At 61.5% G+C, this 56698-nt stretch carries 54 protein-coding genes and 1 tRNA gene (2 of these 55 cut by a window edge); 27 read left to right on the top strand and 28 right to left on the bottom strand.

Annotated features, from left to right (window positions below):
- The 5 genes from RJT37_RS01130 to purF form a co-directional block, all read left to right on the top strand.
- Positions 1–931: the 3' portion of an amidohydrolase family protein gene (locus tag RJT37_RS01130; RefSeq protein WP_313687087.1), read on the top strand. It extends 83 nt beyond the left edge of the window; the window shows 931 of its 1014 coding nt (coding positions 84–1014); its start codon lies off the left edge, out of view; it ends in the stop codon at positions 929–931.
- A 73-nt stretch (positions 932–1004) separates the two neighbouring features.
- Positions 1005–1754 carry an alpha/beta fold hydrolase gene (locus tag RJT37_RS01125; protein WP_313687085.1) on the top strand — a complete coding sequence of 250 codons (750 nt, stop codon included), beginning with the start codon at positions 1005–1007 and terminating at the stop codon, positions 1752–1754.
- 156 nt (positions 1755–1910) lie between these two features.
- A complete protein-coding gene (dnaK, locus tag RJT37_RS01120; RefSeq protein WP_313687083.1) occupies positions 1911–3830 on the top strand; it encodes a molecular chaperone DnaK in 1920 nt (639 codons plus the stop codon).
- A gap of 148 nt (positions 3831–3978) precedes the next feature.
- On the top strand, positions 3979–4326 hold the full coding sequence (locus RJT37_RS01115) for a hypothetical protein (protein WP_313687081.1): 348 nt from the start codon (positions 3979–3981) through the stop codon (positions 4324–4326).
- Between the two features lie 130 nt (positions 4327–4456).
- Positions 4457–6019, top strand: a complete 1563-nt coding sequence (gene purF / locus RJT37_RS01110) for an amidophosphoribosyltransferase (protein WP_313687079.1) — start codon at positions 4457–4459, stop codon at positions 6017–6019.
- A 42-nt stretch (positions 6020–6061) separates the two neighbouring features.
- Here the strand turns inward: purF and RJT37_RS01105 are convergent, their stop codons facing one another.
- Together RJT37_RS01105 and RJT37_RS01100 are read right to left on the bottom strand one after the other, a co-directional pair.
- Positions 6062–6457, bottom strand: coding sequence for a pterin cluster protein (locus tag RJT37_RS01105; RefSeq protein ID WP_311174214.1), 396 nt, complete (start codon positions 6455–6457; stop codon positions 6062–6064).
- Positions 6458–6537: 80 nt separating this feature from the next.
- Positions 6538–7098, bottom strand: a complete 561-nt coding sequence (locus RJT37_RS01100; protein WP_313687077.1) for a DUF420 domain-containing protein — start codon at positions 7096–7098, stop codon at positions 6538–6540.
- A gap of 118 nt (positions 7099–7216) precedes the next feature.
- Between RJT37_RS01100 and RJT37_RS01095 the strand changes: the two genes are divergently transcribed.
- From RJT37_RS01095 to RJT37_RS01075, 5 genes are all read left to right on the top strand, one after another.
- A tRNA-Leu gene (locus RJT37_RS01095) sits at positions 7217–7301 on the top strand.
- Positions 7302–7477: 176 nt separating this feature from the next.
- Entirely contained in the window at positions 7478–8002 is a 525-nt protein-coding gene (locus tag RJT37_RS01090; protein ID WP_313687075.1) for a helix-turn-helix domain-containing protein, read from the top strand.
- A 143-nt stretch (positions 8003–8145) separates the two neighbouring features.
- Positions 8146–9351: an alanyl-tRNA editing protein gene (locus tag RJT37_RS01085; protein ID WP_313687073.1), complete on the top strand. Its 1206-nt coding sequence runs from the start codon at positions 8146–8148 to the stop codon at positions 9349–9351.
- Between the two features lie 81 nt (positions 9352–9432).
- Positions 9433–10023, top strand: coding sequence for an HAD family hydrolase (locus RJT37_RS01080; protein WP_313687071.1), 591 nt, complete (start codon positions 9433–9435; stop codon positions 10021–10023).
- Between the two features lie 296 nt (positions 10024–10319).
- Positions 10320–10739: a DUF7969 family protein gene (locus RJT37_RS01075; RefSeq protein WP_313687069.1), complete on the top strand. Its 420-nt coding sequence runs from the start codon at positions 10320–10322 to the stop codon at positions 10737–10739.
- Positions 10740–10803: 64 nt separating this feature from the next.
- Here the strand turns inward: RJT37_RS01075 and RJT37_RS01070 are convergent, their stop codons facing one another.
- The 3 genes from RJT37_RS01070 to tbsP form a co-directional block, all read right to left on the bottom strand.
- Complete coding sequence (locus tag RJT37_RS01070) at positions 10804–11691, bottom strand: bifunctional methylenetetrahydrofolate dehydrogenase/methenyltetrahydrofolate cyclohydrolase (RefSeq protein ID WP_313687067.1); 888 nt, start codon at positions 11689–11691, stop codon at positions 10804–10806.
- A 96-nt stretch (positions 11692–11787) separates the two neighbouring features.
- Complete coding sequence (gene glyA / locus RJT37_RS01065) at positions 11788–13035, bottom strand: serine hydroxymethyltransferase (protein WP_313687065.1); 1248 nt, start codon at positions 13033–13035, stop codon at positions 11788–11790.
- Positions 13036–13143: 108 nt separating this feature from the next.
- A complete protein-coding gene (gene tbsP, locus RJT37_RS01060) occupies positions 13144–13965 on the bottom strand; it encodes a transcriptional regulator TbsP (protein WP_313687064.1) in 822 nt (273 codons plus the stop codon).
- A 197-nt stretch (positions 13966–14162) separates the two neighbouring features.
- On the opposite strand from tbsP, the gene RJT37_RS01055 reads away from it, so the two are divergent.
- Entirely contained in the window at positions 14163–15857 is a 1695-nt protein-coding gene (locus RJT37_RS01055; RefSeq protein ID WP_313687063.1) for a YcaO-like family protein, read from the top strand.
- A 194-nt stretch (positions 15858–16051) separates the two neighbouring features.
- Here RJT37_RS01055 and RJT37_RS01050 read toward each other — a convergent pair whose 3' ends face one another.
- The 3 genes from RJT37_RS01050 to RJT37_RS01040 form a co-directional block, all read right to left on the bottom strand.
- The gene (locus RJT37_RS01050; protein ID WP_313687061.1) at positions 16052–17191 is read right to left on the bottom strand and encodes a DUF63 family protein; all 1140 of its coding nucleotides are present in this window, start codon (positions 17189–17191) and stop codon (positions 16052–16054) included.
- A gap of 126 nt (positions 17192–17317) precedes the next feature.
- The gene (locus RJT37_RS01045) at positions 17318–18127 is read right to left on the bottom strand and encodes an inositol monophosphatase family protein (protein ID WP_313687060.1); all 810 of its coding nucleotides are present in this window, start codon (positions 18125–18127) and stop codon (positions 17318–17320) included.
- A 24-nt stretch (positions 18128–18151) separates the two neighbouring features.
- Positions 18152–18505, bottom strand: coding sequence for a hypothetical protein (locus tag RJT37_RS01040; RefSeq protein ID WP_313687058.1), 354 nt, complete (start codon positions 18503–18505; stop codon positions 18152–18154).
- Between the two features lie 167 nt (positions 18506–18672).
- Here RJT37_RS01040 and RJT37_RS01035 point away from each other — a divergent pair, with 167 nt between their 5' ends.
- Positions 18673–18948 carry a hypothetical protein gene (locus RJT37_RS01035; protein ID WP_313687056.1) on the top strand — a complete coding sequence of 92 codons (276 nt, stop codon included), beginning with the start codon at positions 18673–18675 and terminating at the stop codon, positions 18946–18948.
- 149 nt (positions 18949–19097) lie between these two features.
- On the opposite strand, the gene RJT37_RS01030 is transcribed toward RJT37_RS01035, so the two are convergent.
- Entirely contained in the window at positions 19098–20042 is a 945-nt protein-coding gene (locus RJT37_RS01030) for a biotin--[acetyl-CoA-carboxylase] ligase (RefSeq protein ID WP_313687055.1), read from the bottom strand.
- Between the two features lie 71 nt (positions 20043–20113).
- Entirely contained in the window at positions 20114–21946 is a 1833-nt protein-coding gene (locus tag RJT37_RS01025; RefSeq protein WP_313687052.1) for an acetyl-CoA carboxylase biotin carboxylase subunit, read from the bottom strand.
- Between the two features lie 280 nt (positions 21947–22226).
- Between RJT37_RS01025 and asd the strand changes: the two genes are divergently transcribed.
- Both asd and RJT37_RS01015 read left to right on the top strand, forming a co-directional pair.
- A complete protein-coding gene (gene asd, locus RJT37_RS01020; RefSeq protein ID WP_313687050.1) occupies positions 22227–23261 on the top strand; it encodes an aspartate-semialdehyde dehydrogenase in 1035 nt (344 codons plus the stop codon).
- A gap of 100 nt (positions 23262–23361) precedes the next feature.
- On the top strand, positions 23362–23844 hold the full coding sequence (locus RJT37_RS01015; protein ID WP_313687048.1) for a redoxin domain-containing protein: 483 nt from the start codon (positions 23362–23364) through the stop codon (positions 23842–23844).
- Positions 23845–23888: 44 nt separating this feature from the next.
- Here RJT37_RS01015 and RJT37_RS01010 read toward each other — a convergent pair whose 3' ends face one another.
- From RJT37_RS01010 to RJT37_RS00980, 7 genes are all read right to left on the bottom strand, one after another.
- On the bottom strand, positions 23889–24362 hold the full coding sequence (locus RJT37_RS01010) for a hypothetical protein (RefSeq protein ID WP_313687046.1): 474 nt from the start codon (positions 24360–24362) through the stop codon (positions 23889–23891).
- The gene (locus tag RJT37_RS01005) at positions 24362–26293 is read right to left on the bottom strand and encodes a hypothetical protein (protein ID WP_313687044.1); all 1932 of its coding nucleotides are present in this window, start codon (positions 26291–26293) and stop codon (positions 24362–24364) included. Before RJT37_RS01005 ends, RJT37_RS01010 begins: the two co-directional genes overlap by 1 nt.
- 2 nt (positions 26294–26295) lie before the next feature.
- The gene (locus RJT37_RS01000) at positions 26296–27717 is read right to left on the bottom strand and encodes an outer membrane protein assembly factor BamB family protein (RefSeq protein ID WP_313687042.1); all 1422 of its coding nucleotides are present in this window, start codon (positions 27715–27717) and stop codon (positions 26296–26298) included.
- 165 nt (positions 27718–27882) lie between these two features.
- Positions 27883–29631: a dihydroxy-acid dehydratase gene (ilvD, locus tag RJT37_RS00995; RefSeq protein WP_313687040.1), complete on the bottom strand. Its 1749-nt coding sequence runs from the start codon at positions 29629–29631 to the stop codon at positions 27883–27885.
- A 47-nt stretch (positions 29632–29678) separates the two neighbouring features.
- Positions 29679–30338, bottom strand: a complete 660-nt coding sequence (locus RJT37_RS00990) for a MogA/MoaB family molybdenum cofactor biosynthesis protein (RefSeq protein WP_313687038.1) — start codon at positions 30336–30338, stop codon at positions 29679–29681.
- 168 nt (positions 30339–30506) lie between these two features.
- On the bottom strand, positions 30507–30683 hold the full coding sequence (locus RJT37_RS00985; protein ID WP_089766274.1) for a 50S ribosomal protein L37e: 177 nt from the start codon (positions 30681–30683) through the stop codon (positions 30507–30509).
- Positions 30680–30913 (bottom strand): LSM domain-containing protein, encoded by a 234-nt coding sequence (locus RJT37_RS00980; RefSeq protein ID WP_311172623.1) that lies wholly within the window; start codon positions 30911–30913, stop codon positions 30680–30682. The genes RJT37_RS00985 and RJT37_RS00980 overlap by 4 nt, the downstream gene beginning before the upstream one ends.
- 149 nt (positions 30914–31062) lie before the next feature.
- Between RJT37_RS00980 and RJT37_RS00975 the strand changes: the two genes are divergently transcribed.
- Positions 31063–31482: a JAB/MPN domain protein-containing protein gene (locus tag RJT37_RS00975; protein WP_313687029.1), complete on the top strand. Its 420-nt coding sequence runs from the start codon at positions 31063–31065 to the stop codon at positions 31480–31482.
- A 14-nt stretch (positions 31483–31496) separates the two neighbouring features.
- On the opposite strand, the gene RJT37_RS00970 is transcribed toward RJT37_RS00975, so the two are convergent.
- Positions 31497–31709, bottom strand: coding sequence for a ribbon-helix-helix domain-containing protein (locus RJT37_RS00970; RefSeq protein ID WP_313687027.1), 213 nt, complete (start codon positions 31707–31709; stop codon positions 31497–31499).
- Positions 31710–31817: 108 nt separating this feature from the next.
- Here RJT37_RS00970 and RJT37_RS00965 point away from each other — a divergent pair, with 108 nt between their 5' ends.
- Positions 31818–32141: a DUF5789 family protein gene (locus RJT37_RS00965; RefSeq protein ID WP_313687025.1), complete on the top strand. Its 324-nt coding sequence runs from the start codon at positions 31818–31820 to the stop codon at positions 32139–32141.
- Between the two features lie 9 nt (positions 32142–32150).
- On the opposite strand, the gene RJT37_RS00960 is transcribed toward RJT37_RS00965, so the two are convergent.
- The 4 genes from RJT37_RS00960 to aglM all read right to left on the bottom strand — a co-directional run bounded on the left by RJT37_RS00960 (position 32151) and on the right by aglM (position 35460).
- Entirely contained in the window at positions 32151–32486 is a 336-nt protein-coding gene (locus RJT37_RS00960; protein WP_313687023.1) for a type II toxin-antitoxin system PemK/MazF family toxin, read from the bottom strand.
- On the bottom strand, positions 32487–32846 hold the full coding sequence (locus RJT37_RS00955) for a MarR family transcriptional regulator (RefSeq protein WP_313687021.1): 360 nt from the start codon (positions 32844–32846) through the stop codon (positions 32487–32489).
- An 85-nt stretch (positions 32847–32931) separates the two neighbouring features.
- Positions 32932–33846: an S-layer glycoprotein N-glycosyltransferase AglJ gene (aglJ, locus tag RJT37_RS00950; protein WP_313687019.1), complete on the bottom strand. Its 915-nt coding sequence runs from the start codon at positions 33844–33846 to the stop codon at positions 32932–32934.
- Positions 33847–34155: 309 nt separating this feature from the next.
- Positions 34156–35460, bottom strand: coding sequence for a UDP-glucose 6-dehydrogenase AglM (gene aglM / locus RJT37_RS00945; protein ID WP_313687017.1), 1305 nt, complete (start codon positions 35458–35460; stop codon positions 34156–34158).
- 1006 nt (positions 35461–36466) lie between these two features.
- On the opposite strand from aglM, the gene glmU reads away from it, so the two are divergent.
- The 6 genes from glmU to RJT37_RS00915 all read left to right on the top strand — a co-directional run bounded on the left by glmU (position 36467) and on the right by RJT37_RS00915 (position 44065).
- Entirely contained in the window at positions 36467–37639 is a 1173-nt protein-coding gene (gene glmU, locus RJT37_RS00940) for a bifunctional sugar-1-phosphate nucleotidylyltransferase/acetyltransferase (RefSeq protein WP_313687015.1), read from the top strand.
- Position 37640: 1 nt separating this feature from the next.
- Positions 37641–39458 carry a glutamine--fructose-6-phosphate transaminase (isomerizing) gene (gene glmS / locus RJT37_RS00935; RefSeq protein WP_313687013.1) on the top strand — a complete coding sequence of 606 codons (1818 nt, stop codon included), beginning with the start codon at positions 37641–37643 and terminating at the stop codon, positions 39456–39458.
- Positions 39459–39688: 230 nt separating this feature from the next.
- Positions 39689–40606 (top strand): glucosyl-dolichyl phosphate glucuronosyltransferase, encoded by a 918-nt coding sequence (gene aglG, locus RJT37_RS00930; protein ID WP_313687011.1) that lies wholly within the window; start codon positions 39689–39691, stop codon positions 40604–40606.
- A 40-nt stretch (positions 40607–40646) separates the two neighbouring features.
- Positions 40647–41918 carry a nucleotide sugar dehydrogenase gene (locus RJT37_RS00925; protein WP_313687010.1) on the top strand — a complete coding sequence of 424 codons (1272 nt, stop codon included), beginning with the start codon at positions 40647–40649 and terminating at the stop codon, positions 41916–41918.
- A 50-nt stretch (positions 41919–41968) separates the two neighbouring features.
- Positions 41969–42904 (top strand): NAD-dependent epimerase/dehydratase family protein, encoded by a 936-nt coding sequence (locus RJT37_RS00920; RefSeq protein WP_313687008.1) that lies wholly within the window; start codon positions 41969–41971, stop codon positions 42902–42904.
- Positions 42905–43039: 135 nt separating this feature from the next.
- The gene (locus RJT37_RS00915; RefSeq protein ID WP_313687006.1) at positions 43040–44065 is read left to right on the top strand and encodes a glycosyltransferase family 4 protein; all 1026 of its coding nucleotides are present in this window, start codon (positions 43040–43042) and stop codon (positions 44063–44065) included.
- Positions 44066–44099: 34 nt separating this feature from the next.
- Here RJT37_RS00915 and RJT37_RS00910 read toward each other — a convergent pair whose 3' ends face one another.
- Positions 44100–45437: a sulfatase family protein gene (locus tag RJT37_RS00910; protein ID WP_313687004.1), complete on the bottom strand. Its 1338-nt coding sequence runs from the start codon at positions 45435–45437 to the stop codon at positions 44100–44102.
- A 74-nt stretch (positions 45438–45511) separates the two neighbouring features.
- On the bottom strand, positions 45512–46585 hold the full coding sequence (locus tag RJT37_RS00905) for a glycosyltransferase family 4 protein (RefSeq protein WP_313687002.1): 1074 nt from the start codon (positions 46583–46585) through the stop codon (positions 45512–45514).
- A 95-nt stretch (positions 46586–46680) separates the two neighbouring features.
- On the opposite strand from RJT37_RS00905, the gene asnB reads away from it, so the two are divergent.
- On the top strand, positions 46681–48537 hold the full coding sequence (gene asnB, locus RJT37_RS00900; protein WP_313687001.1) for an asparagine synthase (glutamine-hydrolyzing): 1857 nt from the start codon (positions 46681–46683) through the stop codon (positions 48535–48537).
- A 138-nt stretch (positions 48538–48675) separates the two neighbouring features.
- Here the strand turns inward: asnB and RJT37_RS00895 are convergent, their stop codons facing one another.
- Positions 48676–49818: a glycosyltransferase family 4 protein gene (locus RJT37_RS00895; protein WP_313686999.1), complete on the bottom strand. Its 1143-nt coding sequence runs from the start codon at positions 49816–49818 to the stop codon at positions 48676–48678.
- 244 nt (positions 49819–50062) lie between these two features.
- Between RJT37_RS00895 and RJT37_RS00890 the strand changes: the two genes are divergently transcribed.
- The gene (locus RJT37_RS00890) at positions 50063–51031 is read left to right on the top strand and encodes an alkaline phosphatase family protein (RefSeq protein ID WP_313686997.1); all 969 of its coding nucleotides are present in this window, start codon (positions 50063–50065) and stop codon (positions 51029–51031) included.
- Positions 51032–51269: 238 nt separating this feature from the next.
- Here the strand turns inward: RJT37_RS00890 and RJT37_RS00885 are convergent, their stop codons facing one another.
- The 3 genes from RJT37_RS00885 to RJT37_RS00875 form a co-directional block, all read right to left on the bottom strand.
- Positions 51270–52262: a transposase gene (locus RJT37_RS00885; protein ID WP_313686995.1), complete on the bottom strand. Its 993-nt coding sequence runs from the start codon at positions 52260–52262 to the stop codon at positions 51270–51272.
- A gap of 41 nt (positions 52263–52303) precedes the next feature.
- Positions 52304–52816 carry a class I SAM-dependent methyltransferase gene (locus RJT37_RS00880; RefSeq protein WP_313686993.1) on the bottom strand — a complete coding sequence of 171 codons (513 nt, stop codon included), beginning with the start codon at positions 52814–52816 and terminating at the stop codon, positions 52304–52306.
- Positions 52817–52942: 126 nt separating this feature from the next.
- Positions 52943–53935 carry a transposase gene (locus tag RJT37_RS00875; RefSeq protein WP_313686173.1) on the bottom strand — a complete coding sequence of 331 codons (993 nt, stop codon included), beginning with the start codon at positions 53933–53935 and terminating at the stop codon, positions 52943–52945.
- 379 nt (positions 53936–54314) lie between these two features.
- On the opposite strand from RJT37_RS00875, the gene RJT37_RS00870 reads away from it, so the two are divergent.
- The 3 genes from RJT37_RS00870 to RJT37_RS00860 all read left to right on the top strand — a co-directional run.
- Positions 54315–55109, top strand: a complete 795-nt coding sequence (locus RJT37_RS00870; RefSeq protein ID WP_313686991.1) for a glycosyltransferase family 2 protein — start codon at positions 54315–54317, stop codon at positions 55107–55109.
- An 88-nt stretch (positions 55110–55197) separates the two neighbouring features.
- Positions 55198–56175 (top strand): polysaccharide deacetylase family protein, encoded by a 978-nt coding sequence (locus RJT37_RS00865; RefSeq protein WP_313686989.1) that lies wholly within the window; start codon positions 55198–55200, stop codon positions 56173–56175.
- Positions 56176–56231: 56 nt separating this feature from the next.
- Positions 56232–56698, top strand: the beginning of a protein-coding gene (locus RJT37_RS00860) for a sulfatase-like hydrolase/transferase (RefSeq protein ID WP_313686988.1). It continues 925 nt past the right edge of the window; the window shows 467 of its 1392 coding nt (coding positions 1–467); its start codon is at positions 56232–56234; its stop codon lies off the right edge, out of view.

Genomic DNA, 56698 nt, shown 5'->3' with positions numbered 1-56698 from the left:
GGCTATCGAGGAGGAGGCGGTTCACACCGAGAACATCGTCCTCCCGGCGTTCGTCAACGCCCACACGCATCTCGGCGACTCGATCGCGAAAGAGGCGGGAGCGGGCCTCTCGCTGGACGACCTGGTGGCGCCGCCGGACGGCCTGAAACACCGGCTGCTGGCGGAAGCGACGCCCGAGGAGACCATCGAGGCGATGCATCGCTCACTGCGGCTGATGGGGTCGACTGGCACCGCCGCGTGCATCGAATTCCGCGAGGGCGGCGTCGCGGGCGTCGAGGCCATCCGCGAGGCCGCGGCCGACCTCCCGATCGAACCGACGATCCTCGGCCGCGAGAGCGAGGCGGCGATGCGCGCGTCCGACGGATTCGGCGCCTCCGGCGCGCGCGACGCCGACTTCGACCGGCTCCGCAACGTCACCCGCGAGGCCGGGAAGCTGTTCGGCATCCACGCGGGCGAGCGCGATCCACACGACATCAACGCCGCCCTGGATCTCGATCCCGACTTCCTCGTCCACATGGTCCACCCCGAGGCGATCCACTACGATCGGGTGGCCGACAACGGCACCCCCGTCGTCGTCTGCCCGCGCTCGAACCTCGTCACCGGGGTCGGCGTGCCGCCGATCCGCGAACTCGGAGAGCGGACGACCGTAGCGCTCGGTACCGACAACGTGATGCTGAACTCCCCGTCGATGTTCCGGGAGATGGCGGCGGCCGCCAAACTGGCCGACGTCCCGGCGACGGAGGTGTTGCGGATGGCGACCAGAAACGGCGCGGAACTCGCGGGGCTGAACTACGGCGTCGTCGAACCCGGCCGGGAGGCGAAACTGCTCGTCCTCGACGGCGACACCGACAACCTCACCGGCGCGCAGGACGTCGTCCGCGCGGTCGTTCGGCGCGCGGGCGCGGCCGACGTGAAAGACGTCATTCTGTGATCGGACTCGGGGAAACACCACCAGCGGGCAATCCGGAGCGGGACTTTTCCCTCCGGCGACCAACAGGTGACGTATGACCCTCCCGTTCGCGGGCTTGCTCCGCGAGACGCCCCGAATGCGAATCACGCGGCGCGGAACCGGCGACGAGGACCTGCTCGTGGTCCTCGGCTGGGGCAACCGGGTGGCCCACGAGCACGTCGCGTGGCTCCTGACGCGACTCCTGGAAGCCGGATACCGCGTCCACGCGGTCACGATCCCGACGAACGTCTGGAACTTCGACGACCAGTATCTCGCACCCCTCGACGACTACGTGTCGGAGCGCGACTTCGACATCGTGTTGAGCCACAGCACCGGCGGGCTGATCGCCGAACACCTCGCCGAGCGGCATCCGCTGCGGAACGTGTTTCTCAGTCCGTGGTGGGGCGTCCGGACCGCGGGACGGATCGATCCCGCGATCCTCGCCGTGTTCGAGCGACTGCCGACGGCGCGGCGACTGCACTCCCCGGATCTGGATGCCGACGCGATCGGTGATCTGAAGTCGCCCGCGGAAGCCGAACTCGGCCCGTCGGGGCTGTCGCCGGCGTTCCTCGGGACGATCCGTGACGCGCAGGCACGGCTCGGCAAGTTCGACGACGCCGACGTCGTCTTCTACTCGCCGACGGACCGCGTGGTCGATCCGGCGGCGATCGAGGCGCGGGCGCCGGCGGCGAACCGAGTTCGGTACGACGGCGGCCACGAGTTCTTCGCCTCGTCGGGGCGGAACGCCGTCCTCGACGACGTGCTCGCGGCGCTCGAGAACGGTCCTGCGGCAATCTCAGCGTAGGGGCGTCGGCGCGGCTGACCGGCGCTTCAATATAAATCCTGCTACACGACAATCACCCACATAGACGAATCGCCAGACAGCGTCGACCCTTGAAAGGGTGGTGGCTGCCCCCGTCTAGTAACCTTTAACCGATTTAGACCGGTAATGACGAGCAAGATGGCGAGTAACAAGATCCTGGGTATCGACCTCGGCACCACGAACAGTGCGTTCGCGGTGATGGAGGGCGGCGACCCGGAGATCATCGTGAACTCCGAAGGCGATCGGACGACGCCTTCGGTGGTCGCATTCACCGACGACGACGAGCGACTCGTGGGGAAACCCGCGAAGAACCAGGCAATCCAGAACCCCGACCACACGATCCAGTCGATCAAGCGGCACATGGGGGAGGAGGATTACACCGTCGAGGTGGATGACGAGGAGTACACCCCCGAGCAGATCTCGGCGATGATCCTCCAGAAGATCAAGCGGGACGCCGAAGAGTACCTCGGCGACGAGGTCGAGAAGGCAGTCATCACGGTCCCGGCGTACTTCAACGACCGCCAGCGGCAGGCGACGAAGGACGCCGGCGAGATCGCCGGCTTCGAGGTCGAGCGCATCGTCAACGAGCCGACCGCGGCGTCGATGGCGTACGGGCTCGACGACGACTCCGATCAGACGGTGCTCGTCTTCGACCTCGGCGGCGGGACGTTCGACGTGAGCGTCCTCGATCTCGGCGGCGGCGTCTACGAGGTCGTCGCCACCAACGGGGACAACGACCTCGGCGGTGACGACTGGGACGAGGCCATCATCGACTGGCTCGCCGAGGAGTTCGAGAACAACCACGGCATCGACCTCCGCGAGGACCGGCAGGCGCTGCAGCGGCTGAAAGACGCAGCCGAGGAGGCGAAGATCGAACTCTCCTCGCGAAAGGAGACGACGATCAACCTCCCGTTCATCACGGCGACGGACTCCGGCCCGGTCCACCTCGAAGAGACCCTCTCGCGGGCGAAGTTCGAGTCGCTGACCGAGGATCTGATCGAGCGCACCGTCGGGCCGACGGAACAGGCGCTCGAAGACGCCGGCTACGACAAGGGCGACATCGACGAGGTCATCCTCGTCGGCGGCTCGACCCGGATGCCGCAGGTCCACGAGCAGGTCGAGGAACTGCTCGGGACCGAGCCGAAGAAGAACGTCAATCCCGACGAGGCCGTCGCACTCGGTGCGGCGATTCAGGGCGGCGTCCTCGGCGGCGAGGTCGACGACATCGTGCTGCTCGACGTGACGCCTTTGAGCCTCGGCATCGAGGTGAAGGGCGGCCTCTTCGAGCGGCTCATCGAGAAGAACACCACGATCCCGACCGAGGAGTCGAAGATCTTCACCACGGCCGCGGACAACCAGCAGTCGGTGAACGTCCGCGTCTTCCAGGGTGAACGCGAGATCGCCGAAGAGAACGAACTGCTCGGCGAGTTCCAGCTCACCGGGATCCCGCCGGCCCCTGCGGGCACGCCGCAGATCGAGGTCGCCTTCAACATCGACGAGAACGGGATCGTCAACGTCGAGGCCGAGGACAAAGGCTCCGGCAACGCCGAGTCGATCACCATCGAGGGCGGCGCCGGCCTCTCCGACGAGGAGATCGAGCAGATGCAGGCGGAAGCCGAAGAGCACGCCGAGGAGGACGAGCGCCGCCGCGAGCGCATCGAGGCCAGAAACGAGGCCGAGAGCGCGATTCAGCGCGCGGAGACGCTGCTCGAAGAGAACGAAGACGAGGTCGACGACGATCTCCGCGAGTCGATCGAAGCCCGCATCGAGGACGTCGAGGAGACCCTCGAGGACGACGACGCGACGAAGGAGGACTTCGAGGAGGCCACCGAGGCGCTTACCGAGGAACTCCAGGAGATCGGCAAGCAGATGTACGAGGCCCAGCAGGCGGCCGGGGGCGCTGGTGCCGGTGCCGGTGCTGCGGGCGCCGGTCCGGGCGGTGCCGGTCCGGGCGGCGCGGGCCCCGGCGGAATGGGCGATATGGGCGGTGCCGGCGGCGAGGACGACGAGTACGTCGACGCCGACTTCGAGGACGTCGACGACGACGAAGAGGAATAAGAGCTCCCCGCCACGGACGGGCCCGGCACGGATTTCGTCTTTTATCGGCGTACAGTTGCGGGACTCGGTTCCGGAGACGGACAGCCGCCGCTGCCAGATGTCAGACATCGCAACAAAGTTTTTCAGCCCGCTGTGCGAGCGTCACGATATGCCAATCAGCGAAGACGAGTGGGAGTCCGAAAAGCAGTGGGCCGACGTCGAACGGGCGGTCGGCGAGTTCCTCGACGAGGTCAAGCCGCGAGCCTACTCGGTGTCGGAACTGCACGAACTCCTGCAGCACGGCGGGACCGTCACGGCTCCGGAAGAGGACATCTGCTGGGGCGAGGACGAAGAAGAGGAACCCGAGGAGATCGAGATCGTCCCGATGGACGTGGGCGAACGCGAGGTCCAGGAGGCCGTAACGGTGCTCCGCGACGCGGAGTATCTCGAATCGAAGCGGATCGAAACAGCCGAGGGGCCCGTGACGTACTACCGGCGGTGGGAGTGCGCCTTCTAACCCTGCTCGACGACGGACGGCGGACTACCGACTCCGGGTTATCCCACGATCGTGCATATTTACGCCCATTTCGAACGCCGAAAGTAGCATATGGACGGGTTTTTAGCCCCTTGATCCCGTAGCCGATTGTATGCCAGACGGGCGGGACTTATCCACCCCCACACCCGGATACGAGGCGACGAACGCGGGACCGACACCAAAGGCGGACTCGGACACAGTCGGGGCGGCACGCTCCGGGCCGACGGAGAAATGTGGCGTTGTCGGCGTCGCACTCGACGACCGGGCGGCGTCGCGCCCGCTGTACTACGCTCTGTACGCGCTCCAGCACCGCGGACAGGAATCCGCCGGCATCGTCACCCACGACGGCTTCCAGCAGCACGGCCACGTCGAGATGGGTCTCGTCGGCGACGCCTTCCAGGAGGGCGATCTCGATTCGCTCGCGGGCGAGACGGGGATCGGTCACGTCCGCTATCCCACCTCCGGCGGCGTCAACGCCTCCTGTGCGCAGCCGTTTTCGGTCTCGTTCAAATCGGGCTCGCTCGGCCTCTCGCACAACGGCAACCTCGTCAACGCCGACGAGATCCGCGACGAACTGGCCCAACTCGGCCACGCGTTCACTTCCGACGGCGACACCGAGGTCATCGCCCACGACCTCGCCCGGAACCTCTTGGAAGCGGACCTCGTTCGTGCGGTCAAGCGGACGATGGACCGGATCCACGGCTCGTACGCCTTGACGATTATGCACGACGAGACCGTCCTCGGCGTTCGGGACCCGCAGGGCAACCGACCGCTCTGTATCGGCGAACTCGACGACGGGTACGTGCTCGCCTCCGAATCTGCCGCCATCGACACACTCGGCGGCGACCTCGTCCGCGACGTCCGCCCGGGCGAACTGGTCGTTCTGGAACCGGACGGGTCCGGATTCGACACGTATCAACTGATCGAACAGGACAACACGGCGCACTGTTTCTTCGAACACGTCTACTTCGCCCGCCCGGACTCGGTCATCGACGACACGCTCGTCTACGAAGCGCGCCGCGATCTCGGTCGGGAACTCTGGAACGAATCGGGCGTCGAGACCGACGTGGTGCTGCCCGTACCGGACTCCGGGCGGGCGTTCGCGTCAGGGTACGCCGAAGCGGCGAACGAGGGAGCCGAGAGCGATGCCGTCGAGTTCGCCGAGGGGTTGATGAAGAACCGTTACGTCGGCCGGACGTTCATCATGCCGACGCAGGACGAGCGCGAACGCGCCGTCCGACTGAAGCTCAATCCGATCAAAAGCACCATCGAGGGCCGATCGGTGACAATCATCGACGACAGCATCGTTCGGGGGACGACGTCGCGGCAGCTCGTCGCGCTGCTTCGCGAGGCCGGCGCCGAGGAGGTTCACGTCCGGATCGGCGCGCCGCCGATCGTCGCGCCGTGCTATATGGGGATCGACATGGCCTCCCGCGAGGAACTCATCGCCGCCGACCGCTCGGTCGACGAGATCCGCGACGAGATCGGTGCCGACAGTCTCGGCTACCTGTCGGTCGAATCGGTCGCGGATGTCCTGGGAGAATCACGGCTCAATCTCTGTCTCGGGTGTGTGACCGGCGAGTATCCCTACGACATCGACGGCGAAGAGACCGATCGCGACGTCCAGCGGCCGGTGATCGATACCGACAGCGAGCCCGCCCGCGCGGACGACTGATTCTTCGGTGGCACACAGCCCGCGACGACAGGTCGCGAACCGCTAGACGCAGAACATAAACGGATAGACGAGCGCGACGCGGTCGTCGTCGTGGAGCTTCGTATCGAAGCCGTCCAGGGTTTCGTTGAACTTTCCGTTGATGAGGATGCGGGCGTACGCCCGTGTCTGCTCGCCGTCGGGGTTCTTCAGCAGGTCGCCGGGGACGTCCTCGGCGTCGATCGGTGCCCACCCGCGGGTGGCCGATTCGTCCTCCGTTTCGGCGATGACGAGGTCCTGGACGTCGTACTCCGCGAAGAACGACTTCGCGAACTCCCGAAGCGTGTCGCCCTCGAACGTGTACGAGAGCCGTGCCGTCCCGAGCGCGTCGCGGACGTGTCCTGTCGCGCGTACCTCGACGGTCGTCTCCGCGACCGTCTTGGCGGTTTGAGACTGAGCCATACAGGAGCTACGACGGCCTCCCAGTTATCGTTGACCACGAATATGTTCGGGTGAGATTCGAGTTCTGGTCCAAGGGAGTCTCAGTAGACGACGTACAACAGCACGTAGACGACGTTCCCCAGAACGAAGGAGATCAGCCAAAGCGACGCGGCGATCCGTCCGACGCGACGGTGCGGTGACGCACGGATCGCCGCGATCGGTCGCGTGACCGCCACGAGCAGCGTGTAGTACAGAAGCGGGATACAGACGATGGCGAGCAGGATGTGGATCGCAAGCGTCGGAAGGTAGACGAACTGATAGACGGCCTCGGGGCCGGGGAACTCGGTGGTTCCTTCCAGGACGAGCCGGTAGAGGTAGAGGACGAGAAAGCCGACGAACAGCGCGAGCGAGACGAGCATCATCGCCCGGTGGCGCCGGATCTCATCGCGGCGGATGGATCGGACGCCGAGCAGGATCGTCACGATCGCAGCGGTGCTGAGCGCGGCGTTGACGTGCGGGATTGCGTCGACGACGAACTCGGGAGCGCGCGGGAGCGACGAGCCTGGAATCACTCCGAGGACGGCACCGAAAACCGCAGCGAGCGACACGACGGAGAGTGCGGCCGTAAGTCCGAGCACGTGATCCCGAGCACGCAGTGCCATACCGGATCGCAGGACGGAGGGATAAAAACGGTGCCGACTCGGCGAGCGGGGGGCTACCGAAAGGAAACTGATTTAAATTACCCCGGACAACCACTGACTGCGCACTACGATACTGCGAGCGTGGGTAGCCAAGCTAGGCCAACGGCGCAGCGTTGAGGGCGCTGTCCTGTAGAGGTCCGCCGGTTCAAATCCGGTCCCACGCATCGCACGGCGGAAATCCGCCACCCGATGCGGGTGCTATCCTTCGGGACACAGCACCCACGCACAATCCTTCCGACGCTACACCGACCAGCCGTGGCTGACGCCCGCAGGGTTGACGCTCACTCCGACGACTGCCGGCCGCCGCGGTTTTAAATCGATCGCACCCGAACGTGTGGCTATGCCCAAATACTCCACCGGGAGCGGCGGGGACGGTGGCGACGGCGACAGCTGTGAACTCTGCGGCCGGTCGACCGGCAACCTGCGGCGGGCGAACGTCGCCGGCGCGGAGCTTCTGGTGTGCAGTGAGTGTGCACCCCACGACGACTCCAAGAAGCGCACCTCCGGTTCCTCGGGTTCGGCATCCGGCGGAAGCGACGACACCGGAACGTCGCGCCGCAAGCGGGCCGCCCAGCAGCAGGCGAAGGTGTACGACCGGGCGACGGGCGACTCCAGCCACTGGGAAACTGAAGGGACGGACTACGAGAAGGATCAGCTTCCGCACCTCGTGTCGGGCTACAGTGATCGGGTCGCGGACGCCAGAAAGGACGCGGGGCTGACGATCGAGAAACTGGCCGCGGAACTCGACGTCGACGAGGCGGATCTGCGGGCGGTCGAAGATGGACGGGCCGCCCGCGCAGACGTCGGTGGATCGGTGATCCGCGCGCTCGAAGACCGGTTCGGGATCGAACTGATCGACGAGTGATACTGAGTACTCCCACTTTTATCGCCGAGCGCCACACCCGTTGACGGCTCTCGGCGAGGAGAGACGAGAGTACCCAGTACGAACCGCGCGCTCCGGGGCCAAGTGTGAACAATTTTTGTCCACCCACGCCTTCAGCGGCGCGTATGCAAACACGCGCGCCAGCCGAACCGGAGGTCCGCGAGTTCACCGCCGCCGTCGTCGACATCGACGACCGGACGGTGACCCTCGATCGCACGTACTTCTACGCCGAGAGCGGTGGCCAGCCCGCAGACAGGGGAACGCTCGGCGGCATACGGGTCGTCGACGTCCAGAAGGACGGGGATGGCGTCGCCCACACGCTCGCGACAGCACCGGAATTCGAGGTCGGCGAGGAGGTAACCGGCATCATCGACGACGACTTCCGAACCTACTGTATGCGCGCTCACACGGCGAGTCACCTGCTCTACGGCGCGGGACGTCGGGTCCTCGACGACCTCGGCTACGGCGGCTTCGACATCTCCGAGGAGAAGGTCAGGGTCGATTTCACGACCACGACCGACATCGACGACGAGACGCTCGTCGAACTCGAACGGCTGACGAACCGCGCGGTCTGGGAGTCCCGGGACGTCTCCTGGGAGGAAGTACCGACCGAGGAAGCGATCGATCGTGAGGACGTCGCGTTCAACACGAAGACCGAGGAGGGCGTGATGGACGACGCCGACACGGTGCGGATCGTCGAGGTCGAGGGCTGGGACGTCGCCGCCTGCGGCGGAACCCACGTCGCCAACACCAGCGAGATCGGCCCGGTGACGGTCCTCGATCGCTCGAACCCCGGTGAGGGACTCACCCGTGTGGAGTTCGCCGTGGGCCCGGACGGCGTCGACCGTCGGGCGACCCAGCACCGGGCGCTCCGGGAGTCGGCCGCGGCGCTCGAAACGAACACCGACGACCTCGCGGCGACTGCCGCGGCGATCCGATCGGAGCGGGACGAACTCCGCGATCGGGTCCGCGAACTCGAACGTGCGGCGGTCGCCGACGCGATCGACGGCTTCGAGACCGTCGAGAAGGACGACACAGCGTGGCGACTCGGCACACTCGACGGTGTCGACACCAACGACGCCGGGGAGGCAGCCAAGGACGCCGTCGGCGACGCGGAGGTGATCGTCGCCGTCGGCGACGAAGAACGCCCCTACGTGGTCGTGGCCGCCGGCACCGACAGCGACGTCCACGCGGGAGACGTGATCGACGACCTCACCGACGTTTACGGCGGTGGCGGGGGCGGCGGCCCGCCGTTCGCCCAGGGCGGGGGACTCGACGCCTCGCCGGCCGAAGTGCTCGACGAAATCCGAGACTGGGAGTCTGCGGAGTGACAGCCCCCTCGTCCGCCAGGTTCTGCTGACATCGGGCGATCGTCCGAAGCCCCTTTTGCCGCTGCGGCCCTATAGAATGTGATGACTGACAATCCGTTCCGAGCGGAATCGCGGCCGCTCTCGGCGTTCGACGCCGTCGTCTGGGATCTGGACGGCACACTCGTGCGATTGCTGGTCGACTGGGAAGCCGTCGCGGGCGACGTCACTGCGGTGTTCGACGCGGCCGGCGTCGACGCAACCGAGATCGACCTCTGGGAGATGCTGGATCTCGCCGACGAATCGGGCCTCCGTGACGACGTCGAAGCGGTGATCGCGGAGTACGAACGGAAGGGAGCACAGCGATCCGATCGGCTCACGCACGCCGATCACGTCGGCGGATTCGCCGCCGAGGGCGTCTGCTCGTTGAACGCCGAGGAGGCCTGCCGGACTGCACTCGACGTCCACGGACTCACGGCGGACATCGACGCTGTCGTCGGCCGGGATACGGTCGCGACGCGGAAGCCCGACCCGGCACCGCTTCTGGAGACCATCCGGCGGATCGGTGCGGATCCCGACGACGCCGTGTTCGTCGGCGACTCCCGCCGGGACGAGGAGGCCGCACGACGGGCCGGCGTCGCGTTTCAGTACGTCGATACCGAGGTCATCCCCGACGAAGCAGCCGGATCGAGGTAGCAGCGAACAGACGGTACGCTATCGGGCCGCCCGCGGGACGCCGTACCGTACACCCGCTCTCGCCCCGCGGCTCCTGTCACCGCACGCAGGTGCTGGTCCCGGCATCGTATATAAATGCCCGCCTGCGGTCGTCAGCGCCCCCAGGCGGTCGACCGAACTGCTGATACTGTCGGCTGTACCTATTTCAAGATATTCGCGACTCCGTAGGTCGCGAAATCCTTCACAGACGTACAGCCGACAGTATGAATCTTCCACCGGCGCGGTCGTTAAGTCGATTCGAGCCGACGTTTGAGACAATGAGTTATCCGGTCAGCTACTACTGCCCACACTGCGGCGCTGTCGTCGAACTGACCCGTGAGGGATACCTCGCCGACAAGTCGGTCACGCCCTATCCGCTCGTCGGGTGGGAGTACGCCGCTCCCGACGAGGACTACGAAGCGGCCGACGGCGTCCGCCTCGTCTGCGGCGAGGGCGAGGAGATCGATAGCCTCCACTGGACAGGTGAGCGAAGCGAGGCGGACGACGTGGAGCGTCCTGAAGCCGAAAGCCCGTGCGGCCGGGAATTTTTCCTGTCGTTCGTTCGGTTCGAGGACGGACGCGAAGTCGAGCCCCGTCCGGAGACGGAACACGTGACGATTTCTGGGGCAGGTTCGTCCGGAACCCAGGAAACGAACAAGCCGCGTGGGCCCGGCGGTCCGGGCGGTTTCGGCGGGTGACCGGATAGTTCCAGCTGATGATCCGGTGATCGGGCGATAGCGTTGGTTCGCGTCTTCGCCGCCGCTACGGCAGGTCGACCTCGATGTCGGCGACGCCGCCCGCGGCCTTGACTGTGTTCCAGAGCAGCATCGCGCGGGTCATCGGGCCCACGCCGCCTGGGACGGGCGTGATCGCGCTGGCTTTCTCTTTTGCGCTCTCGTATTCGACGTCGCCGACGAGTTCGGAGCCGTCTTCGGTCTCGACTCGGTTGATGCCGACGTCGATGACGACCGTGCCCTCGGAGATCATATCGCCGGTGACCATCTCGGGGACGCCTGCGGCTGCGACGACGATGTCGGCTGCCCTCGTCTTCGCCGCGAGGTCCTCGGTACGGGAGTGACAGACGGTGACTGTCGCGTTGCCGCCCTCGGCCTTCTGGATCAGGAGGTTCGCCATCGGCTTGCCGACGATGTTCGAGCGGCCGACGACGACCGCGTCGGCGCCCTCGGTCTCGACGTCCGCCGCAGCCAGGAGCTTCTGGACGCCGTGCGGCGTACAGGGCTTGTACCGTGCGTTACCGGCGACGAGTCGGCCGACGTTCTCGGGGTGGAAGCCGTCGACGTCCTTCGCGGGGTCGATCCGTCGGAGGACTTCTCGTTCGTTCACGTGGTCTGGAACTGGCATCTGAACGAGGATCCCGTGGACGTCCGGATCGGCGTTCAGGTCGTCTACCGTGTCGAAAAGCTCCTCGGCGGGTGCCTCGGGGTCGATTTCGATGTCGCGGGTGGCGATCCCCACCTCCTCGCAGTCTTTGTGCTTCATCGAGACGTACGTCTCGCTGGCCGGGTCGTCGTTCATCAGGACGGTCGCGAGGCAGGGTGTCGTCCCCGCGTCGGTCAGCGTCTCGATGCTCTCCAGCAGCCCGTTCCGGATGTCCTGTGCGACTTCGTTGCCGTCGATTATCTCGGTCATACCTAAACGGCGTCCGTAGCCCACTTGAAACGTGCGATGTGGGCTTCCCGAAACGCTCGGACGCCCGCGGCAGAAAGCGGATTCGGCTGGAAGCAGCTACTCGTACAGCGGGTAGGCGTCGCAGAGTTCCTGGACGCGTTCGCCGACCTCGGCGACGACGGTCTCGTCGTCGTAGTCGTCGATCACGCGCGCGATGAGATCGGCGACTTCGCGCGTGGCCGCCTCGTCGAACCCGCGAGTCGTGATCGCGGGGGTGCCGAGTCGGATGCCGCTGGGGTTGAACGCCGAGCGCGTCTCCCCCGGCACCGTGTTCGCGTTCATCACGATGCCCGCGGATTCCAGCGCCGCTTCGACGTCTTTGCCCGTCGTCTCCGGGTGGGAGGGGCGCAGATCCGCCAGGATGAGGTGGTTGTCCGTCCCGCCGGAGACCAACTCTAGACCGTGCTCCTGCAGTTGGTCGGCCAGCGCTTTCGCGTTCGCCACCGTCTGTTCGGCGTACGCCTGGAAATCGGAACTGAGCGCTTCCTTGAATCCGACGGCTTTCCCCGCGATGTTGTGCATCAGCGGCCCGCCCTGTGTGCCGGGGAACACCGCGTTGTCAATGGCATCGGCGTACTCGGAATCGCAGAGGATCATCCCGCCGCGGCCTGCACGGATCGTCTTGTGCGTCGAGCCCGTCACGAAATCCGCCACTCCCACGGGCGAGGAGTGCACGCCCGCCGCGACCAATCCAGTGATGTGGGCGATGTCTGCCAGGTGGTACGCGTCGACCGCGTCGGCCGTCTCCTGAATCCGCTCCCACTCGACCTCCCGCGGGTACGCGGAGTACCCCGAGACGATGGTGTCCGGGTCGAACGACTCCGCCAACTCGTCGAGGCCGTCGTAGTCGACGTACCCCGTTTCGGCGTCGACCTCGTACTGTTCGACCTCGTAGGTCTGTCCCGCGAAGTTCGCGGGATGGCCGTGCGAGAGATGCCCGCCGTGAGTCAAGTCCAACGAGAGGATCTTGTCACCCGGCTCTAACATCGCGAGATACACGCCCATATTGGCTTGCGACCCCGAGTGCGGTTGCACGTTCACGTGCTCGGCACCCCACAGTTCTTTGGCTCGATCGATCGCTAACTGCTCGACCTCGTCGGCGTACTCACAGCCCGCGTAATACCGCTCGCCCGGATACCCTTCCGCGTACTTGTTCGTCAACGCGCTCCCCTGGGCTTCTAAGACCGCCTCGCTGGCGTGATTCTCGCTGGCAATCATCGCCAGTGTCTCGTTCTGTCGTCGTACCTCACCCGAAAGGGCGTCTGCGACGGCCGGATCGACGTCGCGGACGTGACTGTAATCCATACGAGATAGGGAGGCCGTGCGTCCAATAAGTGTGTCCACTTTGGCCGCAGTCGCTCACCGGCAGATCGGCGCAGGAATCACCGAACCGGTGGTCGTACAGGAAGCGAATCAGTCGAGTATGTCCCTGGCGACGTCGGCGAGCGTGTTCGCGGAGGCCGCCTGCAGTCGTTCGTCGTCGAGTTTGAGCCGGAGTCGGGGGCGACCGACGTCGATCGGAACCTTCTCCGTTGCGATCACTCCCGCCTCCTCCAGTTCGGATTTCGTCCGGGAGAACGTCGCTTTACTGGCGATCCCGACGTCTTCACCCCACTTCGAGACGTCGTAGAGCAACACCTCGTTTTTCGCTGCCACGAGGAGGCTGATCGTTACCTCATCCAGCGTTGCGTCCGCAGGTAGAGCCTCCTGTACGGAGTCGAGAACGGCGTCGAAGTCGGCACGGACCTCGGCTCCGAGGTCCGCTTCGAGCGACGATCGAACCGCAGAGATCGCCGGCGTCCGGAGGGTGAACCGCTCGCCAGCCTCGAAGGCCGACCGACAGGCGTCGTTCGCCGTCCGGACAAAGCCCGCATCCGTAGTCACCAGACCGGCAGCCGCGTCACCGAGGGTGACGACAGCCGTGACCGACTCCTCGGTCACGAGAAGCGCGTTTTCAGTTTGGTCCTCGGTGACACGGAGTTCGAGGACGCCGGCCTCGACGAGATCTGCTGCGTTGCTCGCGAGGAGGAACTCGTCAGTCACCGTCTTCAGGGTTTTCCGGGGAGCGAGCACTCGCAGTTCCGGTACCCCATCGGCGTCGGTCGCAAGTCCAACGAGCGATTCGAGGAGAGCGGGAGTCGGGCCGGTCACGTAGACGACGTCGGCGTCGGATCCGAGCGCGGCGTCGACGACGGTGTCGAGACCGTCGCCGAGCACGTTCGTTTCAGAGGGCATACGCCACAAAATACCTCAGACGATATTTAATTTAACGGCACACAGAGCGGTATATACTCGGCAGCGGGCCGAGCAGATCGTTCCAGCGAGGGTGTTTGGTTCGCGCGTTTGTCCCGAGTGGAGACCGGTCAAGGGGGATCGAATCCGAAGGCCGTCGAACCCGCCGGTTTTTCACGCGCAGCGCCGACAGGGACGGTATGACAGACACGATCGCGGTCGTCGGCAGCGGTCCTGCTGCTGCTGCTGCGACGGCTGCATTCGAGGACATCGACGCGCAAGTCGGCACTGAACCCGAAGATGCGGTGCTGACGGTCGTCGTCGTGCCGGCGGGTGCGGGGCTCCCGGCGGGCGTCGCCGCCGATGAACGGCTGGTCGTCGTCGAGATTGGCGGTATCGGCGGGCACGCCCGTGAGGACCTCGACGCCGCCGTATCGACGTTCGGGGGATCAGGTGCCCGGTTCGCCGACCTTCGCACGCGCGTCGCCGCGACGACCGAGGACGGGGGATCGCCGTCGGGCGACCGCAGTGCCGTGCGTTTCGCCGGCGCAGTCGCGGGACGGCGAGCAGTCGCGCTGCTCGCAGGCGACGGCGCCGTGGCCGGGACCGCCGTCGAGATTGGCGGTGCGAGCATCGTCGCCGAGCGGCGGGTGCTTCCGGTTCCGGATCCGACCACCCGGGATCGGGAGGTCCGTCGGGACAACCGGACAGTCGACGTCGACGATGCACTCGCTCGCGCAGAGCAGGTGCTCGACGAACGCACGGGGATCATCACGCAGGTCGGCGAGCGCGAGTCGTTCCCTGTCCCGTACTATCTCGCGGTGACCGCCGACACGAACGGTTTCAGCGACGCACGGGCGGCCGAGTTCGCCGCCGGAGTCGACCTCGACTGGGATGCCGCGTTTATGAAGGCGCTCGGCGAGGGACTGGAGCGCTACTGCGCCGGCGTCTACCGCGGCGCGGAATTCACCGTCGCGCCTGAACGGACGCGCGCGAACCCTGTCCCCGTATCGCGGTTCGTTCGTCCGGACGATGCAGACGAGGTCGATGCGGATACGCCGATCCCGTGGGTTCCCGGCATCGACCTCCAAACCGACGAGACGGCGTCGCTTCCGGCGGAGTTCGTCCACTATCCACCACCCGAGGAACGGTTCAAACCGCCGATCACGACGGGGCTCGGGCTCGGAAACTCCGGGTCCGAAGCGCTGCTCGCAGGCCTCTACGAGGTCGTCGAACGGGATGCGACGATGATCGCGTGGTACTCGACGTTCGAGCCGCTGGCGCTCGACGTCACGGACGATACCTACGACGCGCTCCGCAAGCGAGCGAGCGCAGAGGACCTGTCGGTGACGACGCTGCTCGTCACACAGGACGTCGACATCCCTGTCGTCGCCGCCGCCGTCCACCGGGACGGCGAGTGGCCGCGCTTCGCTGTCGGTTCCGGCGCGTCGCTGGATCCCACCGCTGCCGCGCAGTCGGCACTCGCGGAGGGGCTGCAGAACTGGATGGAACTGCGATCGATGGGGAGAGAGCGTGCCGTCGACGAGGAGGGTGCGATCGGCGAGTATGCCGACTTCCCGGCGGCCGCACGGGAGTTCGTCGACGCCGAGGCGACGGTACCGGCCGAGACGGTCGGCCCGAACGATGCTCCGAGCGGAAGTGCGGAACTCGCGGCAGCTGTGGAGGCGGTCGCCGACGCCGGCCTCGACGCCTACGCCGCGCGGACGACGACAGCCGACGTCGAGGCGCTCGGCTTCGAGGCCGTTCGCGTGTTGTGTCCGGCGGCACAGCCGCTGTTCCAGGGCGAACCGTTCTTCGGAGAACGCGCACGGACCATCCCGTCGGAACTGGGATTCGAGCCCGAACTCGATCGGCCGTACCACCCGTTCCCGTGATCGCGGTCTCCCAGTAGCGGGGGGTGACAGCCGACACGAGGTCGCCGGAAACGAAGAGCTGACAGCCGACACGGCTGCTCGGCACACGCGGCGCTGTGTCGGACTCCCGCGAGACGCCGCGCGGCGGTGGTCAGGTCACACGGCCGCTGGCCGCGTGTTCGGATAAAAAGGTACGGAGGGAATGCAGCCGTCGATCAGACACCGAACGTCGCCCGGATCATATCCCGCGTCCCAGGGCCCAGTCCCACCGCGAGGACGGCGATGAGCAGAAGGATCGTGTAGCGGGGGCTCTCCTCGAAGATCTCTTCTTCGAAGACCCACAGGACGAACGTGGCGGCGACCAGTTTCACCACGAGGAAGGGCCAGGTGTCGCCCGTGACCGCGAGCACCGACGACGGGAGCACCGAGCCGGTGACGTCGACGACGAACTGGTTGACCGGGTGCTTCGGCACGAGATTCCGGCCGGCGCCGAGGGCGGGCATCCAGTCTAAGCCGACGACGTTGGCGACGCCGTCGACAGCGTGTCCCCAGAGGACGACAAAGCCGATCCGCTCTGTCCCGGCGTTCACTTCGGGGACGAACCGTTCGATGAGCCACCACGTCAGGGCCGCAGCCAGCGTCGCACCGAGGAGGACCGTGACGAGGACCTGCGGGTAGAATTCGACGCCCGAGGCGCCGGTGATGACGAGCGAAACGAGATAGCCGAGCGTCACGAGCAGGATCACCGAACCGATCGCAAAGAGGAGTCGATCGTACCGCTCGACGACCTCCGCTCGGGTCGCAGCCACGGAGACGAGCACGGCAGCGAGTGCCACAGCGAAGACGGTGAAGTAGATGATCGGGCTGATAAACAGCGTGTTCAGCGGGTAGGTAATGAGCGCCTCCCCAGCGGGAATCGCGTCGTTGGCGTCCTCGACGACCCGGAGCGCACCGCCGAAGAGCACGAACGGGAAGAACGCATAGAAGAACCGTCGATCGGTTCCGAGATCCAGACGGCGCAGGAGGAAGACCACGCCCACGAGTGCGACCAGGAGCGTCACCATATAGCCGACCTCCGAGACGAGCGTGTAGCCGGGGTAGGCGACGGGTTCGGTGGCGCTCGTACACGCGCCCGAGTCGTACAGGTACTCGACGGTGCTCCCGGGACGGATCGCACAGACGGCGGAGTTGGCGTCCGCCTGGACCGGTCCCCAGAAGTAGTGCCAGATGAAGCCGTCGTAGACGGCCTCCGGGAAGACGAGCGATCCGACGACGAGCGCGACCACGGCGGTCAAAACGCCGCCGGCCCAGAACCGCTCGGGATCGGCGCCGACGCGTTCGGCGACTGTTGACATACGCGAAAGGCCGGCGGCGGTCGTGTTGAGGATTCCGGTCTCCGGTGCGACTGACGGGCAACCGACGGTGCCGGAGGGAGAGCGATCAGGAGGGGCCCGTCGCCCTGGGATCGAGCAGAGCCAGTATTACGGACCGTCGGCGTCGACCGGGCCGATGTCGCGGGCGGCCGCGAGCACCACATCGTGGATACGCCCGTTGGAGGCCACGAGACCGGCCGAGTCGTGTCGCCACCGGTCACCGGAGAGGTCCGTGACGGTGCCGCCTGCGGCCCGGATCATCGCGACGCCCGCCATCGTATCCCACGGATGGGGGCGGACGTTCGTCACCACGCCGTCGAGCGACCCGTCAGCGACGGCGGCCAGTTCGGCCTGTGCACAGCCGATTCGGCGGATGTCACCGAAGCGTTCGAGGACCGCGGCACACGCACGCTCGAACTCGTCGCGGGCGTCGAAGTCCCACCACATCGTCGGCGCGACGACGCAGGCTTCCGGATCGGCCCGCCCGGAGACGGTCACGGGGTCGCCGTTCAGATACGTCGCCTCGCCGTCCGTCCAGTAGACGTCGTCGAGTGCCGGGAGGTTCGTCGCGGCCGCGACCGGTTCGCCGTCCTGTACGGCCGCGACGGCGGTCGCCCACGTGCGCGTCCCCCGGACGTAGTTGTTCGTGCCGTCGATGGGATCGATCACCCACGCGCTCCCGCGGTCGGGGACGGTTTCCCGCGTCTCGGCCTCCTCGCCGACGATGGCGTCGTCAGGAGATGCATCCGCGATGGTCTCGATGACCGCCGTCTGCGCGTCGCGATCAGCCTGCGTCACGACGTCGGTTTTCGCGCCCTTGCGCTCGACGTCGATGACCGTCCGAAACCGGGAGTCGGCGACGTCGGCACCGGCCGCGGCCGCTCGCCGAGCGAGCGCCGCTCGGTCTGCTGGTGACATAGGAGACGATTCGACCTACGGTCCCTAAACGCCGGGGATCCCGAACGCGCCGATTCCGAGGCCCAGCACCGAGTTCACGAACAGCAGGATGACGAGCGCGGAGAGCCAGGCGCCGAACCCGATGATCGCGGCCTTCACCCAGCCGCCGGGATAGCGCCAGTTGATGACGCCGATCCACACGATCAGTGCGATGAGCGGCCCGACGAGCGGGATCCACGAGGTGAGCGCCCAGCCGACGGCGCCGAGAAACGCGGTGAGGATCGCGTGGCCGTAATCGTCGACGTCGCTGACGATCCGGGCGCTTACGTAAATGGCGAATCCGCCGATCAACAGGGCGATCACGAACGCGACGATCGAGCCGACAAACGGGACTGCCATACGCCCCCCATCACGGCCAGCGGGGTATATTTGTGGATGCCTTTCGTTCCCCAAATTTGGGCTGAACGGGAGATACCGCGCGGCAGGGGCTCTCCCGTGTGTCCGCGACAATTAACTCGATTCCGAGTCTGAGTAAACTTTAGTAATCCGAGTCCTGATACGTATGTATGCACCCGTCCGACGCGGCACGTCAGCTCCAGTATGCGGTCGCCTCACAGACAGGCACCGACGACTACGAGATCAGCCACTGGGAAGCGAACGCCTACGAGGACGTCTTCGCCGACGTCGCCGACCGCGGCGACCTCACCGACGTGATGAGCGTCGTCCAGGCACTCGGCGAGCGATGCGCCGACGGCTCCCGTCCCTCCCCCGCGGAGGCCCGTCAAATCGCCGACGGCATCGTCACCGCAGGCGGCCGACCCCTCGCCGACGGCGGCGACTAAACCTCAGCACGCTGCCGCGTCGTCGAGGACGTTCTACTCGCGGCGCCCGTTTCGAGCGCCGCGGATATGCTTCTGCACTGGAATCAAAGAGAGACTGAGAGGGATCCACAGCCAGCCGTCTGCACTCCCTGCGCCGGCAGCCTCGCTCGCTACACTGGCCGCAGATGTTCGCAGTCGCCGGTGTGGACGACCCGTTCGTCGTCGTCGGTCCGGACGACGAGGCTCCCGGGGAACTGGACGTCGATTGCCTCGCCGACGATCGTCTCCCCGGGGGTTTCGACGCGGACCCGTTGCCCGAGCGTCGCGGAGAGCTGACGCCACTCGTCGAGGATAGCGTGGAGGTCGGTGTCGCCGCCGGTGAGGTCGTGGAACGTCTCCAGGAGACGCTGCAGAAACACGCGGCGATCGACGTCCCCGGTCGCCTCCCGGAGGCTCGTCGCCCCATCCGGAAGTGCGCCGGCGTCGACGTTCGCGTTCACGCCGATGCCGACGACGAGCCACGAGACGCGATCGGCTTCGCCCTCCATCTCGGTGAGGATGCCTGCGAGCTTCCGCTGTGTCGGCTCCTCGCCGGCTAACAGAACATCGTTGGGCCACTTGATGATCGCCTCGGCACCCGCCTCCCGCGCTGCACGGGCGACGGCTACGGCGGCCGCGAGCGCGTAGACCGGGATCTCCGCCGGCGGGCGCTCGGGTCGCAGGAGGAGACTCGCCCAGACGCCGCCCGACGGCCCGATCCATTCGCGGCCGAGCCGCCCGCGGCTGCCGGTTTGCTCGTCGGCGACGACGACGAGGTTGTCTTCGCCCGTCTCGGCGAGTTCGCGAGCGCGGTCGTTCGTGCTCCCGATCTGGTCGTGATACTCGATCCGGTACGGCGCCTCGAGACCGAACGCGATGGCTTCGGCGCCGTACTCGGGGATCTCGACCACGCGGTAGCCGTCGTCGCCGCTCTCGATCCCGAAGCCCGCCTCGCGGAGCGCCTCCACCTGCTTCCAGACGGCAGCGCGGGAGACGTCCAGTCGGTCGGCGAGGGCCGGCCCGTCGATCGGGCCGTCCGCGAGCGCGTCGATGAGCGCGCGGCGTGTCTCGTTCATCGCCGCTTACTCCAGGTGACAGCGGTTGTCATCCTCGCCCACTCCGGGTTGGCTGAGAGACTCATCGCCGTTCACTCCAGAACGACGAGCGCGTCGCCCATATCGACGCTGTCGCCTTCCTCGATGTGTACCTGAGTCACCGTCCCGCCGCGTTCGGTGACGACGTCGTTCTCCATCTTCATCGCTTCGAGGACACAGACGACGTCGCCGGCGGCGACCTCTTCGCCCTCTGCGACCTCGACGGAGAGGATCGTCCCCTGCATCTCGGCGGTGACCTGCTCGCCGTCGCCCTCGACGACGACCTCGCCGCCGTCGTCGCTCTTCGACTCCTCGGGACGCGAGCGGGCCGATCGCTGCCCCCCGCTCGTGGCGCTCCCACCGCCGACGGCGTCGACCGAGGGTATCGGCGGCGCGCCGCGCTCTTCGAGGTTGACCTCGAAGCGTTTGCCGTTGACCTCGACGGTGAACTCCCGTTCAGTGACCTCCTCGGCGTCGCTTTCGTCTGTCGCCTCCTCGTCCGCCGCATCGGCGGCGCCCCACCGTTCGACTGCTTGATCGAGTCGCGCGGGATCGAGTTCCTCGTCGAGGTACTTCGTCGTGTGCTCGCCCGCGCGGAACCGGCCGTCGGTCACCATCAACCGGTGGAAGGGAACGATCGTCGGGAGTCCCCCGATCTCGAACTCCGAGAGGGCACGTTCGGAGCGCGCGAGACACTCCTCGCGGTCCCCGGCGGCGACGATCAGTTTCGCAATCATCGAGTCGTAGTCGCCGCCGATCTCGTCGCCCTGCCGGACGGCGTCGTCGACGCGGACGCCGATACCGCCGGGCGGGTCGTAGGTCTCTAAGGTCCCCGTCGCGGGGGCGAACTCCTCGGCGGCGTTCTCGGCGTTGATGCGGTATTCGATCGCGTGGCCGTCGAAGGTGATATCGTCCTGGGCGAAGTCGACTTGCTCGCCCGCGGCGATCCGCAGTTGCCACTTCACGACGTCGATGCCGGTGATCTCCTCGGTGACGGTGTGTTCGACCTGGATGCGCGTGTTGACTTCGAGAAAGTAGAACTCCCCGTCCTCCAGGAGGAACTCGACAGTCCCCGCATTGGTGTAGTCGGCCTCGCGGACCCCGCGGCGGGCCGCGTCGCCGATCCGCTCGCGGAGGTCCGCGTCGAGCGCGGGCGAGGGTGCCTCCTCGATCACCTTCTGGTGGCGGCGCTGCAGCGAGCAGTCGCGCTCGCCGAGGTGACGCACGTTCCCGTGTTCGTCGGCGAGGATCTGGATCTCGATGTGTCGCGGCGAGTCGAGGTACTTCTCGACGTACACGGAGGCGTTATCGAAGTACGCCTCGCCCTCCCGCTTTGCGGCTTCGAGCTGGGACTCGATCTCGTCGGCCGAGCGGACGACCTTCAGTCCGCGACCGCCGCCGCCGCCCTCGGCTTTGATCGCGACCGGATAGCCGTAGTCGTCGGCGATCTCTTTGACCTCGTCGATCGAGTCGACGGGATCAGTCGTCCCGGGAACGACCGGCACGTCGGCCGAAGACATCAGCGACCGCGCCTTCGTCTTCTCCCCGAGGCGCTCCATCGCGTCGGCCGGGGGGCCGACCCACGTCAACTCGCTTGCCTCGACCTTCCGCGCGAACTCGGCGTTCTCGGCGAGGAAGCCGTAGCCGGGGTGGACCGCGTCCGCGCCGGCTTTCCGCCCCGCCTCGATGACGGCCTCGTGGTCGAGATACGAGTCTGCAGCGCGTGCGGGGCCGACGTTGTACGCCTCGTCGGCGAACCGCACGTGCCCGGCGTGTTTGTCGGCGTCGCTGTAGATCGCGACCGTGCGGACGTCGAGATCGCGGCACGCCCGCATCACCCGGAGCGCGATCTCCCCGCGGTTGGCGACGAGAACCTTGTTGAACATTTGCCGATGTGTTCCGATACGTGGCACGTCTATCTGTCGGTTCCGCACGAAGGGATGTTCGACGACCGTCGAAAATACCGGGACCGAACGGTCGCAGACGGACAGTCGCTTCCGGAAGCGATGGATATGCGCCGCGCCGGAGCCGGTTTTGTTCGCACAGTTTCCCCGAAAACTGGACGTTTGTCAGCGAACGACCCGGCTTCGCGAATCGAGTCGAACGTTCGTGAAAGAGGCCGCGAATCCAAACCGCCTTATGTGTGTGTCACCCAGGCCCACGATAATGACAGTACGTGTCGGAATCCTCGGCGCAACGGGCGCAGTGGGACAGCGATTCATCCAACTGCTCGACGACCACCCGACGTTCGAGCTGGCAGCGCTTACGGCTTCGGAAGCGAGCGCGGGCAAGTCGTACCGCGAGGCGGCGAAGTGGCGCGTGAACACGCCGATCCCGGAGGAGGTCGCGGAGATGACCGTCGGCGCGACGACGCCCGAGGACGTTCCGGACGACGTCGATCTGCTGTTTTCCTCGCTGCCGTCGGGCGTCGCCGCCGAGGTCGAACCCGCGTTCCTGGAGGCCGGCTACGTGGTCTCCTCGAACTCCTCGAACGACCGGATGGCGCCCGACGTCCCGCTGACGATCCCCGAGATCAACCCCGGACATCTCGACCTCATCGAGGTCCAACGCGAGCAGCGCGGCTGGGACGGCGCCCTGGTGAAGAACCCGAACTGCTCGACGATCACGATGGTGCCGACGCTCGCGGCGCTCGATGAATTCGGCCTCGAAGCGGTGCAGGTGTCGACGCTGCAGGCGGTCTCCGGCGCGGGCTACTCGGGCGTCACCTCGATGGAGATCATCGACAACGCCATCCCCCACATCGGCGGCGAGGAGGAGAAGATGGAGACCGAATCCCGGAAGCTCCTCGGCGAGTTCGACGGCGCGGAGATCGAACTCCACGGGATGGACGTCGCGGCGTCCTGCAACCGCATCCCGACGCTCGACGGCCACCTGGAGAACGTCTTCGCGGAGACGGCCGAGGACGTCACCCCCGAGGAAGCCGCCGCGGCGATGCGTGAGTACCCCGGGGTGGACCTGCCCTCCTCGCCCGATCAGCTCATCCACGTCTTCGAGGACTTCGGTCGCCCGCAGCCCCGTCTCGACCGCGAGCGCGGCGACGGGATGCAGATCTCCGCTGGCGGGATCCAGACGACCGAAAACGGCCTGAAGTACAACTGCCTCGCCCACAACACGATCCGCGGTGCAGCCGGCGCCTCGCTACTCAACGGCGAACTGCTCGTCGAAGAGGGCTGGGTGTAGCGGACCCTCATCGCCGTTTTTGGGATCGGTCCGAACCTATCCGTGCCCGAACATATTCCCCGTGGGGTTTTGGTTCCTCCCGATCAACCATACGGTGACGATGTCAGCGACACCCACAGTCGACGACCAGGCACCGACGTTCACCGCGACGTACCGGGGCGGCGACCACGAGACCTTCGACCTCGCCGACCACCTCGGCGGCGGCCCCGTCGTGCTCGCCTTTTTCCCCGGCGCGTTCACGCCGCCGTGTTCGAACGAGATGGTGGCGCTGCAGGAGCACCACGACGACTTCGCGGCCGCCGGCGCGACGCTTTTCGGCGTGAGCGCCGACTCGTCGTTCTCGCTCGGCGCGTTCGCCGACGAGCACGGCCTCGAGTTCGACCTCGTGAGCGATATGGCCGGCGACGCGATCGAGGCGTACGGCCTCTCGATGGACATCCCGGAGTTGGGGCTGTACGGCATCGCCAACCGCGCCGTGTTCGTCCTCGACGACGAGGGGACCGTGACCTACCAGTGGGTCGCCGACGATCCGACGAACGAACCCGACTACGACGAACTGCTGGACGCCGTCGAGAGCGCGTAGGCGCTCCGAGAGCGGATATTCGGCCGACTCCGGTCGCCGGCCGCTCACTCGACGCTGAGCGACAGCCGGTCCCGCGGGATCGACTCGCCCTCGTCGTTGGTGGCGACGCCGACGTTCAGGCCCAGATCCTGGGCGTCGACCGTGTCGCCGAACGTGACCGCAAAGAGCGTCCGCGTCTCCTCGAAGGCCTCGACCGACTCTGAGATGTCGGCGGCCCTCGCCACGACCGCGGGGCTGTCGACGCCGCCATTGATCACCTGAAACTCGTCGCTGTCGACGAGTTCCGGTTCGACCGCCGTGATCGGGACGTCCCCGTCCTGTTCGACGGTGCAGCGGTACTTCTGGAGACCGTTCGGCGCACCGTCGAGGGTGACGGCAGCGACGGCCTCGGAGCCGGCACCCGCTTCGAGGGCGCTTCCACAGCCTGCGAGGCCGACCGAGATGGCCGCCGCCGCGGTTCCGAGGAATCGTCTCCGTGTCGATGCCGACCGGGTCGGTGTGGGTGCGTCCTGCGTCATCATTCGAAGGCGAGTGCGACTGCGTCGTCCATATCGAGGTCACCGTCCTCGTCGAAGTCCAGGGCGGCGACCTGTTCGCTACTCAGTTCGGTGGTGTCGACGAAGGAGAGCGCGACTGCGTCGTCGAAGGTTACCTCGCCGTCGCCGTCGACGTCCTCGTAGCGACCGTCACCGTCGGGATCAGTCGGCGCTGCCCCGGTGTCGGCACCCGGCAGCGACTCCTCGAAGAGCCCGCCGGCCTGCACCTCGACGGAGATGCGGTCGCCGGAGACCGAATCGCCGTCGTCGTTCTGGAGGTTCTCGACTTCGATCTCGACGTCATCGGCGCTCAGCCGTTTGTCGTAGGTGAGCCGTGCGATCGTTCGGGGCTCCTCGAAGGCGTCGACGTCGCCCGCCAGATCGACTGCCTGCACGGTCGTCGCCCGCGGGCCGTCGGAGACGACCCGCAGTTGACTGCCGGAGACCATCTCGGCCTGCGTGTCGGTCACCGACGCGTCCACGGCGGTCCGCACCGTGACGCTCGCGCGCTCGAAGCCGTTCGACATCTCCGACACCGAGAGCACGACCGTCGAGGTACCGCCCTCGCTGCCGCCGTCGTCGGCCGATCCGACCGAGAGCGTCGCCGACGGCGTCGAACCGACCTCGTAGCTGTTGCCGTCCTCGTCGCCGAGGGAGTCGACCGACACTGCGGCCTGGGTGGTCCCCGATTCGACACCTTCGACGGTCAGCGTCGCGATGTGGGCGACCCCGGTGTCGTTCGTATCCATCAGTGCGCCGCGGATGACGGCGCCCGCGCCGTCACCCTGGATCTCGGTCTGTTCGACGCCCGCGTCGCCTTCGAGTTCGACGTCCGTGATTCTCGCCGTCTCGGTCGATTCGAGGCGGATCTGCGCCTCGACGGCGCCGACGCCGCCGTCGACGCCGGCCGCGACGAGTCGCCACTCGGTCTCCTCCCCGACGCCGACCGACGCGCTCGCGGGGCGGAGCGTCACCCGCGGGCCGTCACCGGGTTCGGGCGTTTCTGTGTCGGGTGGTGTCGCGGTCGCCGTCCCGGCGTCCTCGCCCCCGAGATCCAGCGTCACCGAGTCGTTCCGGAACGACTCCTCGTCGGTGGCTTCCTTCGAGGCGACGGCCGTTATCGTCTCGGCGTCGCTGCCCATCTCCTCTGTGATCCTGACGGTCGCGACGCCGTCGAGGCCCGTCTCGTAGGCCTCGCCGCCGACGTGGACCGTCGCGGAGACGAGTGCGTCGCTGTCGCCCCGCCGGACCTCGAAGTCGACCTGATCGCCCGGTTCGACGGTCGATTCGTCCGCCGAGATGGCCAGCGGCGTCGCGTCGGCGGAGCCCTCGACGGAGAGTGAACTGCCCGGCGTCGCGCCGACGTCGTAGGGCTCTCCCTCCTCGTTGCCGAGCGATTCGACGTCGAGGGAGAGGTCTGTCGAGCCCTGGTCGACGCCCTCGACGGAGACGGTGCCGATCGTCACCGACCCGCTGTCGTCGGTGTCCATCAGCGCCGCCCGGACGAACACCTCCGAGCCGTCGGACTCGACGTCGACAGTCTCGACGCCCGGATCGCCGTTCAGATCGACGTCGCCGATCGACACGACGTCGGTGTCGTCGACAGAGATCGTGGCGGTCACGGCCCCCACGCCGCCGTCGACGTCGGAGACGACGATGTCGTACTCCTGGGATTCACCGGCCGCGATGGTCGCTGTCGTCGGGGTCAGGCGCACGGACGTCGATCCCGCGGAGGTCTGCGCCCGGATGTTCGTATCCGACAGCGCCTGGGTATCTGTCGCTCCCTCCGCGGCGGCACCGGCCGCTGCGACGCTCCCTGCGCCGACAACGCCCGCGACGCCGCCGAGTGCGACGATGAGAGCGAGGACGACCGCGAGTCGCTTCGCGCGCCGTGTGGTATGGGTACGTCTCATTGTCACTCGTCAAGTCGAGCGAAGAGCGCTTGCACGTCGGTGACGTCGACGACGCCGTCGCCGTTGAAGTCGAACCGCTCGACGTTGTTCTGGACCGCGTCGCTGTCGAGGTTGGCGAAGAGGGCTTGCACGTCGACAGCGGTGAACGCGCCGTCGCCGTTGACGTCTTCGTAGAGGCCGTCGCCGTCGAGGTCCTGCGCCGGGTTGCCGTCGCCGGTGACGTCCGGGACGGGCGGTCCCCCGGATCCCTCACCGAGCGCGTAGAGGAGTCCGTCCGTGCTCGCAGCGTAGACGCGACCCCCGACGACCACCGGCGGGGCGACGATGGAGCCGCCGGTCTGGAAGTTCCACAGTTCGTCTCCGTTGCTGGCGTCGTGGGCGTAGACGTAGTTGTCGTCCGCGCCGAAGTAGAGCACGCCGTCGGCGTACACCGGCGAGGTCGGCGTCCCGTTGAGCGACGTCCGCCACTGTCGCGTTCCGATCGACGGATCGATCGCGTGGAGTGCGTTGTCGCCGGTCGAAGCGACGTAGAGCGTGCCGTCGGCGTAGACCGGGATCGTCGAGACACCCGAGATGTCCCCGAACCGCCAGTTGACGCTCCCTGAGTCGGCGTCGACGGAGTAGACGGCGCCCTCGTTTGTTCCGGCGTAGAGCGTGCCGTCCGCGTATGAGAGGCCCCACGTTTTGCTGTCGCTGCCGGAGAGGGTCTGTGTCCACTCTTTTGAGCCGTCGGATCGGGAAAGAGCCGTGATTCGCGCCGGATAGTCCCAGCGATCGTCCTTGCGGTTTGTCACGTAGACCACGTCGTCGTCGACGATAGGCGTCCCGAGCGGCCCCATATACGCTAGGTCAGTCCGCCACGCTACCTCGCCGTCGGACGGGTCAAGCAAGTACGCGTCGCGAACGTCGTCTTTCGATCCCGTGGCAAACAGTTCACCGTCTACGAGCGTCGGGCTTCGGATGTTGCTCGCGTTGACCGAGGACGCCCAGAGCCCCTCGCCGTTTGCGGCGCCGAACGCCAGAACCCGCCCCGTCGCCGTCGGGAGGTAGACGACCCCGTCACCGACTGCAGGCGACGACGACAGCGACCCGTTCGTCCCGGCAGACCACACCTCGCTCCCGTCGGCCGTCGAGACGGCGTACAGCGTGTTGTCGTGGCTCGCCTGGAACACCCGGCCGTCGGCGACGATCGGCTGTGCGGTCAACCGATCGCCGGTCTCGAAGGTCCACACGTCGTCAGCGCCGTCTTTCGGGCCGCTCGCGGGCGCGACGCCGCTGTTGTGGGCGTCGTACCTGAACATCGGTACCGTGCTGCTGTCGGCCGTCTGGCCGCTGGCGCTCCCGCTCGCGCCGGCAAGCGCGAACGCGCCCCCCGCGGCCGCGGCCAGCCGCATCGCCTCCCGCCGCGTGATGTTGTGCGTCATCCTTATCGTGTCGTTCTATTATCACTATTCGGGGTACAAGTACTTTGTCTCAGTAAGAGACGAGAGTAATCATTATCAACGCGCGCCGATCGGCGTGGCTATCAGTTCGATCGGGTACGCCGTCTCCCGGTTATTCTCGGATGTTGTCGAAAAAACGCGCTTCGGCTACCGCTTCGCGCCCGGATTCGTCACCGCGCCGTTCGCGGCCGAGCCGAAGTCGTTACCGTACTTCGCGAGCACGCCGGAGGTGTAGGCGGGTTCCCGCGGTTCCCACTCCTCGCGGCGGGCGTCGAGTTCCGACTCGGAGACGTCGACGGAGAGTTCCCGGTCGGGAATGTCGACAGTGATCTCGTCGCCGTCTTCCAGGAGCGCGATCGGCCCGCCGACGGCGGCCTCGGGCGCGACGTGGCCGACCATCGGGCCGCGGGTCGCCCCGGAGAAGCGGCCGTCGGTCAGGAGCGCGACGTCGTCCTCGTGGCCTTGCCCGACGACGGCGGCGGTGACGCCGAGCATCTCGCGCATCCCGGGGCCGCCCTGCGGTCCCTCGTTGCGGATGACGATCACGTCGCCCGACTCGATGTGACCCTCCTGGACGTAGCGCATCGCCGCCTCCTCGCCCTCGAAGAGGCGCGCTGGGCCGGTGTGGTGGAACTTGTCGTCGCCGGTCACCTTCAGGACCGCGCCGTCCGGCGCGAGGTTGCCGGTGAGGATCTTGATCGCGCCCTCCGCCTGGTAGGGGTCGTCGACGGTGTAGATGAAGTCGCCGGTGATCTCCTCGTCGCTCGGGAGGTCCAGTTCCTCCAGTTCCTCGGCGATCGTCCGCCCGGTGACGGTCATCGCGTCGCCGTGGAACAGTCCGGCGTCGAGCAGCCGTCGGATCACGACCGGCACGCCGCCCTCCTCGTGGAGGTCGTTCATCGTCTTTGTTCCTCCTGGCTGGAGGTTCGCGATCTTCGGCGTCTTTCGGGAGATCTCGTCGAACTCCTCGATCGAGAGGTCGATCCCCGCTTCCGCGGCGAGCGCGAGCAGGTGGAGGACGGCGTTGGTCGAGCCGCCGATCGCGACCTGCAGGGCGATGGCGTTCTCGAAGGACTCCTTCGTGAGGATATCGGAGGGCCGGATGTCGTTCGCGACGGCGCTGAGGACGGCCTCGCCCGAGCGGCGCGCGACCTCGTAGCGCTCCTCGGATTCGGCGGGCGCGTCGGCGGTGCCGAGCGGAGCCAGTCCCATTGCCTCGGAGATCGAGGCCATCGTGTTCGCGGTGAACATCCCGCCGCAGGAGCCGGCGCCAGGGCAGGCGTGGCGCTCCAGTTCGTCGAGTTCGTCGGCGTCCATCTCCCCCTGCGCGTAGGTGCCGACGCCCTCGAAGACGTTCTGGATGGTGACGTCGCGGCCGTTGTGTTCGCCCGGCATAATCGACCCGCCGTAGAGGAAGACGGTGGGCAGGTCCGTCCGGATCGCGGCCATCATCATCCCGGGGAGGTTCTTGTCACAGCCCGCGATGGTGACCAGGGCGTCCATCCGTTCGCCGAACGCGACGAGTTCGACGGAGTCGGCGATGACCTCCCGGGAGATCAGGGAGGCCTTCATCCCCTCCGTGCCCATCGAGATGGCATCGGAGATCGTGATCGTCCCGAACTCGATCGGCATCCCGCCGGCCGTCTCGATGCCCTCGATAGCGGCGTCGGCGACGTCGTCGAGGTGGACGTTACACGGCGTGATGTCCGCGGCGGGGTTGGCGACGCCGACCATCGGCGAGCCGAGATCCTCGTCGTCGAAGCCCATCGCGCGGAACATCGCGCGGTGCGGCGCCTTGTCGGGCCCCTCGGTGACGTCGGTGCTGGGAAGGTCGGGATCCTTCCCGGTGGAGAACGTCTCCTCGTCCTCGCGTTCGGGTGGTTCCTGCTTGCTCATACACGAGAGGTGGTCGTACCGCCATTAAAAGGCCACGGGTGACCGGCTTACTCCTCGGGTCGCGTCGCCAACCCTGCAAGATGTGGTGCCTCGGGGACGATGAGTTCCTCGCTGCCGAGCCGTGCGGCGTTCTCGCTCCCGGGGAGACAGAACACAGGGACGCCCTGGAGGATGCCCGCGGTCGCCCGGGTGCCGACGACGCGCGTGCCGATCTCGTCTTCGGAGTAGCGGCGGAACAGTTCGCCGAATCCAGGCAGTTCCTTCTCGAAGAGGCCACTCACCGCTTCGATCGTGACGTCGTCCGGCGTGACGCCCGTGCCGCCGGTCGTCACGACGACGTCGACCTCCTCGCGGTCCACGAGGCCGTCGACGGTCGACTGCAGGCCGTCGAAGTCGTCCGGGACGACTTCCCTGGTGGCGACCTCGTGATCGGCGGCCTCGAAGGCCGCCGCGATGGCATCGCCGGCCGGGTCCTCGTCGATCGAGCGCGACGTAGAGACTGTGACGATGGCTGCGCCGACCGACTCGACGTCGTGGGCGTGGTGGTCGTGGTCGTGGTCATCCTGCCCGTGATGGTCGTGGTCGTGACCGTGATGATCGCCGTTACCCTGATCGTGGTCGTGATGATCGTGGTCGTGGCCGTGATGATCGTCGTTACCCTGATCGTGGTCGTGAGCGTCCTCGTGACTCTGATCGTCTTCGGTCATACGAGTGGCTTTTCGCGCCATCGACAAAGATTCCCAGTATTCACGCCGGCGACGCGTATGGACAACCCTTGGCTACATTGACCTCTCAGCTACTTCGACGACCGGAGTACGGAGAGAATGCCACGAACGCCGAGAAGCCACGAGAAGTGGAAGAAGGAAACGAACGGTTCAGTTATCGCCGGCTTTCGACTGCCACTCGTAATCGCGGCGCTTCGCCGACTTGCCGAAGCCACACGAGGAGCAGACCTTCTTTTTGACGTGGTAGGATTTCTCGCCGCAGCGGCGACATTTGACGTGCGTCGTCTTGTTCTTCTTTCCTTGGCTTGGGGTTCCTGCACCCGTCATGTTCTTATCGTGACGACGTTGTCGCCGCGTATAATCGTTGTGTCTTCGACCGCCGTGACGTCCAGTTCGGCCAGGACGTCGTCGTCGACGTCGGTCGGTGGCTCCAGGACGGCGTTCATATGCTGGTCGTACCCGGCGAGGGTGCCGTAGTACGCAGTCCCGTCTTTAAGCGTGACCGTGACGACATCTTCGAGTGCGGCTTCGAGCACGTCCAGGGGTCGTCCGCTCATGTTCCAAGCGGCGCCCGTTTCGGTATTAAACCTGCCGGACCGCTGTGCGGTCACGTGAGTCGATAGCGGCGATAGCTTCTAGCGGTACCTCCGCCACTCGCGTCACCGCCTCCGACGCGGTTTTGGGGCCCGCGGGCGTTCGTACGGTCGTGGTATACATCACTCGTGGGCTTCTCGACGCGCTGTTGGAGATGGCGGCGGACGAAGAGCCGTCGTCGATGGAAGCCGTCCTCGCGTCGACACCGGCGGCCGACTTCGAGGCAGATCTGCAGTTAGAACCCGACACGCCGGTACTGACGCACTTTTATTTCCCCGAAGCGAGCGGCTCGGTACGGGCCGTCTTCGGCGTCGATCTCGGGACGCCCGCGGGACGCGGCCGCGCCCGATTCGTTTCCCATCCGCAAGGGCCGCCCGAAGCCACCCGCGAGGACACGTTCGCCGCCGCAGTCGTGGTCGCAGTGCCGCCCTGGGAGGAGTCGTCGTGTGCCGCCTTCGACCGTAACGATCGCGAACTCGACCTCGACGTGCTGGACGTCGAACCGCCGCGGGAGACGCTCGCGGGCGAGTGAAATTACAGTTCGACTCAGCCGTCGAGATACCCCAGATCAGTCAGTTGCTCGGCGATATCCTCGAACTGTGCCTCCGTGAGTTCGCCCTCGCGCTGGTACTGGATGACGATGCTCCGCAGGAGGAAGCGAACGAGGTCGCTCGTGCTCGAAAAGCTGGTCCCCTCGATAGTCTCGTCGACCCGCTCGGCCAGATCTTTCGGGATCGAGACGGTCGTATACTCGGTCATCGGCGTGAGTAGTGTGTGACGGCGGGCGAACAAAACCCTGTGGAGTGGGCGGCGATACTCCGGTCGGAGCCGGGGGTTTTTCCATTCCCCCCGCCCTACGAACGGTCGATGGCTGTCAGACCACCGCAACAGGACGGCGACGAGCCCGACTCCTTGGAGTTCGGGATCGCGGCGCTCTCCCCTTACCTCTCGAACTCGGATCTCACGTTTCCTGCGACCACCGACGAGATCGTCCGGGCGCTCGGCGACCCCGAGATTCCCTACGACGCCAACGACAACACGGTCGCACTCTCGGAGGCGCTTGCGGCCGTCGGACCGAGCGAATTCGACTCCAAGCGGGAGTTGCTGGACGCGCTGCATCCAGTCTTCGAGGAGTATCGCGCTTCGGGCGGGGGGATTTTCTCGCAGCTCCGGGCGCTGTTGCCGTTTTGATCGAGGTCCTCACGAAACATCCGGAGTATACCGGTGCAGTTCAGCAATGACGTCCGCGAGGAGAGGCTCGGACAGTACCCCTTGTTGTCGATCGAAATCGCGCTGCTTGATCGTGGTCACATACCACGGGGAGACGTAGGCGGATTTGTCGGAACCACCACGAATCCACGCGTCGTCGGGAACGAGTATGCCTTCCGCGTGTGCCTGTGTCGTCATCGCGACCGCGATACATTCAGTATCAGCAAAGGGGTGTGAGTTGTCGCTGACGACGACCCACGGACGGTAGGCTGGACTCGCCTTGTGTGGCGCCGGTCCCCACCAGACTGCTCCGCGGTCAAGTTCCATCTATTCGGCCTCGTCGTCGGTCTCGATCCCTGGACCCCACTCTTCCGGATCTTCGGAGCCGAGGCGCTCCGTCGCAGTTCGTGCGGTTGTCATCGCCGCGAGCGTGACGTCAACGTCAACCGATTCAGCGATTGCCCAGTACTCTCCACGGTGCCGGACGAGATCACGGTCCTCCAAGCGAGAGAGAACGACGCCAACACTCCCACGGGGGACGTCGGTGGCCTCGTGAATTTCCTGGGGGGTGAACGCCTTTTCGGATGCCCCCGCGAGAAACGAGAGGATGTGTTCGGCGTTCGTACGGCCCGACGCTCTGAGTTCGCTCTCGGGGTCGCTTTCGAAACGGTCGATGTCGATTGGCATACTCGTCCTATGTAATTCACCGTAATAGATGTAATGCACCGGCTGGAATAATTCAACTTCGAGAGACGTGGCAGCAATACCCAACCTACTCTTGCTGCTCGTCAATCCGCTGCAACGTCTCCCGATGGAGCGTCAGCACCAGATCCGCGAGTACGCCGAACATCAGCAGTTGGACGCCGACGATGATGCCGAATCCCGAAACCACCGCGAGCACCTCGTGGGAGACGTTCACCGTGACCCACTCGACCACGACGTAGACTGCGATCAGGAACCCCGTCACCGTCGAGAGGACGCCCAGACTCCCGAAGTAGAAGAGCGGGTTGTTCGTCTTCGCCCGCCGGTAGAGTTCGAGGAAGATGATCCCGCCGTCCCGGATCGGCCGGAGGTTCGTGTCCGAACCCGAGGGACGGGGGTAGTACGTAACCGGAACGACCGTCGTCGGGATGTTCCGCTTTGCACACTCGACGGCCATCTCGGTCTCGATACCGAAGCCGTCGGAGGTCAGCGTCATCGATCTGAACGATTCGCGCGTGAACGCGCGGTAGCCCGAGAGGATGTCGCCGAAGCTCTCGCCGTGGACGAACCTGAACCCGCGGTTGATCATCCGGTTGCCGAGCTGGTTGAAGCGCGTCATCGCCCCCTCGCGGAGGTCCGCGAAGCGGTTGCCGATCACGTGCTCGGCGTCGCCGTCGCGGAGGGGTTCGAGCATCGCGTCGGCGTCGTCCGCGTGATACGTCGCGTCGCCGTCGAGCATCAGCACGTACTCGCGGTCGATATGTTGGGAGACGGCCTCGCGGACGGCCTGTCCCTTTCCAGAACCGGACTGATAGACGACGTCTGCGCCGTGCTCGGCGGCGATGTCGTCGGTGCCGTCCTCGGAGCCGCCGTCGACGACGAGGATGCGGTCGAAGCCCGCCTCGCGGAAGTCGTCGATCACGCGGCCGACGGTCTCGGCCTCGTTGTAGGTGGGCACGAGAACGCAGACGTCGTCGTAATCCATCGTGGGGACTGCATCGGGGAGTCCTAAAAGTGGTTCCGGAACGGAGTTGTTACTGTTTCGTTAAGACTGGAATCTCCGGGAACTGTGCAGAGAAGACCTTGGAAGCCCCCGCGCTCTCGACTCGATGGGCTCGCTGCGCGCTTCGTCGCTCACTCCGTTCGCTCTTCAGTGCTTGCATCGCCCGTCTTCGTCGAGAGCGCGGCCCCTTCCATTCCCGCCCATCGGCGGTTCTTCGGCCAGCAATCGCGCACCTGAACCCCACCCGGAGTTACTGGAAGAAGCGAGTTCAGCCGCAGTCGCAGTTCCTTTTCACCACGTCAGCCCTTCGTAGATGATCTCCGGCGTCGGTTCGATGATCCGTCGGCCGTCGACGACGACTGGCTCTTTCATCGCGGCGAACTCGTCGTCGAGGGCGGCGAACTCGTCCCAGTCGGTGACGACGACGGCGCCGACAGCATCTTCGAGCGCCTCGGCTGCCGATTCCGCGTATGTCACGTCGGGGAACCGCTCCCGCATATTTTCGGTCGCGACCGGATCGTATCCCACGACGCGAGCGCCGCGCGCCTGGAGGCCTTCGATGACTTCGATCGCCCGCGAGTTTCGGGTGTCGTCGGTGCCGGGCTTGAACGCGAGACCGAGGACCGCGACGCGCTCGCCCGCGACGTCGACGTGCGAATCGAGGAGTTCCAGCAGGCGCTCGGGTTGTTTGTCGTTGAGTTCGACCGCCGCTTCGAGCACCGTCGGCTCGTAGTCGTTGTCACGCGCCGCTGCGATGATAGCGGCGACGTCTTTCGGGAAGCAGCTACCGCCCCAGCCGACGCCGCTCCGGAGGAACTGCTCGCTGATCCGGTCGTCGAGACCGATCGCGTCGGCCACCTCGTAGGCGTCGATGCCGAACTCCTTGCAGATGTTCCCGAGGTCGTTGATGAGGCTGACCTTCGCCGCGAGGAAGGCGTTGTTCGCGTACTTGATCATCTCCGCAGTTCGTGTGTCCGTCTCGACGACGGGTGCGCCGGTCTCGGCTTCGAGCGGGGCGAAGACCTCCCGCATATCGCGTCGGGTGCGCTCGTTGTCCGCGCCGAGGACGATCTTGTCCGGATCGAGGAAGTCGGCGACTGCCGTTCCCTCCCGGAGGAACTCGGGGTTCATTCCGACGCCGACGTCCTCGCCTGCGGTGCGGCCGCAGGCGGACTCGATGACGGGCGTGAGAACGTCGTCGGTGGTGCCCGGGACGACCGTGCTTTTTATGACGACGGTGTGCCAGCCGGATTTCCCTTTGAGGGTCTCGCCGAGTTGCTCCGCGCCGGTCTCGATGATGGAGAGGTCGATGCTCCCGTCGTCGTACTGGGGTGTCGGGAGACAGAGGAACGTGACGTCTGTTTCGAGGAGGGCGTCGTAGTCTGTTGTTGCTCTGAGTCGGCCGGTTCCACTGTTGCCTGCGTGTTTCCCGATGAGATCCGGGAGTTCCGCTTCGTGAATCGGTGTGTCGCCTGCGTTGATCGTTTCGACGACGTCGGCGTCGACGTCGATGTTGACGACGCTGTGGCCGAGATCGGCGAAACACGCTGCGATCGTGGTTCCCACGTACCCGCTGCCGATGACGGAGATATGCATCTTAGTCAAGCGATCGAAGAGCGAGCACAAGAAGGCATAGGAATTGCTAGAGAAAAGAACCTGACCTCACGAGTACAAGGAGGACGGAGCCCTTTCGGTGCTAGCTAGATGGAAGATCCTATTTTCACGGGCTCGTCTACCCGGATCTCTCCGGACTCGAGACCAGACCTCTCCTTCCCCGAGAAATGAAACATTGCTGAGGCAGATGTCCTCAGAGAGCCGCTGATCTACGGGCGCGACGACCGTAGTGCATCGAAGCCGTCAACAAGTAGGACGAACACGACACTGAATACTACCATAACCATCGCGTCCGATGGAGCGAACCGCTATCGGATTCGTGATGATGACGGAACAGAAGCTCATCGACGTATCCACGCGCGGTACTATTCGCGAGACGATGAACTTCGCCTGAATAGAGATATCTATCTTCCGCACTTTGCGGATCGCAAATACCTCCGCGTTGGCACTCATCCGGACATCGATCTGATTTTTGTTCACCCGGTTGCCGATACCGATGACACAACTGATGGAATCACAGACACCGCCTACAAGATAGACCACACCCGATATACTGGCGAGATTAATTGTCGAACATTCCTCCGACGGCACAACTATCACCACACAACGACGAAACGATACGCCGCAGAATGGTGGGTCAACCATCCGGTTCTCTTTGTGGACCTCACCGATCCTGCTGACACTGGAGTTTCGTAGTGCGGAGAACTCACAAGCGGCGAACAGGTAAGCGTCACCGACGTCGTGGAAATCAACCAACGGTATTCTAAAAAAGGGGATACGAACCCAAAGTTGAGTATATCGAGGATCCGCGGAAGAGCCAGCCCACGGGGCAGAATTTGACAGTCAATATATCACCAGCCCACGAAGTTTCGAATCGAAACCGAGTGCTCGGTCGAAGACACAGTTCGACAGGCCCTCCGGGAGTCGGTCTAATTGATACCGAACGACAGACAAAAAGTATTGAACCCCCCATCGATACACCTGTAATATGAAGGCAGTCGTCCTCGCCGCCGGTGAAGGAACGCGGCTCAGGCCGTTGACTCGGACGCGGCCGAAACCGATGCTTCCGATCGGGAATCAGCCATTACTCGAACACGTACTCGAAGCCGCCCGTGAGGCCGGCATCGACGAATTCGTGTTCGTCGTGGGCTACAAACGCGAGCGGATACAGAGTCACTTTGGTGACGGCGACGACTGGGACGTCGACATCGAATACGCCGTCCAGGAGACGCAACTCGGCACCGGGCACGCGCTGCTGCAGGCCGAATCGTACGTCGACGGCAACTTTCTCGCGCTGAACGGCGACCGGATCATCGAACCGACCGCCATCTCCGCGGTGATCGACGAACGGAGGGAGACCAGACAGCCGGTGATGGCGGTGACGCGACACCGGAATCCCGAAAACTACGGCGTCGTCGAACTCGACGGGAAGTCGGTGCGCTCCATCGAGGAGAAGCCGCCGGCGCACACCGTACGGACGGATTACATCAATGCAGGCGTCTACGGGCTTGGCGAGTCTATCTTCGATGCCCTTCGTGAGACCGACACCGAGGGCGAACTCGCGATCACAGCAGTGCTAAGGGAGCACCGAGACGCGCTGCGGCCGATCCGCTTCGACGGCCTCTGGCTCGACGTCTCGTATCACTGGGACATCCTCTCGGTCAACAGCCGGATGCTGGATCGGCTTGATAACGGCGGGTCAAGCTCCGGAAGTGCTGAGACGGCAGCCGTCCACGATCGCGCGACCGTCGTCGACGGGACCGCGCTGGGTTCGGACGTCCGCGTCTGGCCGGGCGCGACCGTGCTCCCGGGGACGTCCCTCGGCGACAACGTCGAGGTCGGCTCGAACGCCGTCGTCGCCAATTCCGTGGTGCTCACGGACGCGACGATCGGCGACGGCGCGGTCGTCCGCGACTGCGTCGTCGGCGAGAACGCGACTGTCGGTTCCAACACGACAATCGAAGGCGGCGAGGCGGACGTGGTGGTCGACGGGAGTGTTCACGGAGACGTGCGTCTGGGCGGTGTCCTCGGCGACAACGCACAACTGGGCGGTGCTGTGACCGTCTCGCCGGGAACGGTGCTGGGCAATCACGCGTCCGTCGAATCTGGGGCCGTCGTGGCGGGCTGGATCGAGACCGACGCGGTCGTCAGGAGGGGATAAGATGTGTGGAATCATCGGCTACGTCGGGACCGAGGACGCGCTTCCGATCCTCCGAGACGGACTCTCGAACCTCGAATACCGGGGCTACGACTCCGCAGGCGTGGCCTTCTGTAGCGACGTCGTCGACGTCTACAAGCGGGAGGGGGAGCTTTCGGCGCTCAAAGCCATCCTCCCCGAAAGTTCGACGTCGACGACGGGCATTGGGCACACCCGGTGGTCGACGCACGGCGAACCGACTGATGCGAACGCGCATCCGCACACCGACGAGTCGGGCGACGTCGCGGTCGTCCACAACGGGATCATCGAGAACTACGACACGCTGCGGACGGAGCTAGAAAAACGGGGTCACGAGTTCACCAGCGAGACAGACACCGAGGTCGTTCCGCATCTCGTCGAGGAGGAACTCGACTCGGGGAAGGGGCTGGTAGATGCAGTGTCGGCTACTATCGAGCGGCTGGAGGGAAACTTTGCGCTGGCTGTCGTCGCCGCAGGTCACGAGGGAATCGTGGCCACCCGGCGAGGCAACCCGCTCGTGCTCGGCCACGCCGACCACGGGACGTTCCTCGCGAGCGACGTCCCGGCGTTCGTCGAACACACACGTCGTGTGAGCTACCCCGAGGAGGGCGACCTGATTCACCTCACCAACGAGGGCGCGACGGTGTACGCCGACGGCGGGGTGGTTTCACGGGAGATTATCGAGGTCGACTGGGACGCCGAAGCAGCTGAGAAGGGCGGCTACGAGCACTATATGCTCAAGGAGATCCACGAGCAGCCGACGGCGCTCCGGCAGGCCATCTCCGGGCGGATCGATCAGGTACAGGGCGAGGTCGACCTAGAGCTCGACCTTCCGGCGGAGTATCTGAATTCACTGGAGGAGGTGCAGTTCGTCGCCTGCGGGACCTCGTATCACGCCGGACTGTATGCGGCGACGCTGTTCGAGGAGTACGCCGACGTTCGGGCCTCCGCGGAGATTGCCTCCGAATACGAGTTTACCGGTGGCCGGGATCCCTGGCGGACGCTCGTCGTCGCCGTGACCCAGAGCGGCGAGACTGCCGACACGCTGTCAGCACTGAAGCGGGCGAAGCGAGCCGGTGCACGGACGCTCGCGGTGACGAACACGCTGGGGAGTTCAGTGACACGCGAGACCGATGACACGGTGTTTATTAGAGCCGGACCGGAGATCGGCGTCGCGGCGACGAAAACGTTCTGTTCGCAGGTGGCGACGCTTGCGCTGTTGACTGTGTACGTGGGTCGGCAGCGCGGGACGATGTCGTCGGGAGACGCGCGGGAGTTGCTGTCGGACCTCCGTGGAATTCCGGGGGCGGTACAGCAGGTGTTAGATCGAGAAGAGCAGGTGCGCCTTGCGGCCGAGGAGTACGTCGACGGCGACGCCTTCTTCTTCATCGGCCGGCGGCTGGGTGCGCCCGTTGCACTGGAGGGCGCGCTGAAACTGAAAGAGATCTCGTACGATCACGCCGAGGGGTTCGCTGCGGGGGAGCTGAAACACGGACCGCTGGCGCTGGTGACCTCGGAGACGCCCGTACTGGCGATCCTGACGGAGGGGGCCAGTGCAGGGGAGACGCTCAATAACGTGAAAGAGGTAGAGTCCCGGGGCGCGCCAGTGATCGGGTGTGCTTCTTCGGCAGTCGAAAACGCCGAGAAGTTCGTCGACGAGGTGTTCGAGGTTCCCGAGCTTGGTGAGCTAGAGCCGCTGGTGGCGAACGTGTACTTTCAGTTGTTTAGCTATCACGTTGCGAATTTGAAGGGGAGGTCGATCGATAAGCCGCGGAATCTGGCAAAGAGTGTGACGGTGGAGTAGGGGAGCTGATGTGATTCGATGGTGAGGTTGGGGCACTGCCGCCGCGTCTTCGACCGTCGTTGCTCTCCGAACGAGAGATCGTCTCGGACAGCGACCGTGATCCAGAAAGGAGAGTACTCCCGTCGTGTCCTCAAGGATTACCGCCGATAACGCCGATCGCAGAGCGGCGAGTTCATATTGCGACCGGTGCTTCACAATCTTTAATTGTCGGAGTGGGAAGATATCCGTTAATGAAGGTTTCTGTCGTCATCTGTACCTACACCGAGGAGATGTACGATCATTTTCAGGAAGCCGTCGAGAGTATTTTTGCCCAGACGTACGACGATATCGAACTCGTGTTGGTCTCCGACGGAAACGAGTCGCTATACGAACGGATGCAGGCGGATTACGGGGACAGGAAGGACGTGAAGATTCACTGTAACGAGGAAAACGTCGGGCTCTCTGGGAGTCGAAATAACGCCTTGGAGTATGTGACTGGCGATGTCGTCGCGCTCATCGACGACGACGCGATCGCCGACGAGGAGTGGGTCGAAGAGCTAGTCTCGGTGTACGAATCCCGAGATGCGATTGCTGTCGGCGGCAAGATGACGCCGATCTGGGTCGCAGGTAAGCCCACGTTTCTCCCCGAGGAGTTTTACTGGCTCGTCGGCGTCACTCACCGCGGCTTCGCGGAACCGGGCGAGGAAGTCCGGAACACGTTCGGCTCGAACATCTCCTTTCGAACAGAGGTACTCGAGGAACTCGGCGGCTTCGAGACGCAGGTCGGTCGACAGGGCGAGAAGAACCTGCAAGCCCACGAAACGGAGTTTTGCGCTCGTATGCGGGAAGCGTACGGGCAAGGCGTGATCTACAATCCCGACGCAAAAGTCGGACACAAGGTCTTCGAGTTTCGGACCGAGAAGCGCTGGCTTCTCGAACGCGCCTTCTGGCAAGGCTACTCGAAGCGCGCGATGGAGACAATCGTCTCCGGGGACGCGAGTGCCGAGGAGTCGGCGTTTCTCAAACAGCTTCTCTTCGAGTTCGTCCCCTCGCGCGTGGAATCGCTCGCAAGCGACCCGAGTACGACGAAAGCCACGCAACTCGTCACGCTCTTCCTTTTGACGGGACTCGTCGGGACGGGCTATCTTTACGGACTCATCAAGTGGTGAATCAACGTATTGAAATCGGCAGGCGACTTGAGGGGTGTATATGACGGATACGACACGTGTCGGCGTGGTAGGCCTGGGATACGTCGGCCTTCCACTTTCGATTGCGATGCACCGGGCCGGATACGAGGTCGTCGGTGTCGACGTCGACACGGAGACGGTCGAGCGCCTCCAGGACGGGGAATCGACGGTAAGCGATATCTCCGATTCCGACGTGGCTGCGGCCGTCGAGGAGGGGATCACGTTCACCACCGAGTACAGTGCCCTCGCCGACGTGGATGGCGTCTCGATCTGCGTCCCGACGCCGCTTCGGAAGACGGACACGCCGGACCTCTCCTTCGTGATCGATGCGGCGGAACGCCTCGCTCCGATGGTCCCCGACGGCTGTACGGTCATCCTCGAGAGTACGGTCTATCCCGGCGCGACCAACGAGGTCGTCGGGGAGGCGCTGACCGAAAACGGCGCAACGGTTGGGGAGGACATCTATCTGGCCTTCTCACCGGAACGGATCGACCCCGGAAACGAGGAGTACGGACCCACGGAGATCCCGAAAGTGCTCGGCGGGGTGACACAGGCCTGTGGTGACCACGCCGTGGCGCTGTACGAACCGGTCTTCGACGAAATCGTTCGCGTCGAGTCGGCGACCGAAGCCGAACTGGTGAAGTTACTCGAGAACACCTTCCGGGCGGTCAACATCGGGTTGATAAACGAACTCGCGCAGATCGCCCACGAACTCGACGTGAACATCTGGAATGCGATCGACGCGGCGGCGACCAAGCCCTTCGGATTTATGCCCTTCTATCCGGGGCCGGGGCTCGGCGGTCACTGTATTCCGATCGACCCGTTTTATCTCACATGGAAAGCCAGCCAGCAGGGCATCGACACGCGATTCATCCACCTGGCCGATACCGTGAACCGGGAGATGCCAGGCCACGTCGTCCAGCGCGTCGTCGAGCAACTCAACGACCGCGGCGTCGCGCTGTCGAACGCCGAGATTCTCGTCCTGGGAGCGGCTTACAAACCGGACGTCTCCGACACGCGCGAATCCCCGGCCATCGACATCATCAACGAACTCGAAGACTGGAACGCGAGCGTCGCGTATCACGATCCCTTCGTGTCGGAACTGGACATTCTCGGGGAGCGCTACGAGTCAATCGAACTGACGACTGACCGGCTAGAAGGGGTCGACTGCGTGGTTCTCGTCACCGATCACTCGCAGTTCGATATCGGGGAGATCGTCGACCACTCCTCGCTACTCTTCGACACTCGGAACGCGACCGCAGAGCACGCCGGCGACAACATCGTGCGACTGTGATCCCTCTCGAAGTCGACACACTCAACTCACCGAGGCTTCCATAGCCCGGTATGCCAACTGCACTCGTCACCGGGGCGGCCGGATTCATCGGCTCGAATCTCTCCGAGTCGTTGCTCGACCGTGGTTATACGGTTCGTGGGATCGACAATTTCCTGACCGGTCACCGGCACAATCTCGATCCGCTCGAGGAACACGATGACTTTTCTTTTTTCGAGATAGACATCCGCGACGCTGAGCGTGTTGCGGACGTGATGGAGGACGTCGACTACCTCTTCCACCAGGCTGCCGTGCCGTCGGTCCCGAGGAGCGTCGAGGACCCGGTGACGACGACAGACGGGAACTGCACCGGAACGGCGACCGTCCTTGACGCCGCACGCCGGGCCAACGTCGATACTGCTGTCGTCGCTTCGTCGTCTTCTGTCTACGGTTCGAGTGAGGAGCTACCGAAAGTGGAGTCGATGACTGCGAATCCGGAGTCGCCGTACGCGCTCTCGAAGTACTATACCGAGAAGTTGGCCGTCCAGTTCAGCGAGTTGTACGATATCGACATGGTGGCGCTGCGGTATTTCAACGTCTTCGGCCCCCGGCAGGATCCCGAAGGTGAGTACGCGGCGGTCATTCCGAAGTTTATCAACCTGATGCAGGACGGCGAGCGGCCGGTGATCTACGGCGACGGCGAGCAATCGCGGGACTTCACGTACATCGACAACGTCGTCGAGGCGAACGTGCTGGCTGCCGAGGGTGACGCCTCGGGCGTGGCGGTGAACGTCGCCTGCGGCGACCGAATCACGGTCAACGAACTTGTAGAGAGAATTAACAAGGTCCTGGGGACGGATCTCGATCCAGTCTACGACGATCCGCGGCCGGGCGACGTGCGCCATTCGATGGCGGATCTGGATCTGGTTCGTGAGGAGCTTGATTACGAGCCGGAAGTCGAGTTTCAGGACGGGTTACAGAGAACGATCGAATGGCTCAAAGGCGAGTGAGCACTCGCCGACCTAACCAGAATGAGAGATAACGATCGGGGCGTCTGTATAGTTACGCAGCCACAGCGGACGCAGGGCAAGGATCACGCCCACGATCTAGCCGATATCGTCGCCGAAATTACCTCCGTTGCAGTATTGACCGCAAATCTTCCGTCTGATACCACTCTCCGGGACGAACACAACGTTGTCGAGTACAGTTCGAGTGGAACCGGCGAGCACGTGCTCGTGGAGGCAGTTAGATTCCTCCTGAACCAACTTCGGCTCTGTCGGGCGATTTATCGTCGCGATGAGACAACCGTGCTGTTCTTCGGGACGACCTCGTACGTGCTACCGGTACTATTTTCTCGACTGATCGGGAAAGCCGTCGTCGTGTTACCTCGCGGAGATGTGCCGCTGTCCTTGCGACTGCGCTGGGAGGAGTCGTTACCCGATCCGCTTCCTCGTGTGCTCGCTGGGCTGGTTTCTCTGCTCGAACGCGTCAACTATCGGCTGGCGGATGCCGTCGTCACCTATACGCCGGCGATGGCCGAACAGTTGGGGTTAGGGCGATATCGGGAGAAACTGCACACTAATGGCGCCCGCTTCGTCGACACCGAACAGTTCGACGTGCGCGTCCCCTTCGACGAGCGCGAGCAGGTGGTCGGCTTCATCGGGCGGTTGGACGTGGAGAAACGCGTGCCCGAACTCGCGGCTGCCGCCCGACAGTTGCCGGATGATATCCGGTTCGTGTTCGTCGGTGACGGGGACTACCGGGAGATGCTCGAACGGGAACTCGCCGAGGAAATCGAGTGTGGCAAGGTGGAGGTCGTGGGGTGGGTCGATCGCGAGGAGGTTCCCGAGCAGTTGAATCGTATGCGGTTGCAGGTGGTGCCCTCGCATCCGACAGAGGGGCTTCCGACAGCGATTCTGGAGGGAATGGCCTGTGGGACGCCGGCGTATGCGACGCCCGTCTCGGGTGTGCCCGATGTGGTACGGGAAGGTGAGACTGGATTTCTTATTGATGGGGTAGAAGAGTCGGAACTGACCGCGGATATTACATCAATCCTGGAGCGAGATGATCTCGATCAGATTAGCAGAAATGGACGAGCATTGGTCCTCGACGAGTACAGTTTCGAGGCTGCAGTAAAGCGATACAGGACTATTCTGACAGAAATCGATTAAACGGAGGATTTATAAATCCCCTCCTTCGCTTGTCTCACTGGAGATATCCGAGATCTTCAAGCCTGCTCTCGGTCTCACCTTCAATCTCGACTGCAGCTACATCCTGGTCCGTCTCCTGTTCGTACTGCTCGTAGCGCTCAAGTTTGGCTTCGAACTGTTCGACGATTTCGGGATGCTGCTCGCTCACGTCGGTCTGCTCTTCGGGGTCTTCGACCAGATTGAACAGTTTCGTCTCGGTGTCTGTATTGATATATTTCCACTCTTTCGTTCGGTAAGCGCGGCCGGACGCCGCTTCGACGCAGATTCCCTCCTTTTCCCAGGTTCCTGATTCAAACACCGCTCGAAGGCTCGAACCCAGCAAACTGTCCGGACACGGCACGTTAGCGTAGTCTAACAACGTTGGGGCCAGATCAAGCAATTCGACGAGTTCATCGTGTTCGTCTCCGCCATCATTCACATCGATGAGCAGCGGTACGTTGATCAGTTCGTCGTAGAATCGATCGTAATGACTGAACATACCGTGATCGAGAAATTCGTCTCCGTGATCGGAAGTGAATCCGACGATGGTTTCCTCTCCCCATAAATCCCGTATCTCCTGTATTAGTCTGCTGGCATGGTGATCGAAATACCGGATCTCTCCATCGTATAGGTCGCGTAACGTTGCAAGTTCCTCGTCCGTTATGTCTTCTGGTTCCTCAAGCATTTTCCGGCGAAGCTGTACTGCTCGCCGGTCAGACACTACTTTATCCCGGAACATACGCTGATACGATTCAGGGGGTGCGTAGGGGTGGTGGACATCCATATAATGGACCCAGAGAAATCGGGGAGCAGAAGCGGCGGACCGGGCCCACTCAAGTGCGTGGTCGGTGAGATTCTCGGCACGCACGAATGGTGTGCCCGGATTGAAACCGACCGTTCGCTCGCTCAGATCGTAAATTAATTTGAGTGATTTGAATATTAATCCCGATTCGTCGAAGGTATCTTTGACCCACTGGCGCATCTCACCGAGAGTCGACGACTCAGATTCGGAGGTGAAAAACGTCTCGAATCCCCGACCGTAGCCGAATTGTTCGTTGAGATACGGATTCGAGTGAAATCCGGCAGTCCGGTATCCTTCCTCGCGTGTGATCTCGGCGAGTAAGGGTCGGTCGTCCGAGAGTGGCTCGAATCCACCATACATTCGTGGATACGCTGATGACATAATTGAAGGGAACGAGCGACTGGTTCCACAGCCATTAGCAAACGCGTTTGACATACTATGGCTTGATTCAGCTAATGAATCGAGATTTGGTGTCGTATCCCGGTCATAGCCGTGGTATCCAATATGATCCGCTCGAAGAGAGTCAACTGTAATTAACAGGATATCATTCATACTGGACGACGATAGACTTTGAGACGTGTTAATTACTTCCGTTCCGACCAGATAATACTGATACGATATTCTCCTCAGTCAGCATATATCACCTCTTTATACACATCTTCAAGAGAATCAACAAGTTCATTCCAAGAGTGATTTTCGCGGACGTACTGTTTTGCGTTTTTGCCCATCTTTCGACTGGTCTCCGGGTCCTCGAGAAGAGTTTCTATCGCGTCTTGCAGAGCGTCGGGATCCCGCATCGGGACTAAGTATCCATTGGTACCGTCGTCGATCACGGTTGGGAGACCCCCGCTATCCGTTGCAATAACCGGTAAACCCCATGCCATGGCCTCTAACACCACGTTTGGCATACCTTCTCCCTCAGTGGAGGGGAGGACGAGAAATCCTGCACTCCGGTAATAGTCAGAGACATCACCTGGCGGGATTTTCCCTTCAAAAGTAACATTAGCACCTGTCTGTTCAACCAATTTTTCGAGTCGTTCGCGTTCCGAGCCGTCACCGACAATCGTCAGATGGCACTCGATCTCGGAGATTGCCTCAATAAGATACTCGATCCCTTTTTTTGGAGCTAACCGTCCGACATAGAGAGCCCCATCTCCAGTTGCGGTTTCGTCAGGAACTGATACAGCATTCCCGAGAACCTGGATGTTGCAGTCTATGTCGTTGAAATCAGAGAGCACGTCTGATCGAATCTCTTTTGACTGGGCCAATACCAGCGTATCAGCCAATACTTTGCGCATAGTCCAGCGTTTCCAGTGAACGTCATTCATCAAGTAGTAATCGCCACCGCGAATCCACGCAAAGTACGGAAGACCGGTTAATTTGTTAATGACGTAGCCAAGAAAGCCAACTGGATAGAGCATCATACACTGCACACAGTCAAATTCATCAGAGCGACGAACAACAGCAAAGAGTGCGAACAAAAGGAAGGTAAGATGGCTAATGAACGAGTTGATCTTCCAGTTACGGATTCGAACAACTTCATACGGAACATCGCTATCGTCGTGCTCACCAAATTGTCTAGTAAAAACAGTTACGTTATGACCTGCCCTGTGAAGTTCGGTACCCATCTGCTTTGTTTGTGTCTGCATTCCACCGATTACATCTGGTGGAAACGCTCTCACAATAATCGCGACTCTCATTCATTACTGGCTTTGTCGCCTCGAAAGATAAGATTTAATTCTTACAGGCTAAGTAATCGAACGAATTTTACGTGCTACTGTAGGTAAGAAGAAATATGTGTGGAATTGCTGGGAAGCGGTTCTTTACTGGGACACCAGATAACGGTCTCGGGCAAGCAATGGCCGAGACGATGACACACCGCGGCCCTAATGCTAAAGGTATTTTTCAGAATAAAGATATCGTCCTCTCACATTGTCGACTTTCAATCATCGATACAACCGATGCTGGAACACAACCGATGAGCAACGAGGACGGGACAATTCATATCGTATATAATGGTGAGATTTACAATTATCAGGAACTCCGCGACCGCTATCTCGGAGGCTACTCGTTCAAAAGTGAAACTGACACGGAAGTTCTTCTGCATTTGTATGAGGAGCTTGGGATCGACTGTCTCAACGAACTTCGGGGAATGTTCGCATTTGGAATCTGGGACGAACGGCATAGCAGACTCGTCCTAGCGCGGGACCGACTCGGCCAGAAACCGCTCTTTTATCACCAATCCGATGATGCATTTCTGTTTGGTTCAACTATCAAAGCACTGCTTAAGGATTCAAACCTCACGGCACGACCTGATCATCGCGCGATTCAGGAGTATCTCACCTATCAGTACGTCCCCCACCCACGAACCGGTTTCGACGGCATCAAGAAGCTCGGACCGGGCGAGTATATGATCGTCGACGACGATTCAATCACTCATAATTCCTACTGGTCGCTACCCGATTCCGATCCGTTGACGCTCTCGAAGAAAGCAATTCAACAGCGCCTACGCAAGAAAGTGCGCGACGCGGTTCGTCTCCGTCTGCGTAGCGATGTTCCCCTTGGAGTGTTTCTCAGTGGTGGCATCGACTCCTCGATTACAGTTGCTATGATGGACGACCTCGGTGTTGACGACATCAAGACGTTTAGTATCGGATTTGACATAGCGGAGTTCGACGAAACTAATTACGCCCAGATGGTTGCCGATAGGTACAACACGGACCATCACGAGTTCGAGGTATCACCTGATGAGATGGCATCACTTCCTGACATCGTCGATCACTATGAAATGCCGTTCGGTGACCCTTCTGCGCTTCCGACTTATTACGTATCGAAGATGGCAAGTGAGCATATCACGGTTGCACTAGCAGGGGACGCAGGTGATGAAAATTTTGCTGGTTATCCCCGGTATGCGAATTACAAGGCAATCTCACTCGCAAGCAGACTCCCAAATCTCACCACGAATGTAGGAGCAAAAACAGTACGAAGCCTTCCTAGACAAATCCGCGAGATGATACCGCGCGAGCGGGACGCAGAACGGATACTACGTCTCGCAGAGAAACCCAAAGCGGAACGTTACGCTGGACTTGTCGGTCACTTTACCGAGAATGACATCGCGTCAGTGTACGATGGCCCGCAAAAGGGAGATCTACTGGAATGGTTCCGTGAACTATTCGATACGACTCCAGCACGCAAACCCGTTGACGAAGCAACCGGCGTTGATCTCCGAAGCTACCTCCCCGATGATCTCCTCGTTAAAGTCGACCGAGCGAGTATGGCACATTCGCTCGAAGTCCGGTCACCGTTTCTTGATCACAAGCTTGTCGAGTTCGCCCGACGAATTCCAGCGGCCCAGAAGATGCCTCGATTCGAGAAAAAGGTCGTTCTGAAGGAGGCTTTCAGGCCTTATTTACCGGATGCTGTCGTCGACCGGAAGAAGCAGGGATTCGGCGTTCCCGTTGGCGAGTGGTTCCGTGGGCATCTGAAAACACGTGGTCGTGAGGCTATCGAACGGTTAGGTGAGCGAGAAGCGTGGGACAAAGCAGGTCTCCAACGGAAGTGGGAAGCACACGTCGCTGGTGAGAAAGACGATGGTAGACAGCTCTGGGATCTCGTATTCCTCGAAGAATGGTACGAGCAATACATTGACTAAGATGGGCTACGGCTTTCACAAAACTCATTATATACCAAATGAGCAGGCATCTTATATTAGCTTCGTACAGGTAGTTGAGAAAACCGATCATAAGTCAAACAGACAGGACGTCGCTGGTTGCCCATCCATAAGAGAATCTTACGAATCTGTTAACCCGTTCCCCTCGCCGAGTAGCACACGTTCGTACTGTTCGCTGATCGCTTCCACTGAATGATTTTCGTGTAGATATTCTCGACTATCTTGCCCCAGTGTAGAGAGGAGTTCTTCGTCATCTATCACATCACGCATTTCCTCACATAGCGTCTCAACGGAGCCATCTGCGAAGAGTCCAATCCCTTGCGAAGACAAAATCTCGTTTGGATCAACAGCGAGACTCGCAACTGGTGTTTCATTTGCCCACGCTTGCAGGAATGTATTCGGAAATCCTTCGGCTTCAGAGGTGTTTAAGAATAGATCAGCTGCTGCAAAGTGTCGGTCGATTTCTTCGAATGGGATATGTCCCAGCAGAACGAGGTTTTCGAGCGATTCAGCCTCCTGTTGAAGCTCCGAATAGAGTTCGGCATTCCCTGGCCCCCCAGCCATAACAAAGGTAACGTCAGGGAGTTTTCGAGCCAACTTTACAACTGTCTTTGGGCGTTTGACCCGCTCAATACGTGCTGCCCAGAAGATTACGGGCGACTCATAATCCCAATCTATCGGTTCCACTTCCTCAATCTGATAACAGTTCGGGATTTGATATACATCGGTATCGTATCGAGAGGTCGCAATATTATACTGGTAGGCATTCTGTGCAATCGCTGAATCGGCGGTCGAGATCGCGAACTGATTAAGCCGCCTGTATAATGATGTTTGCTTTACACCTTTTGAAAAAAATGTAGAATCGTCGGTGAGTTCGTTGTCGTGCGCAAACCCATATACGAATCGGGTATCGGTAAGAGAGCAATAAAACGAAAGTGGGAGTATCTCGAAATCCAATACTCGACGATAGCAGACATCGGGATCGATTCGTCTGAGCGTTCGGAGTGTTCCAACAACTGCTTTAGCTGCCCGCGATAGTTCTGATCCCTTTGGTCTGGGCTTGGTGACTATCTTGATTCCGTCGATTCGTTGCTCTTTTTTGTACTCCGCAGCGTACTCTACGAATATAACCTCGTATCCACGCTTTGCTAGCTCCTTGCCTATCAGAATTTGCTGGAGTTGTGCTCCACCGACGGCGTCACCCTCGTGGCCGCCTGTGAGCATATCGTAGGCATTAAGAGTGAAAAAGGCTATTCGCGACATCCATCTGGATCCACTTGACCAAGTTTGATATAGTTGCGGATTCCGTCTCTTCGGCAGACTAATGGAAACAAGGTCATTACTGGATGTGCTCTTTAGATTCGCTGGTCCTCTTGCTATGGTTGATAATCCAATATAAACGTCACTGCCTCGAAATGACCATCGGAGCCCTTGGCTCCGTACCTTGGACTAGTAGAGTCTTTGAAGCAGCGATGTTTATATAGATAGAGTACGGGTTGCGAATCGAATGGTTGCCGTTAGGGAGAATCTTCAGGATATCTCAATAAGAGACATCCTCCGCGTGGCGACGGATTTCCAATCGGCCTGCAAAACGGCTAATAGGATCATAAATCAACCACCAGAGAGGTATAACACCGAGGGGACATACATTTTTGAAGAAGATTGGGATAATCTGATTTTGCTGGATTCGTGTCGGTACGATTATTTTTCAAATCTACACACCTTTGATGGTGTGTTGGAGAGTAGAATCAGCAGAGGATCAAGTTCTGTTGAATTTGTCCGTGGGAACTTCCAGGGGCCAGATCAACTGGACACGGTATACGTGTCAGCAAACACTTGGTACAAAAAGATCAGCGAAGAGCTTGGCGACGAGCGTAGCGATGTCTTTCTATTCGATAGATTATCGTCTGGCGGTAAGAGAGAGCTAGGGGAAGTTCGCACATGGTGCAACAAAGTCACCGAAAAGGCACTGGAACGGTATGAGGAGTACCCAAACAAGCGATTTATCATCCATTATATGCCACCGCACCGGCCGTACGTTGATGAAAACGGGGACATAATCGTCGACTTCAAGACGAAACACGAAACAGACACGTTGTTTGATCTCGTCCACCGTTCGACGGAAAAACCGGAACGCCTCACGAAACAGGAGATTCAGGACGCATACCGATCGTCAGTCGAATATATATTGAGTCATATCGATGACCTATTACAGGAACTGGAGGGACTGACAGTCATTTCTGCTGACCACGGTGAACTGCTGGCGGAACGGTCGCGGCCAATTCCAATCATCGAGACTTTCCACCCTGAAGGGGTCTATATGGATCAACTGGTCAAAGTGCCGTGGTTTAAGATACAAAATGGAGAGCGACGTGAGATTAATGAAGCAGATGCGCCCCACGAATCGATTACCCAATCTAAAGAAGTGACGGAGGATGTAGACGACCACCTCAGAGACCTCGGTTATAAGTTGTAATCTTGTATTCTTTTATATACCCTCATCTTGTATGCCGGTCATATTTTGGATCTTTACATCGATAAGTTGCGTTTGGCCAAAGTAACTCATACGGCCACTTGAATGGCGGCTTCGTTACGATTTGGTTTCCGGCCCGCATTAACCGCCGTATTCGAGGGTTATCTGTTATCATTTCACCGCTTATTTGCATCGTGTAATTGACCTCTTCAAAATTGGAGAGGGTGTCATAGAACTCTTCTCACACCGTGATGATCGTGCTTCCCGGATTGTCTCCGCGTTCGTAGTTGGTGATTGCGAGGACGAGACGAAGGCACAGCGCGAGGAACACTTGTGCTCGCGCGTGGACGCGGCCTCGGGCGTGCGTTCGCCCGAGGCCGCAGTCCTTCACTGATTCGTTGGTTCGTTCGATTCCAGTACGTCGGTTGTATGTCTCATCCAACGTGGACTGCTTCAGCTGTACGTCCTCGCTGTGTTGTTCGATGCGGTCTTCGACCCTGTACTCGATATCTTTCGGGTCGTCGGTGTTTCGCGCGTTGTACGGAGCGACTGGCACGACCCCTGCGGCCAGCAGGTGGTCGTGCCAGTCGAGCGTGTCGTAGGCGCTGTCACCGACCATCCAGATCGGCTTGGCGACGGCGAGCGCGTCACGCGTGACGCGCATCGCCGTCTCCTCTGGCGCTTGTTTGCTCTCGGTGAACTCAGCCGCAATTGGGATCTTTTGCCCGGTAGAGACTATTGTACAGCCATAGCCGTGGTAGTACTCCTCAGCGGTTGGATCATAGCACTTCGACGCGTCTTGATCGGCGAGCATCGCCTTCACGTCAGTTGAATCGATGCAGTAGGTCAAGTCGAGCAGGCCGCGGCGGGCGGCCTGCTCGACGAGGTGGTCGAACACCTTCTTAACGACGTGTTCGAGGTCGGTAAGGAAGCGATCGACCGCGTCTCTCGACGGCGGTCGATCGAACCCACAACTCAGCCAGACAACCGTGTTCCGAAGCTCTCGTTCAACGGGACGAATGCCGTAGATGTCCTTGTAGTAGCAGTGGAGAAAGCCACGCATCAGCTCTGGTGGTTCGTGGTCCCGTGTTCGCCCCGTCTCCGCCGGGGCGAACACGTCGAATTCTTCGAGAAACTCGAAGGAGAGATGCTCGAACAGCACTAACGTCTCTGTCTCCACGACATTGAAGAACGAGTCTACCGAAGGGTCATCTTGCAGGGTCGCTGAACTCATCCACCTCAGCGTTCACCCTGCTCTTTGGTGTGCTACTCGTTCTATGACACCCTCAAATTGGAGTGTAAGTGATGACGTGCTGTAATCGGGGTGAGCGGAAATAACGCGTTCTCGTAGTATTCGGTTTCCCGTTCTGAGAGGAGGAGCGGTGCTAACAGTCGACCGAGCGGTTTCGGCAGAATCGAATAATATCGTGGGAGCATATGAGGTTGCAGAAGCGAGATTCGATTTGGGAAGCCGAAAAACGCTACTCCGGATGATTTGAGAACGCGTGCTGCTTCGGAAATTAAAGATCCGGACCCATCGACGTGTTCTAAAACCACGGAGCAATGCACGTAGTCAAAGACGTCTGTATCAAATGGGAGTGTCCGTCCGTCGCCAAGAATGAGTTCGGTGTCGGTAGTTTCAGGAAATTGAGAGTCATCAATATCGATACCAACAACTGTTCCGGGGCACCCAGATAGTGTTGTTCCATCTTTCGTCCCGAGATCCAACACTAAATCATCTGCGGAGATGGTTGTACCTTTAATATCAAAGGAGGAATCTTTGTTCATCTTAGAGGGTGATATCGGACATTCTTTGGGGTTATCTTGAGTGTTGCGAATGTTTACGGCGTATTCAAATAAGATCGAAAGATGAGGCGTTTATAGATTATTGGTGAGGGTGTCATAGAAGTCTTCTCACACCGTGATGATAGTGCTTCCCGGATTGTCTCCGCGTTCGTAGTTGGTGATTGCGACAACGAGACGAAGACATAGAGCGAGGAAAACCTGCGCTCGTGCGTGGACGCGGCCTCGGGCGTGCGTTCGCCCGAGGCCGCAGTCCTTCACTGATTCGTTAGTTCGTTCGACTCCTGTACGGCGGTTGTACGTCTCGTCCAGGATAGATTGCTTCAGCTGAACGTCCTTGCTGTGTTTCTCAATACGGTCTTCGACTCTATATTCGATGTCTTTCGGTTCGTCAGCGTTTCGTGCATTGTACGGGGCGACTGGCACGACCCCTGCGGCAAGCAGGTGGTCGTGCCAGTCGAGCGTGTCGTAGGCACTGTCACCGACCATCCAAATCGGCTTGGCGACGGCGAGCGCGTCACGTGTGACGCGCATCGCCGTCTCTTCTGGCGCTTGTTTGCTCTCGGTGAACTCCGCTGCAATCGGGATCTTTTGTCCGGTTGAGACGATCGTACAGCCGTAGCCGTAGTAGTACTCGTCGTCGGTTGGATCGTAGCACTTTGAGGCGTCTTGATCAGCGGGCATCGCTCTCACGTCTGTTGAATCGATGCAGTAAGTCAAGTCGAGCAGGCCGCGCCGGGCGGCCTGCTCGACGAGGTGGTCCAAGACTTCGTCGACAACGTGTTCAAGATCGGTGAGGAAGCGATCGACCGCGTCTCTCGACGGCGGTCGATCGAAGCCGCAGCTCACCCAAACGACCGTATTCCGAAGCTCCCGTTCAACGGGACGAATGCCGTAGATGTCGTGGTAGTAGCAATGGAGAACCGCGCGCATCATCTCTGGTGGCTCATGCTCTCGTGTTCGCCCCGTCTCCGCCGGGGCGAACACGTCGAACTCTTCAAGAAACTCGAAGGAGAGATACTCAAACAGCGCTAGCGTTTCAGTCTCCGCGACATTGAAGAACGTCTCTACCGAAGGATCATCTTGCAGGGTCGCTGAACTCATTCCACCTCAGCGTTCACCCTGCTCTTTGGTGTGGTAACCGTTCTATGACACCCTCTATTGGTGCTTACGCCAAAATCCAACATCTCATCAAGTGTAGCGACTTTCCAGAGTTAGCTTTTATCGAGCGAGAGGCGACACTTGAGTCAGCGATAAAGCTGGATATCCAACTCCTTTTGACGGGATTGCTCTGTTGGACACCGTCTCAGTCCTCATCATCTTGGGTGCCAAGCGCTGTCTATCAATCATTCACAACACGATCGTCCTGAACCAGCAGAAACGTGGCTCCAATCATTCGCCGTCTGTTTTAATCAGCTAGTCTGAACCTTCCGATTCCGGAGCAAAAGGGTTTTTCTGTAGATAGCGTTCTATCTAAATTACCGTGGAGCAGACGCCGACAGTTAATGTGGTAATTCCGTACGCTCCGTCAATCACTCCAGAAGATTTGCTCAATAAGGCACTTGAGTCAGTAGACGGCCAAAACGTAGAAACAGAAACCATTATTGTTGAAGATCCTGAACGAAAAGGCCCCGCCTGGGCAAGAAACCAAGGACTCGCTCAAGCAGATCGACGTTACGTTGCTTTCCTTGATGCTGATGATTTGTGGAAGGAAAATAAACTTCAACGCCAGATTGAGCGAATACGCGAAACTGGAGCGGGAATCTGTGTAGAAGGTACACCGAAATCAACGAATGAGTTCATATCTGGTTTACTAACCGGAAATATCGTCTCCAAAACGTCATCAATTCTTATTGATACAGAACAAATATCGGTACAGTTTAATGAATCTCTAGATCGGTTTGAGGACCATATATTTATGATTGAATCGGCGCTAGAATCAGACGTTTGTCTCTGTGAAAATTTAGTTGAAATACGAAAGCATAAGCAGGGGCTCTCAGCTCATAACAATCCACGGTTGCTATACCAACAAAGACAAAAAATGGCATCCGTTTTAGAACAGAACGAAGATATACCACCTTCTAAATTACGGGAATTCAGACGAATCCTTAATTATAAAGCTTGTGTACAGTTTAGAAAAGAGAACAAATTTTCAAACGCAGCTCTCGCAATTGTCAGATCACTCCGATATGGACTATCCCCTGAAAATATTCGTGCTGCAGCAGCCTTACCCGTATTTATATTGCTGAGCTTGATCAAAAGAAATCAGGGGTCGTAATGTATTGGTAGGAAAACTTGGTCCTAGATGAGGCTCGCAGCGGATACACACCTGAAGACATTCCATTCCGAAGAAAGCAGATCTTTGTATGAATAAGAAGGAGAGATTCGCTGGACTACTGGCAAACATATTCAACCGCGTCAAAAACCCACAACAAAAGGTTCGGAATCCAATTATTTGTATGTATCACTCTATTTCGGAAAAGGGCCAACGAAACTGGGGACCGTGGGAATATGGTGTGACTCCAGAGACATTTAAGAATCATATTGACTGGCTGTCACAAAACAAAACAATTGTTTCCCTTGAGGACTTACTTGATTATATAAGAGGGGAAAGAACACTACCGAAAAATTCGGTCATTCTAACCTTCGATGATGGGTATCAAGATTATGTCGATCAGGCTCTTCCGGTATTAGAAGAATATGGTGTTCCAAGTACTGTATACATATCGACTAAACTTATGTGTGAGCAGGTTGCCCCGTACGAATTTCGTCTTGCTTCTGCACTCCGACAATCCGACAAAATATATACCGAAATTGGTGAATATGATCTCTCTACTAAACGTAATGTCAAAAAGGCATACTCCGAACTGCGTCAACAATACAAACACTTACCACCGGAAAGACGGAATTCACTCATAGAACGAATTGGATCCCCCGAAGCCAAAGAATTCAAAATTGTTACTCCAGATACAGTTAGTCAGCTTGGGACACACGAACTAGTTACAGTTGGGTCACATAGTCACGAACATCGCCCTCTTGGGAAATTGTCGAATTCTAATATAAAGACAAATATGGTACAGTCAAAGAAAATCCTATCTGGAATTTTGGGTGACCATATTGCACACTTTTCATTCCCATATGGTTCTACTTCCCCAAACAGTTTGCAAGTAGTAGAACAAGTAGGATACGAGAGTGCAGTTACAACTGAACAACGGACAGTTGAGCCCAGGGATTGGAATCAGTGTTATACACTCCCACGTCTCGATATGTCTAATTTAGCGCATAATAACCTATTGGGTACTGGAATAGATATCGAATTGTGCTCAAACTCAGAAATATTATAATCACATATTGTGCTGAGAACAGCAAGCTTATTTATACAGAATGAGTTTGTTTTCTTATGGATATTGCATGGTTGATCTTGGATTCCCTTTCGTTTGATGCTACGCCATTTAACGCTCGGTCAACAAGTGGTGAAAATACTATGCCAGAGCTCTCAGCTCTTGTCAATAAATTTGGGGCTGTTTACACAAATGCTTACGTTCCTGGTCCATCAAGTCCCTCCTCACACGGTTCGTTTTTCACTGGGGAACCACCCTCAGTTACCGGTATGCACGAGGCATTTCCGTACTTCGAAAATAATGTAAAGACAATTGGTGAGATATTATCATTAACACACCGGTCTATGCTGGTCTCCGCAAATCCTTATATATTTAACGGATTGCAAAAGGGATTCGACGTGACGAACGATCTGCGGGAAGAAGAATATATGGTGTTCTCCGACGCTAGAAATCCTGCAGAGTTTATGAAGACCCACGATTATGATAATAAAATCCGAAGATATTTCAAATATATTTCCACCTCATC

This window comes from Halobellus marinus, from assembly GCF_032113415.1.
GTDB lineage: Archaea > Halobacteriota > Halobacteria > Halobacteriales > Haloferacaceae > Haloquadratum > Haloquadratum marinus.
Note: the sequence above shows the minus strand (reverse complement) of the source record. Positions and strands in the feature narration are given on the sequence as shown.

What these genes read in the sequence shown, in the direction of transcription:
- RJT37_RS01035 (WP_313687056.1), top strand. Translation starts at nt 18,673, where the DNA reads ATGCACCCGTCCGACGCGGCACGTCAGCTCCAGTATGCGGTCGCCTCA.
- aglJ (WP_313687019.1), bottom strand. Translation starts at nt 33,846, where the DNA reads ATGGATTACGACGACGTCTGCGTTCTCGTGCCCACCTACAACGAGGCC.
- glmS (WP_313687013.1), top strand. Translation starts at nt 37,641, where the DNA reads ATGTGTGGAATCATCGGCTACGTCGGGACCGAGGACGCGCTTCCGATC.
- RJT37_RS00965 (WP_313687025.1), top strand. Translation starts at nt 31,818, where the DNA reads ATGGCTGTCAGACCACCGCAACAGGACGGCGACGAGCCCGACTCCTTG.
- RJT37_RS00980 (WP_311172623.1), bottom strand. Translation starts at nt 30,913, where the DNA reads ATGAGCGGACGACCCCTGGACGTGCTCGAAGCCGCACTCGAAGATGTC.
- RJT37_RS00875 (WP_313686173.1), bottom strand. Translation starts at nt 53,935, where the DNA reads ATGAGTTCAGCGACCCTGCAAGATGATCCTTCGGTAGAGACGTTCTTC.
- RJT37_RS00895 (WP_313686999.1), bottom strand. Translation starts at nt 49,818, where the DNA reads ATGTCGCGAATAGCCTTTTTCACTCTTAATGCCTACGATATGCTCACA.
- RJT37_RS00985 (WP_089766274.1), bottom strand. Translation starts at nt 30,683, where the DNA reads ATGACGGGTGCAGGAACCCCAAGCCAAGGAAAGAAGAACAAGACGACG.
- RJT37_RS00970 (WP_313687027.1), bottom strand. Translation starts at nt 31,709, where the DNA reads ATGACCGAGTATACGACCGTCTCGATCCCGAAAGATCTGGCCGAGCGG.
- RJT37_RS01080 (WP_313687071.1), top strand. Translation starts at nt 9,433, where the DNA reads ATGACTGACAATCCGTTCCGAGCGGAATCGCGGCCGCTCTCGGCGTTC.
- RJT37_RS01040 (WP_313687058.1), bottom strand. Translation starts at nt 18,505, where the DNA reads ATGGCAGTCCCGTTTGTCGGCTCGATCGTCGCGTTCGTGATCGCCCTG.
- RJT37_RS01000 (WP_313687042.1), bottom strand. Translation starts at nt 27,717, where the DNA reads ATGACGCACAACATCACGCGGCGGGAGGCGATGCGGCTGGCCGCGGCC.
- RJT37_RS01055 (WP_313687063.1), top strand. Translation starts at nt 14,163, where the DNA reads ATGACAGACACGATCGCGGTCGTCGGCAGCGGTCCTGCTGCTGCTGCT.
- dnaK (WP_313687083.1), top strand. Translation starts at nt 1,911, where the DNA reads ATGGCGAGTAACAAGATCCTGGGTATCGACCTCGGCACCACGAACAGT.
- RJT37_RS01075 (WP_313687069.1), top strand. Translation starts at nt 10,320, where the DNA reads ATGAGTTATCCGGTCAGCTACTACTGCCCACACTGCGGCGCTGTCGTC.
- RJT37_RS01010 (WP_313687046.1), bottom strand. Translation starts at nt 24,362, where the DNA reads ATGACGCAGGACGCACCCACACCGACCCGGTCGGCATCGACACGGAGA.
- RJT37_RS00865 (WP_313686989.1), top strand. Translation starts at nt 55,198, where the DNA reads ATGAATAAGAAGGAGAGATTCGCTGGACTACTGGCAAACATATTCAAC.
- RJT37_RS00905 (WP_313687002.1), bottom strand. Translation starts at nt 46,585, where the DNA reads ATGAGAGTCGCGATTATTGTGAGAGCGTTTCCACCAGATGTAATCGGT.
- RJT37_RS01045 (WP_313687060.1), bottom strand. Translation starts at nt 18,127, where the DNA reads ATGTCACCAGCAGACCGAGCGGCGCTCGCTCGGCGAGCGGCCGCGGCC.
- RJT37_RS01005 (WP_313687044.1), bottom strand. Translation starts at nt 26,293, where the DNA reads ATGAGACGTACCCATACCACACGGCGCGCGAAGCGACTCGCGGTCGTC.
- glyA (WP_313687065.1), bottom strand. Translation starts at nt 13,035, where the DNA reads ATGGATTACAGTCACGTCCGCGACGTCGATCCGGCCGTCGCAGACGCC.
- RJT37_RS01100 (WP_313687077.1), bottom strand. Translation starts at nt 7,098, where the DNA reads ATGGCACTGCGTGCTCGGGATCACGTGCTCGGACTTACGGCCGCACTC.
- RJT37_RS00890 (WP_313686997.1), top strand. Translation starts at nt 50,063, where the DNA reads ATGGTTGCCGTTAGGGAGAATCTTCAGGATATCTCAATAAGAGACATC.
- RJT37_RS00920 (WP_313687008.1), top strand. Translation starts at nt 41,969, where the DNA reads ATGCCAACTGCACTCGTCACCGGGGCGGCCGGATTCATCGGCTCGAAT.
- RJT37_RS00960 (WP_313687023.1), bottom strand. Translation starts at nt 32,486, where the DNA reads ATGGAACTTGACCGCGGAGCAGTCTGGTGGGGACCGGCGCCACACAAG.
- RJT37_RS00955 (WP_313687021.1), bottom strand. Translation starts at nt 32,846, where the DNA reads ATGCCAATCGACATCGACCGTTTCGAAAGCGACCCCGAGAGCGAACTC.
- RJT37_RS00990 (WP_313687038.1), bottom strand. Translation starts at nt 30,338, where the DNA reads ATGACCGAAGACGATCAGAGTCACGAGGACGCTCACGACCACGATCAG.
- RJT37_RS00880 (WP_313686993.1), bottom strand. Translation starts at nt 52,816, where the DNA reads ATGAACAAAGATTCCTCCTTTGATATTAAAGGTACAACCATCTCCGCA.
- RJT37_RS01050 (WP_313687061.1), bottom strand. Translation starts at nt 17,191, where the DNA reads ATGTCAACAGTCGCCGAACGCGTCGGCGCCGATCCCGAGCGGTTCTGG.
- RJT37_RS01085 (WP_313687073.1), top strand. Translation starts at nt 8,146, where the DNA reads ATGCAAACACGCGCGCCAGCCGAACCGGAGGTCCGCGAGTTCACCGCC.
- purF (WP_313687079.1), top strand. Translation starts at nt 4,457, where the DNA reads ATGCCAGACGGGCGGGACTTATCCACCCCCACACCCGGATACGAGGCG.
- RJT37_RS01115 (WP_313687081.1), top strand. Translation starts at nt 3,979, where the DNA reads ATGCCAATCAGCGAAGACGAGTGGGAGTCCGAAAAGCAGTGGGCCGAC.
- aglM (WP_313687017.1), bottom strand. Translation starts at nt 35,460, where the DNA reads ATGCATATCTCCGTCATCGGCAGCGGGTACGTGGGAACCACGATCGCA.
- RJT37_RS01025 (WP_313687052.1), bottom strand. Translation starts at nt 21,946, where the DNA reads ATGTTCAACAAGGTTCTCGTCGCCAACCGCGGGGAGATCGCGCTCCGG.
- RJT37_RS01090 (WP_313687075.1), top strand. Translation starts at nt 7,478, where the DNA reads ATGCCCAAATACTCCACCGGGAGCGGCGGGGACGGTGGCGACGGCGAC.
- RJT37_RS01015 (WP_313687048.1), top strand. Translation starts at nt 23,362, where the DNA reads ATGTCAGCGACACCCACAGTCGACGACCAGGCACCGACGTTCACCGCG.
- asnB (WP_313687001.1), top strand. Translation starts at nt 46,681, where the DNA reads ATGTGTGGAATTGCTGGGAAGCGGTTCTTTACTGGGACACCAGATAAC.
- RJT37_RS01125 (WP_313687085.1), top strand. Translation starts at nt 1,005, where the DNA reads ATGACCCTCCCGTTCGCGGGCTTGCTCCGCGAGACGCCCCGAATGCGA.
- glmU (WP_313687015.1), top strand. Translation starts at nt 36,467, where the DNA reads ATGAAGGCAGTCGTCCTCGCCGCCGGTGAAGGAACGCGGCTCAGGCCG.
- RJT37_RS00910 (WP_313687004.1), bottom strand. Translation starts at nt 45,437, where the DNA reads ATGAATGATATCCTGTTAATTACAGTTGACTCTCTTCGAGCGGATCAT.
- aglG (WP_313687011.1), top strand. Translation starts at nt 39,689, where the DNA reads ATGAAGGTTTCTGTCGTCATCTGTACCTACACCGAGGAGATGTACGAT.
- RJT37_RS00885 (WP_313686995.1), bottom strand. Translation starts at nt 52,262, where the DNA reads ATGAGTTCAGCGACCCTGCAAGATGACCCTTCGGTAGACTCGTTCTTC.
- RJT37_RS00925 (WP_313687010.1), top strand. Translation starts at nt 40,647, where the DNA reads ATGACGGATACGACACGTGTCGGCGTGGTAGGCCTGGGATACGTCGGC.
- RJT37_RS01030 (WP_313687055.1), bottom strand. Translation starts at nt 20,042, where the DNA reads ATGAACGAGACACGCCGCGCGCTCATCGACGCGCTCGCGGACGGCCCG.
- RJT37_RS01105 (WP_311174214.1), bottom strand. Translation starts at nt 6,457, where the DNA reads ATGGCTCAGTCTCAAACCGCCAAGACGGTCGCGGAGACGACCGTCGAG.
- asd (WP_313687050.1), top strand. Translation starts at nt 22,227, where the DNA reads ATGACAGTACGTGTCGGAATCCTCGGCGCAACGGGCGCAGTGGGACAG.
- ilvD (WP_313687040.1), bottom strand. Translation starts at nt 29,631, where the DNA reads ATGAGCAAGCAGGAACCACCCGAACGCGAGGACGAGGAGACGTTCTCC.
- RJT37_RS01070 (WP_313687067.1), bottom strand. Translation starts at nt 11,691, where the DNA reads ATGACCGAGATAATCGACGGCAACGAAGTCGCACAGGACATCCGGAAC.
- tbsP (WP_313687064.1), bottom strand. Translation starts at nt 13,965, where the DNA reads ATGCCCTCTGAAACGAACGTGCTCGGCGACGGTCTCGACACCGTCGTC.